The sequence below is a fragment of the Acinetobacter sp. YH12219 genome (assembly GCF_013417875.1).
In the GTDB taxonomy this organism is placed as follows: Bacteria; Pseudomonadota; Gammaproteobacteria; order Pseudomonadales; family Moraxellaceae; genus Acinetobacter; species Acinetobacter amyesii.
Map to the genome: position 1 here is coordinate 57,672 of NZ_VPDC01000002.1, position 57,671 is coordinate 115,342.

Below are 57,671 nucleotides of genomic sequence, written 5' to 3' on the forward strand. Positions count from 1 at the left end.
GACGCCCATAGAAAATAGGCTCATGACCTTTTCTGTTTTGGCAAATTTTTCAAAGAAAATATTTAATTTTTCTAATGAAATACCTGTGCGTTCTGCAACAGCTTCAATAGATGCTTCTGATTCACTTTGTTGCAAAGCCTGAGCTAAACCTTGTGTATGACTCGCTATAAATTTAAGATCGCTATAATTATTTTTAACTAAGTACTGAAGTAAGCCGTTAAACAATGCAACGTCTTGGCCAGGTAAAATTGGCAAGTGCAAATCTGCAGCTTCACATGTACTGGTAAAACGCGGATCTATCACGACAACAAATAAATCACGTTCTTCTTTGGCTTTCATTATGCGCTGATACAGCACTGGATGGCACCAAGCAGTATTAGAACCCACCAAAACAACCATGTCAGTGTGTTCAAAGTCTTCATAGCTTGCTGGTACAAGATCTTCACCAAATGCACGCTTATGTGCCGCCACAGCCGATGACATGCAAAGCCGTGAATTGGTGTCAATATTTGCAGTACCTAAATAGCCTTTGACAAATTTGTTAACGGCATAGTAATCCTCCGTCAGCAGTTGGCCCGACACATAAAAAGCGATGCTTTCACGTCCGTAAAGATCTATACATTGCTGAAATTTTTCGGCAATCAGTGCTGTTGCTGTGTTCCAATCTGTAGCCTGACGAGTATGAAATGGTGATGTTTGACGCCCAAGCATCGGCCGTAATATACGTGTTTCTAATCCAATGGTATCGGCTAAGTTACTGCCTTTAATGCACAGCTTGCCATAGTTTGATGGATGGTTCGCATCGCCAGTTACGCTCACTTTTTGCCCTAAAGCTGTCTGTTCAACTGTTGCGCTCACGCCGCAGCCGACACCGCAATATGGACAAGTGGTTTGAGTTGTTTTAATTTTATTTTCTGTGGAGCTATGCAGTTCCACGATCGGGATGCTATTCACTTCTGCCGGCTCCTTTTTCCAAACTCAATTAATTGAGTGTTACGACCAATTTCAAAAGATGACTAAATTATTTAAATTTAAGTTAAAACTAACTATCGTGTGGTGGCATGGATGCCACCGTTGGGCGGGGTATAGGATGTACCCTTCGCCCAACAAAGGATTTTTGTCACTTTTGATCCTTCAAAAGTGAGGCAACACCTACGCAAATACAAATTTCTTAAAAATGAAATTGCGCGGTCGTGACTATATTCTTTGATTAATAATGAATCACCCTGCTTTCTTTAATGCAAAATCCTTACCAAACAGCAATTTGTTTCGGATGCTTGAAATTGGAGTTTGATCTGAAATCAATTCTGCATACCATGCACCGTCTTCAGTATCGCCAAACAGCACAGCGCCAATCACTCTATCTTTTTGAATAATAATGCGTTTATAAATCTGACGCTTTTCATCATTCAAAATAATATCTTCAAAATCATCCTGCGGTTCAAAGTTGCCAGCTGAAAATACATCACAGCCGCTGACTTTTAACTGCGTCGGAACCGTGGGCGCTTTGAAGGTTAAACTGCCATGTTCGGCCAGATGCGATGCACAAATGAATGCCTGTCCCCAAAGCGGTTCAACTAAACCGAAAGTTTGGCTGCGGTGTTCTATGCATTCACCCACCGCATAAATACTCGGGTCAAAGGTTTGCATGGTGTCATTCACCATCACACCGCGGCCGCAGCGCAGTCCTGCACTTTGTGCCAATGCAATATTTGGGCGAATACCGACTGCAAACACGACAAGATCTGCAGCTAATACCGTGCCATCCTGCAAACGTAATTGTGTCACATGGCCATCTTCACCCATCAACTCTTGGGTATTTGCTGCGGTCATGATTTTTATACCTTTTTGTTCAATCGCATGATTGAGCATTAAGCTGGCTTTTTCATCTAACTGACGGTCCATAATACGATCCATCAAATGCAGTACTGTGACATTCATGCCACGCTGTTTCAGGCCATACGCAGCCTCTAGGCCAAGTAAACCGCCGCCAATCACCACTGCATTTTGCTTAGATTTACAGTAATCCAGCATGCGGTTTACATCATAAATATCACGGAAGCTGAGAACACCTTTTAAGTCAGTTCCCGGTATAGGCGGAATAAATGGCTTAGAACCTGTCGCTAAAATCAGACGGTCATAATCGATGACCAAGCCTTTTTCTGTGTATACCTGCTTGCGCGGACGGTCTATGCGTACCGCCGCATCACCTGCTACAAAACGGATATTTTTGTCTTTATACCAAGCATGTGAATGCAGCATGATATCTTCAATGGTTTTATCACCTGAAAGCACAGGTGAAAGCATAATTCGGTTGTAATTACCCCAAGGTTCTTCACCAATGACCGTAATTTCATAACGCTCTGGCGCCATATCCAGCAGATCTTCTAAGCAACGCATACCTGCTAAGCCATTGCCGACCAAAACAAGTTTCATCAACTCAGACGATGGCGCGTTATTGGTAATATAGGTTTTTTGAGCAGTTGGACTAATCAGCACACGGCCATTTTCAATTTTGCTTGGAAAAACCAAGAGTTTTTGGTCTTTATCTTCTAAGCAGCGTCCAGTAGCAAGGCTGAAATGCTGTTTATAAATGGGTGATGCCACAACACGCTCACCCTGCAAGTCACCAATAATACCGCGGGACATAACATAGGCTTGACTAAACGGATCTTGATTGCTCAGTGCATAAACCCGCTTTTCTTCACCGACACGGAATATCGCAATTTGCTGATTTTCAATCAGTGCGCCCACACCTGTATTTGGCGTAATATCTTCTAATGCACAAACATCAAACCAGTCTAAATCATTCATTTCTTTTAAAATTGTCATATTCTTCATCCTTTTTTAAACTTCTTTTAGTTCACCATCTTTCGTTTCCGCTTTAACGAGAAACCGAATAAGGATGTAAATCAAATAAAAGAAGTTTTAAATTCGTTATTCTCTTAAGCTTCAACCACTGGAATGCGTGACGAATCGCGTTCAGCTTCTGTTTTGGGTCTGATTTGACCGCGAACGGATGCAAACTGAATATGCGGATCATTTTGCTGTTCTGCTTTTGCATTCACGAAAGTCACAAAGCGTTTACGTACTTCAGGATCTTCTACAGCAGTACGCCATTCATCTTGATATGTACCCACAACATGGCTCATACGGCGTTCAAGTTCAGCAGCTACGCCAAGCGAATCATTCACAACGACATCTTTCAGGTAATCTAAACCGCCTTCCATGTTGTCGCGCCATACAGAAGTACGCTGCAAACGGTCTGCTGTTTGAATGTAGAACATAAAGAAACGGTCAATGTATTTGATCAATGTTTGCGTATCTAAGTCTGATGCCAAAAGCTCTGCGTGACGCGGCTTCATACCGCCGTTGCCGCATACATAAAGGTTCCAGCCTTTTTCAGTCGCAATCACGCCAACATCTTTACTTTGCGCTTCAGCACATTCACGGGTACAGCCTGATACTGCCATTTTCAATTTATGCGGTGAACGCAGGCCTTTGTAGCGGTTTTCTAGGAAAATCGCCAAACCCACAGAGTCGTCTACGCCATAGCGGCACCAAGTACTGCCGACACATGATTTCACTGTACGCAATGATTTACCGTATGCATGACCAGACTCAAAACCTGCAGCAATCAATTTTTCCCAAATTTCAGGCAACTGATGCACTTGTGCACCAAACATATCGACACGCTGACCACCTGTCAGTTTGGTATATAGACCATATTCTTTCGCAATTTGACCTACGGCAATTAATCCATCCGGAGTAACTTCACCGCCTGCCATACGTGGCACGACTGAATAAGAGCCGTCTTTTTGTATGTTGCCTAGGTAGTAGTCATTACTGTCTTGCAAGCCTGCATGGCTTGGTTTAAGTACAAAGTCATTCCAGCATGACGCTAGGATATTGGCTGCCGTCGGTTTACAGATGTCACAGCCTAAACCATGGCCATGCTGTTGAATCAGGTCATCAAAGGTTTTGATTTCGTTCACACGTACCAAGTGATAGAGCTCTTGGCGTGAATAAGCAAAGTGTTCACATAAATGGTTATTTACAGTGACACCTTGACGCTGAAGCTCAGATTTGAGGACTTGAGTGACTAATGGTGCACAGCCGCCGCAAGCTGTTGCAGCTTTGGTGCATTTTTTCAATGCGCCTAAAGAAGTCGATCCGTCAGCAATGGCTGAACAAATGTCTGCTTTAGAGACGTTGTTACATGAACAAATCGTTGCGCTGTCTGGCAACAGATCGACACCGCTTCCGCCCGATTTACCTGTAGATTGTGCATAGCCAGGCATGATTAGGCTTTCTGGGCTTTCAGGAACGTCTAAGCCATTCAGCATCATTTGCAGCAGGTCATTGTATTCTTTAGCACAGCCCACCAATACTGCACCAAGTAGCTTGGTTTTATCAGCATTCACGACAATTTTTTTATAGACCTGAGCTGCTTCATCTGCATAGAAATAGCTTAAGGCATTGGGTGTCATTGCATGCGCATCGCCTACAGATGCAACATCAACACCCATCAGTTTCAGCTTGGTGCTCATATCTGCACCAGCGAAAAGCGTGCAGTTTTGTTCCATCACATGCTTTGCTGCAATACGCGCCATGTCATAGCCCGGTGCAACTAAGCCATAAATTTTATTCTGCCAAAGCGCACATTCACCAATGGCATAAATGTCAGGGTTTGAAGTTTGGCAATAGTCATTAATCGCAATACCGCCACGTTCACCAATCGCTAGACCGCTTTGGCGCGCTAATTCATCGCGCGGGCGGATACCTGCAGAGAATAAGATGATATCGGTTTCCAGTTCAGAACCATCACCAAACTTCATCACGTGCTTCGCATTTGCACCATCTTCGATGCAAGATGTCGCTTTTTGCGTATGGACTTTAACACCTAGATTTTCAATTTTAGAGCGTAAAACTTTACCGCCTAGATCATCAATCTGAACTGCCATTAAGCGTGGTGCAAATTCAACAACATGGGTTTCTAAGTTTAAATCACGCAGCGCTTTTGCTGCTTCCAGACCCAATAAACCGCCGCCGATCACCACACCTGTTTTAGCATTCAAGCTTGCGGCACGGATGGCATCCAAGTCTTCAATGGTACGGTACACAAAGCAGTTTTCACGCTCATTGCCTGGAATTGGCGGCACAAATGCATATGAACCTGTTGCGAGCACCAGCTTGTCAAAAGAAAGAATATCACCGTGATTGGTTGTGACCGTTTTATTGCGCTGATCAATTTCAACCGCTTTGGTGCTAAGGCGTAAATCAATACCGTAAGCATCTGCAAAGTCGCTGCGGCATAGGGTTAAATCTTTAGCCGATTTACCGCTGAAATATTCAGTTAAATGCACACGGTCATAGGCTAAACGCGGCTCTTCAGCCAAAATGGTTAATTCAACATCATCACCTGCGTGTTCCAGTACAGATTCGATAAATTTATGGCCTACCATGCCATGTCCAATCATGATGATTTTCATATTCTTTCTCCGCAAGATTTTTTTATTTGCCCCTAAATCGCGATGTTTAGAGGCAACTTTTCAGTATTAGTTTTGAGCTTCAGCTAAATTTCGTTCATTTACAGCTTGTTCAAATAGGCGCTGTTCTTTTTCTTTATGCTCTACAGAGAAGCGGATCATCAGTACACAGCTTGCAGCGATAACCACTAGACCGCCAAGCACCATCAGCGTGGTTTGAATATCCAGCATGCCTTTAAGCAAGAAGCCTGCAGCCACTGCACCGACGTTCCCGCCTGCACCGATAATGCCTGCAACACCGCCTAAAGCATCACGGTCAATGAATGGCACCAGCGCATAGGTAGCACCGCACGCCATATGTGTGAAGAGCGCAAAGACTGTCATTGCAAGGATTGCAAGCACTGCAGTATTCATTTGTGAGAAGACAATCAGGAATAAGCCTTCTAGCAGAATCATGGCAAATAACACTTTGGTACGGCCATCTAAGCCTTTTTTAGTCGCGACTTTGTCCGAAACAATGCCGCCAAGCGCACGAGCAAACAATGCAAGCAAACCAAAGATACCTGCTGCCATACCCGCCTCTTTTAATCCAAAGCTGAAATGGTCGACGTAGTACATTGCTACAATGTTGTGAATAAAGATTTCAATACCGAAACAAGCTGCGTAAGCGCCAAATAGAATCCATACACGGTAATTGCGTGCTGCATGCATTAGAATTGCCAAGCCGCCTTTTTTGTCACTGCCAACACTGATGCCTTGTTCGCGAAGTTCTTTAAAGTTGCCTTGCGGACAGTCTTGTGTGAACTTCCAATACAGCGCGCCTACGATCAACATCATCACACCAGGAACGATTAACGCTATGCGCCAGCCCATCGCTTGCTCTACCCCAAACATAACGAGTGCGCCAAGCAATAAAGGCATGAGGGCTTGAGTTGCACCGCCGCCTGCATTGCCCCAGCCTGCTGTTGCAGCATTGGCTGTACCCACCACATTAGGCGCAAACATAATGCTGGTATGGTATTGAGTGATGACGAAGCTTGCGCCAATCGCGCCGATCAGCAAGCGGAAGAAAAGAAAGGATTCATAGCTGCTCGCAGAAGCGACACCAAAGACTGGAATACTGCCGATGATTAATAAAGCTGTATAGGTTTTACGCGGGCCATATTTATCACATAAAGGACCAACGATCAGACGGACTAAAATCGTGATCGCAACAGCGGCAATATTAATATTGGCAATTTGATCTTTCGTGAGGTGAAATTCGCCAGCAATCACTGGCATCAACGGTGCACAGGCAAACCATGCAAAGAAGCAAACAAAGAATGCGAGCCAACTCATGTGGAAGGCCCGCATTGCTGCTGAAGAAAAATTAAATAGACTTATTTTTGTGGCTTTTTTGGCATTTAAATTTGAAGACATAACCTTCTCCTGACTGAACTGAACGCATGAATTACTCGGTTATGTCGCTAACACATAACAGAGTCGATCAGAACGGACGTCGTTGGCCGTCTAACAAATTTTTAGAGTCTTCTTTGACTCAATAAGTATTAAGCACGATACGTGCCAAGTTTTTATTTCAATCGTAAATTTCATCTCTATATTTAAGCATTGAGCGCCGATCTATCCGAAAATAAGCGAATTAAGGTAAATAGATAGTCAATATGCCTATAGAGATGCGGCTGAATGTTCAAACGTGGTTCAGCCCTGCACAAGATCAGTGCACGGAAATGGTTCAATTTTAAAATGTGTATATAACCAAGCTAAAATTTAGAAGCAGATTTATATTTTGTATTGTCTTAAAATTTGGCATTTAAATTGCTTAGAAAACTCAATACGTATTTGTTTGGCTCTGTCTGAGCGTTTGCATGCCAAAACTAAAAATAGCCCTAATTGATGATGATCAAGAACGCGCTGAATTTATTCAAGCCTCATTAATTCAACATGACTTTGATGTGGTCGCCAGTTTCATGATTGATCATTTAAATATGTCATATCTGCAAAATATTCAGGCAGATGTGATTTTATTGGATATGGATCATCCACATCGCGATGTCATTGAAAGCTGTGTCAGCCAATTTGACTTACCGACTGTTCTGTTCACTAAAAATTCGAGTCTTGAAATCATCCGAAGCGCGATTGATGCGGGTGTCACGGCATATATTGTCGATGGTATTGACCCTGCACGTTTGAATAGCATTTTAGAAATTTCGATTGAACAATATAAAAAGCATAAAAAACTGCTGAATGATTTGGCTGAAACCAAGTGCAAACTGGCCGATCGAAAAGATATTGAAAAAGCCAAAGTGCTTTTAATACAAATGCATGGTTTAACCGAAGATCAAGCATTTAATTTGCTGAGAAAAAATGCCATGAGTCACCGTATGACGATGGGTGAAATGGCGCGCCGACTGCTTGATGCGCAAGCGCTGTTACAGTCTCAATTTAAGGAATAAACCATGCAAAAGCTTGAAAAAACAGATATTCAATTGGGCTATATTCCTTTACTTGACTGTGTTGCTTTGCTCTGGGCAGAACATCAAGGTTATTTTGCTGAACAAGGCTTGAATGTCACACTAACTCAAGAACCGTCTTGGGCAAGTTTACGTGACCGTCTAGCTTTTGGTTTTTTAGATGCAGCACACTGTTTATCGGCCATGCTGCCTGCGTCTGTGACGGGCAAAGACCATCTCGGCATCCCCTTACAAACCTCATTAACGCTCAGTACCAATTGCGCTTATATTAGTCTGAGTCAAAAGCTCTACTATGAATTAAAGATCCATGCATTAGATCTACCAATTAATTCAGCAGAGAAAATCGTATCTGCGATAAAGCAGAATCAAAAGATTCAGTTGGCGCATGTTTTTCAGCATTCGATTCATCATTATATTTTAAGAGAATGGTTGGCACTTGCCGACACAGAACTCGCTCAAACGCAGACCTTTTCAACTCTTCCACCGCCTTATATGGTGGAAGCAATATCAACGCAACGAATTGATGGATTCTGTGTCGGAGAGCCGTGGAATACGCAATCTGAAATACAAGGCTATAGTCGTATCATCGTCAATAGCCAAGATATTATTGAGCCTATACCAGATAAGGTTTTGGCTTTTACTCATGATTGGGCAGAAAAACATCCCAATACCTTAAAGGCGATCCATCTTGCCATCCAAAAAGCACAAAACGATCTACTTCAACAAACACATTTCTCAGAAATATTTTCTTTGTTAAAGCAATATCACATCATCCGTTTTGATTGTTCTGAGCAGATTCACGTCGAGGCTTTTCATCGGATCAAAAGCATCATTCAAAATTTTGGCAAGACCCAAGCGCCACAAACTTCAGACTTTGAATGGATGATTCAAAAAATGCAGCAATACGATCAATTAAATATTGAAGATGAAAAGGTTTTTGAAATAGCACAATCTTGTATTTATCAGGATGCTTTGGGCTAAATTTGTTGATGTTCCATAAGACTCTATCATTGAACAGCGGATCTTATGCAGCATTGATCATGAAACCTTAATTTAGTTATGCATCTGCATCGATAGCGCGTAAGTCGATATTTTCTTCAACGAAGACTTCACGAATGCAATCCAGTATCTTTGGAATGTAATTACTATGATCCATATTGCGTACCGACAAAGAGATTGGACTATAGGCTTCCAAATCTAAGATTGGGATGTACATCAAATTTTTCATGCCAATATCACTGGCACTTTCAGGAATCAAGGAAATGCCCTCTCCCGACGCCACTAAGCCCAAAGCCATATGAATTTCACGCACTTCGGTTAAATGTTTAGGTACAAGTCCTAATTCGGTAAATATCGATTGAATGAGCGTGGAAAAATTCGGTTTCGGTGTCGTTGGATAGGCAAAAATGGGTTCATCTAAAATTTGAGAAAGATAAATGCCTTTGTCTTTAAATTCAGCCAAATGATGATTTTTATGAATAGCTAAACGTAGCGCTTCTTTTCGTAATAAAACACGTTTAATAGACGGATCTGTTAATCGCAGTCGTCCAAAACCAATATCGATTCGACCGGTTTTTAAGGCTTCAATCTGATCACGTGTGCCACATTCTATGAGTTCAACATGAATATCTGGGTTACGTTGTCGAAATAAATAAATAATTTGTGGCAATAATGCGTATAAAAGCGAACTGACATAACCAATACGGACAGTTTTATCGACGGCGTTAATTCGCTGTGCCATGGTTGTGGCCTGGGCGGTATGCGTCAATATCTGCACAGCATGCTCATAAAAGAACATACCAGCTTCTGTGGTTTTCACGGGTCTAGAACCACGCTCAAACAAGGTAATGCCCAGTTCTTCTTCAAGCTTTTGAATTTGGCGGCTCAAAGGCGGCTGAGCAATACATAATTTTTCTGCTGCCTTGGTAATACTTTGCTCTTCAACCACGGTGACAAAGTAACGTAAGTGCCTTAATTCCATTTATATACCTTTTAAGTATCTAAAAATACCAAAATCGCTCTAGTTAAAGATATTACATTAAATTAGGGTATATAAATAGTTGGATAGATAAGAAATACGCAAGATGTATAAGTCGATTGAAACCCTGCTCGTGGAAATCCCAACAATCCGTCCGCACAAGATGGCTGTTGCAACCATGCAAACGCAAACCCTTGTTTTGATTAAAATCACCACCGAAGATGGTTATATCGGTTGGGGGGAAGCGACGACGATTGGCGGTCTAGGCTATGGTGAAGAAAGCCCTGAAAGCATTCGAATCAATATTGAAACTTATTTTAGTCCTTTACTGAAAACCCTCACTGGTTTGAATGTAGCTCAAACCATGCAAGCCATTAAACGTAATATTAACGGCAATCGCTTTGCTAAATGTGCCATTCAAACTGCGCTACTCGATATTTTAGCGCAGCGTTTAAATCAGCCTTTGAGTGAAGTATTGGGCGGTCGCTTACGTGATAGCTTACCTGTTCTTTGGGTACTTGCATCTGGCAATACGGAAAAAGACATTGCCGAAGCACAAAAGATGATTGCGGCAAAACGACACAATATTTTCAAACTTAAAATCGGTTCACGCCCCGTTGAAGCTGATGTTGAGCATGTTTTAGCCATTAAAAAAGCGTTAGGTTCAGACATTTCTATCCGTGTGGATGTTAACCGTGCATGGTCTGAATTAGATGCCATTAAAGGCATTCAATTGTTACAAGATGGTGGTGTTGATCTGATTGAGCAGCCTTGTGCAATCGATAATATTGACGCAATGCGCCGCTTAACTCGTCGTTTTGATATAGCCATTATGGCAGATGAATCACTGATGGGGCCTCAAACGGCATATCAACTTGCTCGGCACAATTCTGCCTCTGTTTTTGCAGTCAAAGTTGCACAGTCTGGCGGTTTAATCGAAGGCTGTGAGGTTTCTAAAATCGCCAAACTTGCGGGTATCGATTTATACGGTGGAACCATGCTTGAAGGTCCTGTAGGCACTATTGCATCGGCACATGCATTTTCTACATTTGACAATTTAGCTTATGGCACTGAGCTTTTTGGTCCATTGCTGTTAACTGAAGAAATTTTAAAAACCCCACTTCAATATCAAGATTTCGAACTCAAGATTCCGACCACAGCAGGTTTAGGGATTGAAATTGATGAAAACAAAATTGATGACTTACGTCGCAAATAACATTTAGCTAGGAGTGAGAAATGCTTTTCCAAGTACGCATGGATGTCAATATTCCATTAGATATGCCAGTCGAAAAAGCCAATGAAATTAAAGCTGTAGAAAAGGCTTATTCACAAGATCTACAACGTCAAGGCAAATGGCGTCATATCTGGCGCATTACTGGTCAATATTCAAATATCAGTATTTTTGATGTTGAAAGCAATGAAGAGCTACACAACATTTTACAAGGATTGCCCCTTTACCCGTATATGAATATTGAAGTCATGGCTTTAAATCGTCATCCCTCTTCTATTCGTAGTGATGACAGCTGATGTGATTGGATTCCAATTGTGTAACACATGATTTGAGTCCATTGATCTGCATTTTTAAGTTAGTAAACATTTGAAATAAAAGATTATCTGCCTTGTATAGCTGAAGTGGTTAGTCAGGTAAATAGTTTTATCGTTCTTGATGAAGGATCGTAGCATGATTGATAAAAGTACCGCTTCCTTAACAGAAGCACTGTCTCAAATTAAGGATGGATCAACCATTATGATCGGCGGCTTCGGTACGGCTGGTCAGCCTGCTGAACTGATTGATGGACTGATAGAACTTGGGATCAAAGACCTAATCATCGTCAATAACAATGCAGGTAATGGTGACTATGGACTGGCTAAATTACTCAAAGCTGGTGCTGTCCGTAAAATGATCTGTTCTTTCCCTCGCCAATCGGACTCTTGGGTGTTCGATGAATTATACCGTGCAGGAAAGATAGAACTTGAGCTTGTACCACAAGGTAACTTGGCTTGCCGTATTCAAGCGGCAGGTATGGGTCTGGGTCCAATTTATACACCAACAGGTTTCGGTACATTGTTGGCAGAAGGCAAACCTACCCTCAATTATGAAGGTAAAGATTTTGTTCTCGAAAATCCAATTAAGGCCGATTTTGCTTTAATCAAAGCACATCAGGGCGACCGCTGGGGGAACTTGGTTTACAACAAATCAGCGCGTAACTTTGGCCCCATTATGGCCATGGCGGCAGATGTGACAATTGCACAAGTTTCTGAAGTTGTTGAACTTGGTGCATTGGACCCAGAGCACATTATTACCCCTGGCATTTTTGTACAACATGTTGTGGCTGTTCAACCTGCACAGCTTGAGCAATCTGCATAAATCACGTGAGGAAAGAACCATGAGCTATACCAAATTAACCCGTGATCAAATTGCAGAACGTGTTGCACAAGATATTCCAGATGGCGCTTATGTCAATTTAGGCATTGGCTTACCCACCAAAATTTCAAATTATTTACCAACGGACAAAGATGTTTTTCTACATTCAGAAAATGGCCTTTTGGCTTTTGGTCCTCCTCCGGCTAAAGGCGAAGAAGACCCTGAATTAATTAATGCAGGAAAAGAGTTTGTCACTATGCAGACGGGTGGCTGCTTTTTTCACCATGGAGACTCTTTTGCCATGATGCGTGGCGGTCATTTAGATATTGCAGTACTAGGCGCTTTTCAGATTGCCCAAAATGGTGACTTAGCAAATTGGCATACTGGCGCGCCTGATGCGATTCCTGCTGTAGGTGGCGCAATGGATTTGGCTGTTGGGGCGAAAAAAGTCTTTATTACTACAGACCATGTGACCAAAAAAGGTGAACCGAAAATTGTCGCTGAATTGTCATACCCTGCGACAGGCCTGCAATGTGTCGATCGTATTTACACAGATCTGTGCGTCATTGATGTGACGGTTGAAGGTTTGAAAGTGATTGAAAAAGTCGAGGGCTTGAGCTTTGACGAATTACAGTCAATGACCGGTGCAAAGCTGATAGATACGACAGCATAAAGCAAAAAGTCCCTCCTTGATTAAAGGAGGGATTTAGGGAGGATTAATTTAAAAAATTAACTTCCTGTAAATCCCTCCCAACCTCCCGTTAAAAGGGAGGAGCTGAGTTTTTTTAGGATTTATAAAATGAAAAATGCCTATATTATTGATGCAATCCGTACCCCTTTCGGTCGCTATGCGGGCGGTTTAGCAGCAGTACGTACCGATGACCTAGGTGCCTTACCTATCAAGGCACTGATGCAGCGAAATCCAAGTATTGCTTGGGAGTCTGTTGATGACGTGATTTACGGCTGTGCGAACCAAGCCGGTGAAGATAACCGTAATGTTGCACGAATGTCGTCGCTACTCGCAGGTGTACCTTTTCAAGTTCCTGCTACAACTGTGAACCGACTTTGTGGTTCATCACTTGATGCAATTGCGATGGCAGCCCGTGCAATTAAAGCAAATGAAGCAGACTTAATTATTGCTGGCGGTGTTGAAAGTATGTCCCGTGCGCCCTTTGTTATGGGTAAATCGGAAAGTGCTTATGGACGCAGCCAAAAGATTGAAGACACCACCATGGGCTGGCGTTTTATCAATCCAATACTCAAACAAATGTATGGCGTGGAAACCATGCCTCAAACCGCTGAAAATGTGGCAGAACAATTCAATATTAACCGTGCTGATCAAGATGCTTTTGCCTTAGAAAGTCAGCGCCGTACAGCCGCTGCACAGGCCAATGGTTTTTTTGAGAAAGAAATCATCCCTGTCGTCATTCCACAGCGTAAAGGCGACCCACTGATAGTCGATACAGATGAGCATCCACGTGCATCGACGACAGCAGAAGGCTTAGCAAAACTCAAACCTGTGGTGAAAGCAGATGGGACGGTAACTGCGGGCAATGCTTCAGGGATCAATGATGGTGCAGCTGCACTACTGATTGCTTCAGATGATGCTGTCAACAAATTTAAGTTAAAGCCACGGGCCAAAATTATTGCGGCAACGGTGGTGGGTGTTGAACCCAAAATCATGGGCTTTGGTCCTGCGCCTGCCATAAAAAAGTTGTTAGCTCAAACAGGTCTAAGCCTTGAACAAATGGATGTAATCGAGCTGAATGAAGCTTTTGCGGCTCAAGCCTTAGCGGTTACCCGTGAATTAGGTTTAGAAGATGGTGCTAAACATGTTAATCCAAACGGTGGCGCTATTGCTTTGGGTCATCCATTAGGTGCATCTGGAGCACGTTTAGTCACGACTGCATTAAATCAGCTTGAGGAAATTTCAGGTCAATATGCCCTCTGTTCGATGTGCATTGGTGTCGGTCAAGGCATCGCTTTGATTATTGAACGTGTTTAATCCTCAATAAAAGTCCACCTTATCAAAGGGGGGATTTAGGGGGATTTATAAAATTAAGGATTCAAAACATGCCTACATTTATATCCAATGATGCAACGATTAATTACGCAACCTTTGGTGACCACACACGACCTGCGATTGTGTTTTCTAATTCTTTAGGCACAAAGTTCAGCATGTGGCAGCCTCAGATAGAGGCACTACAGCAGGATTATTTTGTGATTTGTTATGATACACGTGGTCATGGTGCATCTTCTGCCCCTCAAGGGTCATATAGCCTTGATCAATTGGGTACAGATGTCATCCATTTATTGGATCATTTAAATATTCAACAAGCCACATTTTGTGGAATATCGATGGGTGGTTTAACAGGCCAATGGCTTGCAAAACATCATCCTGAACGCTTTAACCATGTCATTGTATGCAATACCGCTGCAAAAATTGGGCAAGAATCAGCTTGGAATGAACGTGCGCAATTAGTCCGTCAACAAGGTCTGGAACCAATTGCAGAAACGGCAGCATCACGATGGTTTACAGAACCCTTTATCCAAAGTAACACAGCAACTGTACAATCTTTGAGTAACGACCTTGGAGCTGGCAGCCCAGAAGGTTATGCAAGTTGTTGTGAAGCTTTGGCTAAAGCGGATTTGCGCAATGAAATCTCGTCTATTCGCATACCGGTATTGATTATTGCAGGTCAACAAGACCCTGTAACTACAGTTGTAGATGGTCAATTCATGCAAGAACGCATCGCAAATAGCCAATTATTTGAAATTAATGCATCGCATATTTCAAACATTGAACAGCCTGATGCATTTAACCAAGCACTCATCTCTTTTATCAGTGCTTAAATCCTGCATGTTGTTCTTCGATAAAATTTAAAAAACATAAAGCCCAAATTGATTTGGGCTTTATGTTTTATGTGTTGAAAGCTTTAGGTTCTTTGCAACTCATTGACTGCTGCACCGCGTAAACTGAGCCAGTCAGAACGACGTTTAAATAATGCAGGTGCGGCAAAATTAATTTGGTCAATAAATTGTTGTAAGTCTGCATTAAGCAGTTGACCATTTTTGACCAAAACTTTTCCTGCAACCATCGTCATCACGACATCTTGGCCCTGAACCGCATGGACCAAGTTTGTATGTAAATTAAATAAACTGCCTTGGTTTATTAAAGGTGTCATGCGAGGTGTAGCGGTATTTACCACGATTAAATCTGCCTGCTTACCGACTTCGATTGAACCAATTAGCTGTTCAAGTCCTAATGCACGCGCTCCATCTCGTGTCGCCATTTGGCAAACTGACCATGAATCTAAAGCCGCTGCATCTAAATTTGAAAACTTAGCCAATAATGAAGCCGTTTTCATTTCCTCAAATAAATCTAAATTGTTATTTTCCTTTTCACCATCTGTACCTAAACCCACTGCAACGCCTTGTTTGAGCAATTGAGTCACAGGTGCAGCGCCTGAGGCAAGTTTCATATTTGAAATGGGGTTATGTGCGACCCCAACGTGATAATGTTTTAGCAGCTGAATTTCGTCATCATCTAACCATACACAATGTGCCAGCAAGCATTTTGGCACATCGAGCATGCCTAATTTTTCAAGGGTTTGAACAGGCCGCATGCCGTAACGTTTCAGATTTTCCACGACATCAAACTTACTTTCATTACTATGAGTATGAAATCCAGTTTGATAGTCCTGACACATTTTTTGGATACGACCTAAGGCCTGATCTTCTGCATAAAATAAGTGTTCTAGCCCCACCCAGACCTGAATGCGACCTTCTGCTCGCATGTGCCATCGTTGAATCAGCGCTTCATTGCTCTCTAGTGTTTCAAAATAATTATGGTCTGGATGTTCTGCGACATACGGAACCAATACAGCTCGAATCCCTAAGTCTTCGGCTACTTCGGCACTGCCATCCATATAGCGCCACATATCAACAATCGTGGTCGTCCCTGACAGTAGTGCTTCGGCATAGCATAAATAAGAAGCCAATTTTGCATCTTCGGGTAATAACACTCGGTGCATGGGATCAATAAATTGTTGTAACCAGTCCCAAACAGGTAAGCCCTCCGCGGTGCCGCGAAGTAAGCCCGAATGACAATGTGTATTGATTAAACCTGGCATCAACAATCCATCGGGATAATGCTCATGTATCGCATCTGGAAACTGCTTTAAAAGATCTTCTCGCTTCCCAATCGCTTGAATCACTTGGCCGTTGACTAATACTGCCCCATCTTGAATATAGTCTAAGGACGAATTCATGGTTAATACATGGCCTGCACTCAGTAATTTCATTCATTTGCTCCTTTGAACATTGTGTTATCGGCCAAAATTAAGGGCTGAAGGTTTTCCCAAGTGAAGCTGGTAAATTCAGTTTTAGATGTTTTTTATTACGAGAAATAAGCACTAAGACCGCAATCGTTGCCACATATGGAAGTGCAGAAAGCAATTCATTCGGCACATTTAAACCTAATGCTTGAGCATGGAACTGCAGGATCGTCACGCCACCAAATAGATAAGCTCCGAGCATTAAACGGGTAGGTTTCCATGTTGCAAAGACCACCAATGCAATCGCAATCCACCCCCGACCTGCCACCATGTTCTCAATCCACATCGGCGTATAGACTGTTGATAAAAATGCGCCACCTACTCCAGCCATAGCACCACCAAAAAGAACCGCACAGTAGCGAATCGCTAAGACGTTATAGCCCATAGCATGCGCACTTTCTGGTGACTCGCCCACTGCTTTTAGTAGCAGACCAAGGCGAGTTTTTGTGAGTACCCACCAAATAATCACAAAAGCCAACATGGACAAATACACAACATAGTTATGCTGAAATAAAATAGGCCCTAAGACAGGTATTTCACTTAAAAGCGGGATGTCTAAACCCTGTAAGCCGGGCAATGCCATGCTCACGTAGTTTTGTCCTATAAATGCTGAAATTCCGATACCGAAAATTGTGAGTGCTAAACCGCAAGCGGACTGGTTAGTACTTAAAGAGAGGGTAAAAAATGCAAAAATCAGTGCCATCAATGTGCCTGCAAGGCCACCGACCATTAAGGCACTTGCAACACTCGCATCGTACTGTGCAGCGAAGGCAAAGCCAGCAATGGCACCAACCAACATCATGCCTTCTACACCGAGGTTAATGACCCCTGTCCGTTCTGCGACTAATTCACCAAGACCTGCAAAAATGAGTGGCGTTGCTGCGGCGATCGTGCCAGCTAAAATGGCTGTAATTTCAATGCTCATACATTTCTCCTCAATCTAAGCCGTAGTCGCTTGACGATCTGTCAGCGTTTTATTTTTTTTCGGTGCAAAACGATAGCGGTTTTCAATCAAGGCATCTGAAGCTAAAAGGAAAAATAACAATAAGCCTTGGAAGATACCTGTAATCGCAACCGGAAGTTGCAGCTGCATTTGTGCCATTTCCCCACCCAAATAAATCAGTGCCATCAATAAACCTGAAAGAACGATTCCAATTGGGTTTAAACGACCTAAATACGCCACAATAATGGCTGCATAACCATAGCCCGGAGAAATGTTTGGATTTAACTGTCCAATAGGCCCTGCAACTTCACAGATGCCTGCAATCCCCGCCATCAATCCTGATAAACCTAAGCTGAGCCAAATGGCCTTTTTAGATGAAAATCCTGCATATTTCGCGGCCAATGGTGCTTGCCCACTTACTTCAAGTTTGTAAGCAGTTAAACTTTTACGAATAAAAATCCAAAATATCACCACAGCAATGATCGTGATGAAAATAGATGCGTTGACTCGAGTCCCTTCCCAAATTAAGGGCAATGTCGCTGACTCACTAAACATGACCGATTGAGGAAAATTCATGCCATCAGGATCACGCCACGGCCCATTGACCAGATATAAAAGAACAAATAAGGCCACATAATTCATCATGAGCGTCGTCAGGGTTTCTTCAGCATTAAAGTGCGTTTTGAGTAATGCCGGAATGAGTCCCCACAATGCGCCACCAATTGCCCCCATCAGCACCATGAGCGGCAAAATCCACCACCCCATTTGTTCGTGAAATAAAATTGCGATTCCGCCACCAAAAATAGCGCCCATGGTCAGCTGACCTTCGGCCCCGATGTTGAATAATTTGGCACGAAAACCAATGGCTAAACCCAACGCAATTAAAATCAGGGGTGAAGCTTTAATCGCAAGTTCACTTAAACTATAGATCGAGGTTAAAGGCTCGATAAAAAAGATATACAGCGCATTGAGCGGATCAACACCCAAAGCTAAAAACAATAGGCTGCCCACCACCAACATTGCCAAAAGCGCAATAATCGGAGACAGCCATTTCATCATTTGAGAGGGATGCTCTCTAGGTTCTAATAAATGCATGGATTTATCCTTTCATTGCTAGGCATGTGCCTGATTCAGAGATATTTCTGTAGAGTTTGAAGTATTGGAAATACCCGACATCAATAGACCGATTTGCTCGGCATTGGTATCCGTGGTTTTCATCGGTTTTGACAGTTGCCCTGCGGCAAGTACGCAAATTCTGTCGCTAATCTCAAACAGTTCTTCTAATTCTTCAGAGATCACCAATATCGCGACCCCTTGGCGTGATAGATCGATCAGGGTTTGTCGAATAAACATTGCTGCGCCTACATCAACGCCCCATGTTGGTTGCGATACAATCAGCACTTTGGGGTTTTGTAGAATTTCACGTCCGACAATGAATTTCTGTAAATTCCCGCCCGAAAGTGATCGAGCTTCAGCATCAGCACCTGAGGCTTTGACGCCAAACTTTTCAATACACTGCTCTGCAAAGGCGCGCATTTTTGTAAAATTGATTAGCCCCCAATCGCTTAATTCTTTACGAAAAGCGGTTAATAAACCGTTTTGTGACAGCGTCATATTTGGAACAGCACCTCGTCCCAAACGCTCTTCAGGTACAAAGCCCAACCCTTGATCACGGCGCAGTCCTGCACTTTGCAGTGAAATATCGACACCTTGAAAAACAATGCTGCCTTTTACTGAAACTTGCTCACCTGAAAGTAAAGACAGCAGTTCCGCTTGGCCATTGCCCGAAATACCTGCAATTCCTAAAATTTCACCACCATACAAATCCAGTTGGATATGTTTGAGCGACACCCCAAATGGATCTTCAGATTCGTAATTCAAATCATCAACAGAGAAAAGCTGTTGTTTTTGACCAGAAAAATCCACATGTTGGTAAGTTAGCAAATCTCGACCAATCATTAAACGCGCTAAGTCACTGGTTGACTGATCTTTTGGATAGACATGTCCTGTCACCAGACCGTTTCTTAAGATCGTCGCTTCATCACAAAGTTCTTTAATTTCATGTAATTTATGACTGATATATAAAATAGATACGCCCTGAGAAGCCAGTAATTTCAAGGTTTTAAATAATTGCTTGACCGCCTGAGGTGTAAGTACCGATGTCGGCTCATCTAAAATGATTAAGGATGGATTTTGTAATAAACAGCGAATAATTTCGACGCGTTGACGCTCACCCACTGACAAAGAAAAGACTTCACGACGTGGGTCTACACGTAATCCATATTGTTCAGACACGGCAACGATACGTTCATGCAATTGTTTTAAATCTACTTTTTCATCGAGTCCCAACAGAATATTTTCAGCAACGGTTAAGGTTTCAAATAGTGAAAAATGTTGATAAACCATACCAATACCTAGCTTTCTTGCGGCTGATGGGCTATCAATATTGACCTCTTTGCCATTCCAAATGACTTGGCCTTCATCTGCACGTGTTGCCCCATAAATGATCTTCATCAGGGTACTTTTACCCGCACCGTTTTCTCCCAAAATGGCGTGGATGGCACCGGGCTGAACCGTTAAATGAATTTGATGATTGGCTTTGAGTGAGTTATAGCTCTTGCAAATATTAATGAGCTCAAGACGAGGAATGACATTTTTATGCTCAGCTCGATCGAATGGGGTCGCAGGTTCTTGTTGAAATGCATTCATAACTTAAGCTCTCTTCAACGTAAATTTATAGGACCAAAAGTGAGATGCACTTTTGGTCACAGCTTGTATGTTTCAAAATTATTTAGGTAAAACCCCTTCTACGCCTTTCACGTAATAATTCATTTTGTTGAGATCAGCATCAGTCATGTTTTTACCTTGAGCGAGCGCTAAACTGCCATCTTGTTTATATACAGGGCCTGCAAATGGATGTAATTTTCCAGTTTGAATTGCGGTTTGTACGCTTAAGGCTTTTTGCTTAACAGCAGGTGCTAAAAATGGTGCAAAGGCTTCAATTTTGACCGCATCTTGTTTCACGCCATACCAAATTGCACTTGGTTTCCATGTTTTATTTGCGACTTGCTGCATGACTGGGGTATAGATTTTTTCCCAGTGCAACACTGAAGCCGCCAATTGTGCTTTAGGTCCAAACTTGCTCATATCTGAGTCCCAACCAAAGGCATATACGCCTTTTTGTTGTGCTGCTTGCACCACGGCTGGAGAATCCGTGTTTTGCATCAACACATCTGCTTTTTGAGAAATCAGTGCTAAAGCTGCATCACGTTCTTTGCCTGGGTTAAACCATGAATTGACCCAAATCACTTTGGTTTTAATTTTAGGATTGACGCTTTGTGCACCACGTGTGTAAGCATTGATATTACGTATAACTTCTGGAATTGGAAATGAACCAACGACACCTAAGATGTTGCTTTTCGTTTGCTGTCCTGCGACAACACCGAGCATGTATGCACCTTCATAAGTACGTACGTCATAAACCCCAAGATTTTTGCCTTGTTTATAACCTGTCGCATGCATAAAGACGGTATTTGGAAATTGTTTTGCCACTTTTTCCATTTGGTTCATATAACCAAAAGACGTCCCAAAAATAACTTTATTGCCCTGTTGCGCTAAATTTCGGATTACACGTTCGGCATCGGCGGTTTCAGGGACATTTTCAATATGTGTGGTTGTATATTTTCCAGCTAAGGCCTTTTGAGCTTTAATGCGCCCCTGATCATGTGAATAGGTCCATCCATGATCACTAGTTGGGCCAATGTATACAAAGGCTGCTTTATCTGCGGCGTGTAGCTGAGTTATCAAGCCTGCACCACAGAGACCTGCTGCGCTAAATATCAGTGCCATTTTTTTTAAACGGCTTACAAAGCTTTTCTGTTGCATCATTTCGTTCCACCTAAAACATTAAAAACTTGATCTAATTTATAAAAAGCTAAAATTATTCTGCATAAATGCGATTTTCTATTTATAGTTAGCAAATATCGTTCCAATATTTATTTTAAAATAAAAATATATTTTAAATAAAATTGAATAATTAAAATAAAGGTGAATTTATATATATAAATCGAATCCATGAATTTTATTTAAAAGATTATTATTTAATAACAAATCGATTTTATGTTGATCATAAAAAAAGCCCTATCGGGCTGAACGAAGGGCTATAAAAGGAAAACATGAAATTAGAATGAGAGATTAAATGATTTTTTCCAGTACTGATTGTTCTTCTAGACTTAAATCATAAGCTTGCTGATACATTTGTTCCATGTGTTCACCAGCCGTACAGGGTGCATAACGGTAAATTTCACCATCTTTCACCGTTCCTGGTAAGGCATTGATTGGCGTCATGTAATTCGGCCCATAAAAAAATGGAATCGAATAGCGAGACTGACCTTTTGAAAATAAATTTCTAACACGATGTGGATTTGATTTGTACAGGTCATTACTCCAACGTGGGATCAGATCGCCTAAATTGACAATAAACGTATCTTTGATCGGTGGCGCTGCAACCCATGTGCCATCTGGTAAACAAACCTCAAGTCCACCACATTCATCTTGCGCTAAAATCGTGATGGAGCCCCAATCAGTATGTGCTCCAACGCCAAAGCTATATTCATCTGCACCGACAGGATGCGGTGGATAACAGAGCATTTTTAGGGTAATCATGGGGTCGATACAACAGTCATCAAAATAGCCTTCATCTAAAGATAAAGACAGTGCTAAGAGTTGCATAATGCGCTGTGCTAGGCCATTTAGCTGAGCTATATACTCCTGACAAAACTGTTCCATTTCAGGTACTTCAGTACTCGGCCATTGATTAATACCATAGCCCTGATATTTGGCTAAAACATAGGGATGATCTGTAGGGTAATTTTTTGCACAGTAGAAACCCTCCTTAATATCAGGCTTTGCGCTGTAGTCTGACTTTTGCGCTGCAAGCTGTTCGAAGCCCAGATGGCTATCATTCAAACTTTGATCGTATTTAAGTTTTGTTGCCAATGGCAATGCAAAAACTTTAGCTGCCAAATCAAACTGACGTTGAATCAACGCTGATGATATTCCATGATTTTTTACATAGAAAAAACCTGAACTGGTTGCTGCCGCTCTTAACTTTTCTACTACATCTGCGATATTGGCTGAGGAAGGCGTCAATGCCTGCGCTAAATCAATTACGGGAATACTCATAATCACTCGACCTATGTAGAGCAAGTTGCCTCTCTTGCAACTTGCAATATTTTAAAATGTATTGTTTATCAAATTCTTATTTAGGTAGTGACCCATCTACACCTTTGACATAGTAGTTCATTTTAGACAAATCGATATCCGTCAATGTTTTGCCTTTTGCGACCAGTAGACTGCCATCTTGTTTATAAATCGGTCCTGTAAATGGATGTAATGCCCCAGTACGTAATGAATCACGTACTGCAATGGCTTTGGTTTTCATCGCAGCCGTCGTTTCTGGACCAAAGTTTTCAATATTTACAGCACTTTGTTTTACGCCATACTTGATCGCCGAAGGCTTCCATGTATTTGCCGCGACTTGTTTCATCACAGGTTCATAGATTTTTTCCCAATGTAACACTGCTGCTGCAAGATGTGCTTTCGGTCCAAATTTACTCATGTCTGAGTTCCAGCCAAATGCATACACCCCTTTTTGTTGTGCGGCTTGTACTACAGCAGGTGAATCGGTATTTTGCATCAACACATCTGCTTTTTGAGCGATTAATGCCAATGCTGCTTCACGTTCCTTACCGGGGTTAAACCATGTATTGGCCCAAATTACTTTGGTTTTGACTTTCGGATTTACACTCTGCGCACCTAAAGTATAGGCATTGATGTTTCGAACGACTTCAGGAATTGGAAATGACGCGACTACACCAATGGTATTGGTTTTGGTCTTTTGCCCCGCAACCACACCAAGCATATACGCCCCTTCATAAGTTCGAAGTTCGTACACACCTAAATTTTTTCCTTGTTTATAACCCGTTGCGTGCATAAAGACTGTTTTAGGAAATTGTTTCGCAACTTTTTCCATCGAGTTCATATAACCAAATGATGTACCGAAAATGACTTTGTTGCCTTGTTGTGCCAAGTTACGAATAACACGCTCTGCATCGGCAGTTTCAGGTACATTTTCGATATATGTGGTTTTATATTTTCCAGCTAAAGCTTTGTCTGCCTTGATGCGCCCTTGTTCATGTGAATATGACCATCCATGGTCACTGGTTGGACCCAAATATACAAAAGCGGCCTTTTCTGCTGCATAAGATTGCCCCAAACCCAGCATACCAACTGTCGAGAAGACTAAAATCGTTTTGACCAATGCTTTTAATTTAAAACTCATTCTATTTCCCCACAGTGTTTAAAATATATTTGATGTGATACAATTTAAAATAAAGGATATATTTTAAAAATTTATTTTGGATAAAATTAAATCCAACCAAATTTAAAATAATTTTTTGATTATAAATAGCATTATTTTCTAAATTTAATAATCACATATTTATAATACAAAGGTCCTCAACACTTATCGATGTTCGCCATGCAATAAATAAGTTGCTTTAGCTGTTTGGTCTATTGCTAAGTTTTTGAAGATTCTTTCTAAAAATTAGAACAGGAAAAATTATTCTTATATAAATACATGTTTCTTATAATGAATTTATAGATATACAGCCTAAATATTGCTGAAATCAGCTTTAAGTTGCATTTTTTAAAATTTCAGTGGTATGGAAATTGCTCAAAATCCATTGTTTTCTTTGATCAGGATTTTGTTATGACTATAGTATGGATAAAAAATCCGCTTGCGGTATTTACTGCCAATGATCAGGACGCTCGTGGTGGTGTACTGATTTCTCAAGGAAAAATTATTGAGCTGGTTGGGCTAAATGCGCTGCCCCGTCAAGCTTATGACGAAATATTTGATGCAAAAATTTGGTCATGCTCCCAGGCCTGATCAATAGCCATCATCATTTTTACCAAACCCTGACACGTGCGTGGGCACCCGTGGTCAATGCACCATTATTTCCATGGCTAAAAACTTTGTACCCAATTTGGGCAAAATTAAACCCAGAACAATTACACTTAGCAACTCAAGTGGCTTTAGCTGAATTATTACTGTCGGGATGTACCTTCGCTGCGGATCATCATTATTTATTTCCAAATCAACTGAACCGTGCCATCGATGTACAAGTTAATGCAGCACAAGACTTAGGTATACGAGTGATGCTTACTCGTGGTTCGATGAGTTTAGGTGAAGATGCCGGTGGTCTCCCACCACAGCATACCGTTCAGGACATGGATATCATTTTAAAAGACTCTGAACGTTTAGTATCGAAATATCATCAACGGCAGGAAGACGCCATGGTGAATATTGCCCTTGCACCTTGCTCGCCTTTTTCAGTGACGCAAGACATTATGCGTGAAAGTGCCAAACTTGCAGCAGCACTCGATGTGCGTCTACACACGCATTTGGCAGAAACCATAGATGAAGAAAATTTCTGTCTACAGATGTTTGGCATGCGCACCGTTGATTATTTGGAAAGTGTAGGATGGCTGAATGAGCGTACTTGGTTAGCGCATGGCATTCATTTTAATGCAGATGAAATTCGACGTTTAGGACAAGCCAAAGTAGGAATTTGTCATTGCCCACATTCCAATATGCGCCTTGCCTCTGGCATTTGTCCAACACTCGATTTAACCCAAGCAGGAAGCAAAATTGGTTTAGGCGTAGATGGCTCGGCGTCGGGTGATGCGTCTAATTTAATCCTTGAAACACGCCAAGCAATGTATTTACAGCGCCTCAAATATGGTGCAGAAAATATCACACCTGAGCTTGCATTGAGCTGGACAACACATGGCTCTGCACAGCTTTTAGGGCGTGAGCAACACTTAGGTCAAATCGCTGAAAGTTTCCAAGCTGATTTTGCATTTTACCGATTAGATGACATACGTTTTTCAGGCTCGCATGATCCGATCGCGGCTTTGCTACTCTGTGGTGCAGATCGTGCTGAACATGTCATGGTCAAAGGCGATTGGGTCGTCAAAAATCAAAGCTTGGTTAATGTTGATGTCGATGAACTGCAGGCCAAACACCGCGTAGCTGCAAAAGCCTTACTTGCGGCATGATCAAAAAGACCGAAGTATTGGAGTCCTTCGGTCTAAACTTTTAACTCCACTCATTCCACATAGGCGTTTAAGCCCATATATTGAAGAATAGTTTGAAGAATAATCTCAGGGAATTTTAAGCTGCAGGATGACTGAGTCGATCAATCACGCCTTGTGCGGCCAATTCATTTAATTCTTCTTCAGTTCTAAATTTGGACAAAATTTCTGTCGTGTGCTGTCCTAACTGCGGCGGTGCATGACGGTATTCTACAGGCGTATCAGATAATTTCATCGGTGATCCAATCACTTTAAAATCATGATTTAAAGCATGTGGAATATTTACCACCATTTGACGATGTTGAATTTGCGGTTCATTTAATGCGTCTTCTACAGAGTTGATTACACCCACTGGCACTTTTACCGCATGAATCGCATCAACCCAAACTTGAGCATCTTGAGTCAGAAAATAAGCACTCAATAATGGAATTAATTCTTCACGGTGCTTCACTCGATCTTGATTACGTAAATAGTTTGGCTCATCCAACAGCGCTGTATAGCCAATCGCAATACACAAATCTTTAAATTGTTTGTCATTACCACAGGCAATAATAAATTCTTTATCTTTAGCTTTAAAGGTTTGATACGGTACAATATTCGGGTGATTATTTCCCATGCGCTTGGGTGCTTTGCCCGAGGTCAAATAGTTCATACCTTGATTGGCTAGCGCCGCCACCTGTACATCGAGTAATGACATATCAATATATTGACCGCGTCCAGTATGTTGCCGCGCCAACAATGCCGCCTGAATGGCAATGGTTGAGTACAGTCCGGTCTGAATATCGACCACAGCGACCCCCACCTTTTGTGCGCCACCACCGATTACATCATCAGATTCACCAGTAATACTCATCAAACCGGACATACCTTGAATAATAAAGTCATAGCCCGGTTCTTCCGCACGTGGACCATCCTGACCAAAACCTGTAATTGAGCAATATACGATATTGGGATTTAGTGCACTGAGCGATGCATAATCCAAACCATATTTTGCAAGTGAACCTGCTTTGTAGTTTTCAATCACGACATCTGCAGTTTGGGCAATTTCACGGACTAGGGTTTGCCCTTCTTCACTAGCAATATCAATGGCTACAGAATATTTATTGCGGTTCGCACATTGGTAATAGCCTGATTCTTTCGTCGCTTGACCTTGCTGATTTGGCATCCAAGGTGGTCCCCACATACGGGTATCATCCCCGACTTTAGGACGCTCAATTTTGATTACCTCTGCACCTAAATCAGCCAATATTTGACCGCACCAAGGACCTGCCAAAACACGGCTTAAGTCCAATACACGAATTCCTTTTAATGCACCCATAGTTCACTCCAGATGTGCCATAGTATTGAGCTATGGCACAGATCTTTTAATTATTTTACTGTTGCAGTTTTTGCAGACGCTTTTTGCTCTGCATCAGCTACATGTATATCTAAACTGGCCAGTTTTTCTTTTTCCGCATCTGAAGAAAGTGATGCTTGCTGGGGATCATATTGACGTTCACGAATGAACAAGCCCGGAATAACACCTGCAATAAAGTACGCAGTACCCATTACAATAAAGGCCATGGTGAACGATCCGCCAGCGGCAATCATACCAATGGTTGCTGGTGCTATGGCTGCGCCCAAACGTCCCATATTGTAAGCACCGCCAATAGCCGTACCGCGTACATCCGTAGAGAAACTTTCTGCCATATACGTTGCATTTACACCGTATGGAATACCGTATAAGAAACCGAAAGTTACGAGTAAATAGGCGATGTTGGTTGGTGTGTTATAGAAAATGATGATCGGTAAGAATGCTGCCGTAGCTACCGTACCAAACACAAAGGTAATACGACGTCCGAACTTGTCAGCGGCATAGCCTGCTAAAATTTTACCCAGAATCATGGCGGTATATGCGCCTACCATATAGCCTGTCATGGCTTTAAAGTTCATGCTGAGTTCGGTTTCTAGATACGTTGGCATCCAGTTGTTAACACCGTAATAACCGAATTGTAGAAATGCAGCGGTCGACATCCAAAAGAAGAACATTTTGCGATGATTGGTATGTCCAAAAATACGTTTATAAATGCTTTCAGAAGGTGCATTTTGATTGACTGCAGCTTGCTGCTGTACAGGTTCAAGTTTTAATTCACGGCGTTTTAGCTGCTCAATTTTTGCTTCCTGCCAAGATTTTGGTTCAGGAACAAAACGCATAAAGATAAGGGCAAAAGCAGCAGGAATAATCGTGACATAAAATAGCATGCGCCAGCCGTGATCTGGAATAATGGCACCCGCCATCAGCGTTGCAACGATATACCCCACGGTTTGACCCGTTTGCAAAGTCCCAAGTACCGTTGTGCGGTATTTGGTTGGTACATATTCTGCCATGAGCGTATTACACGCCATATAAAGTGAACCCAAACCAAAAGCGCCAATAAAACGTAAAATTAAAAATTGTTCATAGCTTTGGGTAAAGCCTAAAATACAGGTCATGATTGAGAAAAATACTACTGACCAAGCAATAGTTTTCACACGACCAAATTTATCGCACGCCCATCCACCAGAAATACCACCTAGCGCCATCCCTGCTAAAGAAGAGCTACCAAGCATTCCTGCTTGAAATGTACTTAAACCAAACTCAGCCTTTAAACTGGTGAGGCTGAATGACAGCAACATAATGTCTACACCATCAATCACCAATGAAATAAAGGCAAAAATAAAGGCCATTTTCCAAGTGTTGCTGGTAATACGATGCATCGTGCCCACGTTAGAAGGCAATTTGAGCGTTCCTGCTCCGTTTTGCATTTCGTTATTCATTTCCTTGTTCCTCATTTTCCCAAATGAGTCATCGGCATTCCTATGTCTGCACATTTGCCTTTTTTATTCTTTTTATTTCATCACTGCTCAGGCTATTGCACAGAGTTACAAGAGTGTTTCACGATGAATCCTTTATTGATTAAGTTTATTTTTGCATAAAAAGTCTCTAAGGCACTCTATGTAGAGCACCTTATTAATATTGAATTCAATTAGTTACCAAAAGCCGCGATGCCTGTTTGCGCACGACCTAGAATCAGTGCATGTACATCATGTGTGCCTTCATAAGTGTTGACGACTTCGAGGTTGACCAAATGGCGGGCAACACCAAACTCATCAGAAATGCCATTTCCACCCATCATGTCACGCGCTACACGGGCAATATCTAAAGCCTTGCCACAGTTATTACGTTTAATCAGTGATGTGCCTTCTACAGCAGCTAAACCTTCGTCTTTCATACGTCCAAAGCGAAGCGCAACTTGTAGACCCAAGGCAATCTCAGTTTGCATATCCGCCAGTTTCTTTTGAATCAGCTGATTCGCAGCTAAAGGTCGGCCAAACTGTTTACGGTCCATGGTGTATTGATGTGCTGTATGCCAGCAGAACTCAGCAGCACCCATTGCGCCCCAAGCGATACCATAACGTGCACTGTTTAGACAGGTAAATGGACCTTTTAAACCACGTACTTCTGGAAAAGCGTTCTCTTCAGGGACAAAGACATTGTCCATGACAATTTCACCAGTAATCGAGGCGCGTAAGCCAACTTTACCGTGAATCGCTGGTGCTGATAGCCCTTCCCAGCCTTTTTCCAAAATAAAACCACGAATGTCACCCACATTGCCTTCAGCCGAAACCTCTTTCGCCCAAACTACAAAAACATCGGCAATTGGGCTGTTGGTAATCCACATTTTTGCGCCCGTTAGACGGTAACCACCATCCACTTTTTTTGCACGAGTAATCATGCTACCCGGGTCAGAGCCATGATCAGGCTCAGTCAGGCCGAAACAGCCAATGTACTCGCCTGTTGCCAACTTTGGCAGGTATTTCTGTTTTTGCTCTTCAGAGCCAAATTCATTAATTGGCACCATCACCAAAGAACTTTGCACGCTGGCCATAGAGCGGTAGCCAGAATCTACATATTCAATTTCACGTGCAACTAATCCATAGCTAACATAGTTTAGACCTGCGCCGCCGTATTGCTCTGGAATCGTTGGGCCAAGTAAGCCAAGCTCACCCATTTCTCGGAAAATTGATGCATCAGTTTTTTCATGTCGAAATTGTTCGAGTACACGTGGCTGTAAACGCTCTTGGCAGTAAGCATGTGCAGTATCACGGATCATGCGTTCTTCTTCTGTTAATTGCTGTTCCAAAAGAAACGGGTCTTGCCAGTTAAATTGTACTTTTGGTTTTTTTACATTGACCATTTGATTCATAGCATCCTCTGCTTTTTCGGGCTTTCTTTGTTTTATTTGATGCTATGTGTGAAAAGTGATTCATTCAAACGATTAATTTGCATGTAGATATGCGCCTTTCGCATACCTGAGCTTTGTCCACGGCGTGTTAAGCACTTTAGCCACTGATTTGAACGATGGATTGCTTTATTTATAGACTATAGTGGTATATGAAAATCATTCTTATATGCCATTTTGTGATACCTCTCGATAAAAAGGACTTTATCTATGCGGCGCAATATTCCATCATTGCAAAGCTTAATTTGCTTTGAATCTGCTGCAAAACACGCAAGTTATACGCATGCTTCTCAAGAGTTATTTATTACTCAAAGTGCTGTGTCACGCCAAATTCAACAGCTTGAAGAATATTTAGGTGTCATGCTATTTAGCCGAACACGTCACGGTGTAGATCTCACAGAAGCAGGCAAACAATATGCAAAAAGTATTAAACCCTTTTTGCAAGGCATCGAAAAAAGCACCTCTGATATCATGACGCACAAAGGCTTAGGCGGTACTTTAAAGCTGGGCGTTGTGCCAACGTTTGCCACACGTTGGCTGTTGCCAAAATTAAATAAATTAAATGCACAGTATCCTGAAATTACCGTGCATTTGGAAACCAGTACCAAACCTTTTTTGTTTAATGAAAATGTCTTTGACGCAGCTATTTTTGCAGGAACGCAACAGCAAATTGAGCATTGGCCTGGCATTCAAGCGCATTATTTAATGGATGAAGAAGTGGTTCCCGTTTGTTCCCCCAAATTGATTGAAAACAATTTTCCCCATGCGGAAATGACGGATGATCATAGTTTTAATTTAAGTGATGAAGAATTGCTTCGATTACCCTTATTACAGCAAACCACCCGTCCAAGTATTTGGCAAGAATGGTTTCAAGCCCATCAGCTTCAGCATCCCAAACCATTTGATGGTCAGCGACATGAACTATTTTCTATGCTTTCTGTGGCAGCCAGTCATGGCATGGGTATGGCACTGATTCCACAAATGCTGATTGAAGCAGAACTGAGAAAAAAAGAATTGGTGATTGCATCAAATAAAAAATTGCACGGTAGCCGAAAATATTATTTAGTCCACTCGAGCCAAGACAGTTCACCGCAAATACAAAAATTTGTCGATTGGGTGCTACAAGAATTGCACCTGATCAGTTGAAGTAATCGCTATATTTTGAGTACAGTAAATTCGCTGAATTATTCGTTCAATACATGCAACCATACGCAATGGACTCATCAATTAAAATATAAGGTTGAATATCTATGCAAAAAATTGTGGTGTTTTCAGGTGCCGGCATGAGCGCAGAAAGCGGCATCAATACCTTCCGTGACAGTAATGGTCTTTGGGAGCAGCATCGCATTGAAGATGTGGCCACACCTGAAGCTTGGGCACGCGATCCAGCTTTAGTACAGCGTTTTTATAATGAACGCCGTAAACATATTTTAGCCGCAGAGCCCAATGCAGCGCATAGATTGATTGCTGAACTCGATGATTTTTTTGATGTTCAAGTCATTACACAAAATATTGATGATCTACATGAACGTGCAGGTAGTCACAATGTACTACATCTGCATGGCAATATTCGTTACGCAAAAAGCTCTGGCCCTCAGGCGCAATATACGCAGGAATTGTTTCCCATTGAAGGTGCAGATTTAAACTTAGAGACCGATCAATGCCCTGAAGGATATCCTTTACGGCCACATGTGGTCTGGTTTGGCGAAGCAGTTCCTGCCTATGAAGATGCCAGTGTAAGTGCACAAACGGCAGATATTTTTATTGTGATTGGCACAAGTCTGGCAGTCTACCCTGTTGCAGGATTAATTCACGAAATCCCTGCCAACTGCCGTGCATTTTATATCGACCCGAAAGCAGATTATCAGCGTGTACCTGAGCAATATGAACTGATTAAAGCAGGTGCCAGCGAAGGCATGAAAAAGCTATTTGAGCAATTAGTTGCGCCATAAAAGTACATTTTGGCATTGTTCTAGATCCAAAAAATCATTTTGCCTGCTACCTTGGCAGGCTTTTTCAGATATTTAGTCCATTCAACTTTTTCAATTGCAGTTAAATCACGCCATACACGCGCTTGGCATTCAAATTGCTTAACAGTATTACGTTTTATTAAAAAAGTAATATTGGGGCTTGGTCAGTATGGGTTATGTCGCAAGAGAGCTCAGTCCAAAAAGTAAGCTATTGCTTGGCTTAGGATCATTTTTAATTCCTGTGCTCATTTGGTGTGCAGTGAGTTATTTGCCATTTTTATGGCATCCACAGGTGCAAATTACGCAGTCTGGCAGTGTGCCGTATTTTCAGGTGGATAGCCGTGTCGACAAAGCGGTGTTTTATGCCGAAGCACAATCTGCGGTTAATGCAGGTTTAGCACCACCGCAAGGTAAACTGGTCAATCCAATCTATCTACCTGCACCGCATGAGGTAGCAAAAGCACTGGTTACGGCTTTTATTACCCCGCCTACCCAACCTGATGCCCCATGGTTTCATCAAAGCTTATGGCACAGTATTAAAATTGTGTTCAGCGCTTTTTTTATTGCCTCTCTCATCGGTATTCCACTGGGTATTCTTTGCGGTTTTTCTCAAAAAATATCACAACTGACCGAACCGTTTGTTGAGTTTTTCCGTTACTTGCCCGCTCCTGCTTTTGGTGCCTTAGCCGTTGCGATTTTAGGCATTAATGATGCACCTAAAATCGCCATTATCGTGATTGGTACGCTGTTTCAGCAAATTCTGATTATTGCCAATACCACACGGATGGTAGACCGTGGCCTGATCGAAGCAGGTTTTACGCTGGGCACCAATAAAATGAAAAGCTTATTTCATGTGGTGATTCCGGCGGCGCTTCCTGACATTTACCGCGACTTGCGTGTATTGCTCGGCTGGGCTTGGACTTATCTGATCGTATCTGAACTAATCGGCACAACATCTGGGATTACGTGGTTTATAACCCAACAAGCCCGTTACCAAAACTTTGACAATGTCTATGCCGCGATCCTCATCATTGGGGTGATTGGTTTGGTATGCGATGTGGTGCTAATGAAACTTGGTCAAGGTCTATTTAAATGGAAAGCAGGAGCAAAATAATGAACAGCACAGAATTTAATGCCACCACTTATTTCGATGCAATTTATGCGCGCCCTGTCATTTTAGAAGCAAAAAAACTCACACAAAGTTTTAAACACGGCAAGACTGAGCGCACTATTTTAAATCAGTTGGATTTAAAGATTCATAAACGTGAATTTATCTGCGTGATTGGCCCATCGGGTTGCGGTAAATCGACCTTTAGCCGAATTGTGGCTGGACTAGACTCATACAGTAGCGGTGAATTGCTGGTCGATGGTCAAGCCATTGAAGGCCCAAGCCCTGAGCGTGGCATGGTGTTTCAAGGCTACACGCTTTTTCCATGGAAAACCGTTAAAGAAAATGTGATGTTCGGCCCTTTAATGAAAGGTGCCAGCAATGCTTCGGCTGAATCCAGCGCCCGCGAATGGATTGATATTATTGGTCTAGAAAAATACCAAGATCAGTACCCGCATCAGCTTTCTGGTGGGATGAAACAGCGCGTTGCGATTGCCCGCGCATTGGTCAATGAACCCAAAATATTATTGATGGATGAGCCTTTTGGCGCGCTTGACCCGCATACCCGTCAAAAAATGCAAAAACATTTAATGGATCTTTGGCAAAACATTGATATCACCATCATTTTTGTGACACACGATATGGATGAAGCCATTTTATTGGCGGATCGTATTGTAGCGCTCAAAGCCAATCCTGGTGAAATTAAAGAAATTATTGAGGTCGATTTACCCCGTCCTCGTAATCCTGAACTCATGCTAAGTACTGAATTTAAACAACTGCGCGAACGGGTAGATTTCTTGGTGCATGCACAGGAAGACGAGCTCGACCCAGCGATGGAAAACCTACCGAAAATTCCACGTATGACCCAAGTCAGTACACAAAAATAACTGGATTAATCCCTCTTCATCTTTAGGACGGCCTAAATGATGTACTACAGCGTTGGACGGCCAACATTATAGGAATTGAAGATGAATGAATCTTATGTTTTGCCACTTGTTGATATATCGAAAATGCAAAGTACGGTACTGTCAGAACGCTTAGAAGTAGCCTCTGCATTGGATCAAGCCTGTAAAGATGTTGGTTTTCTATATTTAAAGGGTGATCAGTTCAATTTTGATTTTGCGACATCACTGATTCAGGTGGCAAAGCGTTATTTTCAACAAGATACCGCAAGTAAAATGCAACACTATATTGGACTGTCGAAAAATCATAGTGGCTATGTGCCAATTGGTGAAGAACAATTTGCAGGCAACAGCTACGACTTAAAAGAAGCCTATGACGTCAATTATGATTATCACGGCGAAGCGACAGCATTTCCTTTGCTTGGCCCTACGTTATGGCCAGATGATGCCACATTTAAAAGTACGGTCAGTGATTATTACCACCATTTACGCAGTATCAGCGAAGAAATTTTTCAGGCCTTTGCTTTAGCATTGAATGTAGATGAGCATTTTTTTGATTGCAAAATTACCCATCCGACCAGCCAGCTGCGTCTAATCCATTATCCGTATAACCCTGAAGTAAAAGATGCCGAAGGTATTGGCGCGCATACAGATTATGAGTGCTTTACACTGCTCTTACCGACTGCACCAGGTGTGCAGGTACTCAATAAACAAGGTGAATGGATGGATATTCCATTGATTGAAAATACCTTGGTGATGAATATTGGTGACATGATGGAAATTTTGTCGAATGGCAAATATTTGGCCACCAAACACCGTGTTAAAAAAGTCTCTGAAGAACGCTACTCTTTCCCCTTATTCTGCGCCTGCAATTACGACACGATCATTGAGCCAGTACATTCAACTGAAGCGCCTAAATATCAGCCCTTAATTGGTGGTGAACATTTATTTAATCAAACCGCGCAAACCTTTAGTTATCTCAAAAAACGTATCGCTTCAGGAGAACTGAGTCTAAGAAATGCTGTGCCTTTGTCTTCTTTTGGTATGGATGAAAATACAGAAGTACAAGAAGCAAGCGCATGAATCTATTTCAGGCTTTAGCACAGCTTCCAGCCAGCCAAGAGGTTTCAGGTCCTATTCCAGACTATTTGTATGGTGCTTTTCGTCGTAAAAGCATTAGTTTTTCGAATGGATTAACGGATGAAAAAACCATTGTGTATTGGTTTCAGTCACGTAGTTTTACCATCGATCTGCGTTTAAAAAGCCAAGAAAATACGCCAGTGAATGAGCGTCAAGGCTGGATTGGTAACACCCTATGGGATGCTGAACAGCAATTATTGTCTTGGGATGTTAAAGCACACTCAAATTATCAAAATCATGTGCAATGGCCAGAACCTGCCAAGTTGCATGCGATTGGCAACTGTATTTTAGAATTCTCTCCAAGCAATGCCTATGTCGAAGACTGGCGTCAACAAGTGCATGAAGGGCTATTTTTAGGCCTGCACTTGAAGTCAGCTTTAGATGTAGAAAGCCATCAGCCATTGCAGATGGATGGCGGTTTAATTATTTGTGATAAGCATGTGGCCTTCACACTGAGTCGTTTACCTGCAGATCAGCAAACAGTTGCCAGCATCAACATATCATCTGCACCTACTATGTATGAAACGTTGATTGAAAGCTTTGAAGTGTCCATCGCTGTAGATGGTCTGCATAAGTACTATACAACGACCTCATCTCAACAAGATCAATCACTTAATTTTGATGATTTTAAAGTTATTGATGAAACACATTTGATGCAAAACGTCATTATTAATGGTCAAGCAGTACAGCTGATGTACGAGGTGGATATTTATGTTCCACATTATGCATTTCAGCGTCGCACTGATACCACGACAGAAAGTGCAGATTGGTTGCAAAATGAAAAACAGCATCTCTTACATCATGCAGTAGAATGCCTATAGGAAATCAATGTCGTTTATTTATTTGCTTATTGCAATCATTGCCGAAGTGATTGCTACATCCGCCTTAAAAGCCAGTAATGGCTTTACCGAACTAGTACCTATTATTTTTACAGTATTGGGCTATGCCATTGCGCTCTTCTTTTTAGGTTTGACCTTTAAATCGATTCCTATGGGATTGGCATACGCCATGTGGTCGGCTGCAGGCATTGTGCTTATTTCATGCGTGGGCTGGTTTGTGTTTAAACAAAATTTAGACCTACCTGCCATGATTGGTTTGGCCTTTATTTTATTGGGTATTGTGATTATCAATATTTTTTCTAAAAGCACAGAGCTTTGAAATGTCAGTTTTAAAATGAATTTTTTAAATAATATCTCTGAAATTTTAAAGACTTAAATTGCTTTAAATAAAAATGCTCTAGCTTGCTGTTGGACACTAGAGCATACGCTTCGAATGAATTAACTGTGATCTGTCGGCTTCTATAAGATGCCTTTCACTAGAAAAAAACATCCAACAATACATAACAGCACAGCAAAACATTTTTTCAGTACTGCTGGTGAAAGCGCATGCGCAGTTTTCGCGCCATATTTAGCCGTAAAGAAACTCATCACACTAATGCCCAAAAAGGCATAAATATGAATAAAGCCAATGGTATTTGGAATTTCAACTTGCTGTTGCATACCAAAAAACATAAAGCCTAATGCACCAGCAATGGCAATAGGTAAACCGCAAGCGGCAGACGTCCCGACCGCTTTTTGCATCACCACGCCATTTGCCGTTAAATACGGCACTGTAATACTGCCACCACCAATACCGAAGATGGCAGATGCAACGCCAATACCCGAACCCGCCACAATTTGCTTGCCTGTAGATGGCAGTGTTTTGTTGGGATCGACTGGCTTTTTTGCACCCATAAACATGTTATAAGCCACCCAAAGTAAAAACACACCGACAATCATTTGCAGATGCAAACCTGACAGCCAGCCTGCAATGCCCGCGCCTGCAAAACAGCCAATCGCCATTGGCGGAGCTAAATTTTTAAATACAGGCCAAATCACAGCGCCATTTTTATTGTGCGCCATCAAGGAGCTGATCGATGTCACAACAATCGTAGCCAAAGATGTACCAAGCGCCAAATGCATAATCACATCAGGGCTATAGCCCATTTGGCTAAAAACAATATAGAGCAAAGGCACAATGATGGTGCCACCACCGACACCAAACAGCCCTGCAGCAAAACCAGCAAATGCACCAATAATTAAGAAAGTAATGAGTTCCACAATATACCGATTTAAAATGAAGAGAAATCTTGTATAAATCAAATATGTACTATCATTCGGTGAATAATGAATGTTCCCTCTCTTTTTTAAAGGATGAGGAACATGCTCCTCATCACAAAGGGAGAAGCAACTTTTAGTTACTCATTTAAAATCACATTCTGAATGTTTTTTGACTTTGGCAAGAAATCTAATATTGATTAAAAATAAATCACGAAGTGATTAAGCCAACTCCACTTGACCCACAGCATGATAAGCACGGTTGAAATACACCAAGCTTTCCTCCTGCTGACTTTGCTTGATTGCGACCACACGGCACATAAACACGCTGTGCGTACCCACTTCTTGAATCTGTTCAATCTGACAGTCAAAACTGACCAAAGCATCTTTGAGTATTGGTGAACCTGTTTCTAATGTGGTCCAAGAACCCAATTTAAAACGCTCTTCCGAATTGAATTTGCTTGAAGCAAAAGCATTGGAAATTTGCTCATGCTGTGCGCCTAAAACATTAACAGACAGAACTTTATTTTCAAGAAAATGCGCATGAGAACGAGATGATTGATTCATACAAACCAGCAAAGTTGGCGGTGTATCTGTCACACTGCATACTGCTGATGCTGTAAATCCATGCATGCCTGCTTCACCCTCAGTCGTAATCACGTTGACTGCAGTCGTCAATAAAGACATTGCATTTCTAAAATCAGTTGCTTCAATCATCTCTTCAATCTCAATGGTCTATATGGCTTATCTCTTTCTCAGGTTTGGGCAATAGCAAATTTAATTTCCTTATTGCCCTTACATGAAATTGAGTCAGCTCGAATTTATGCGGTCAATTCTTGGCGAATAATGGCAGCGCCTGCGCTTAACGCATTTAGTTTGCCTTGCGCCACTTGGCGAGGTAAAGGCGCCATACCGCAGTTTGTTGAAGGATATAGCTTGTCGGCATCTACAAACTGCAATGCTTTGCGTAATGTATTAGCTACTTCTTCTGCTGTTTCAACCTGATTGGTTGCTACATCAATTGCGCCAACCATCACTTTTTTACCGCGAATCAGTTCGATTAAATCCATCGGTACACGAGAGTTTTGGCATTCAAGCGAGATAATATCGAGCTTAGATTGCTGCAGTTTCGGGAATGATTCTTCGTATTGGCGCCATTCATTACCCAAAGTCTGTTTCCAATCGGTATTGGCTTTGATGCCATAACCATAGCAAATGTGAACAGCAGTTTCACATTTCAAACCTTCAAGCGCACGCTCTAAGGTCGCAATACCCCAGTCATTGACTTCATCAAAAAATACGTTAAACGCAGGCTCATCAAATTGAATGATATCTACGCCTGCCGCTTCAAGCTCTAACGCTTCTTGATTCAGGATTTTAGCAAATTCCCAAGCCAATTTTTCACGGCTTTTGTAGTGACCATCATACAAAGTATCAATCATCGTCATTGGGCCAGGCAGTGCCCATTTGATCGGCTGATTGGTTTGGCTGCGTAGGAATTTTGCATCATCAACAAACACTGCTTTCTTACGCGATACTTCGCCCACCACAGACGGGACACTTGCATCGTAACGATTACGAATACGCATCGTTTCACGCTTTTCGAAATCTACCCCTTCAAGATGTTCAATAAATGTGGTCACAAAATGCTGACGGGTTTGTTCGCCATCGCTGACAATATCAATGCCTGCATGGATTTGTTCATGCAAAGATAATTTCAACGCATCACGTTTTGCATCTAATAATCCTTCACCTTCAAGTTTCCATGCTGACCACAGTTTTTCAGGTTCAGCCAGCCAAGATGGTTTAGGTAAGCTACCAGCAGTTGAAGTTGGGAGTAAAATGGCCATATTCGATCTTCTATCTCTATATTCTAAATTTCGCAAAAACAAAATGTCATCAATTGATTATTAAATTCATATTGAGAGTCCCTTCTCCCTTTGGGATGAGGAGCATGCTCCGCAAGAGGATGAGGGCACTTTTCATATAAATCCTCTCCCTAACCCTCTCCTTAAAAGGAGAGGGAAATTTCTTTATGAAATAAATATTGATCAAAAATTAACTGATGCATGAAACATATTCTTTAAAACAGCTGCTTTAAATCACTCGTGATTTAAAATTAAGCTGCGTCTGCATTTTCAATACTATAATTAGCCGCCCACTCATTCAGAATGTCTTTATATGGCTGGATAAAGTTCTCTTCTGTCCATTTGCCCTGTTTAACTGCCAACTGGCCACGTTCAACACGGTCATACACAATACGGGTTAATGAGTAATCACCGAAGCTTAAGCTTGGTTGATAAACTAAACCTGCTGTCGCATTGGTATTGTAAATTTCAGGACGGTAGATTTTTTGGAAGCTTTCCATGGTGCTGATCGCGCTGATCAGTTCAAAATCTGTATAGTCGCTAAGCAAGTTATTTGCTGAATAGAATGCCAATGGTGCAGTCGCATTTTCAGGTTTGAAGTAACGAACGCTTAAGCCCATTTTTGCAAAATAGTCATCGGTACGTGAATGGTCATCATTGGTGTATTCCACACCTAAGATCGGATGTACATTTGCAGTACGGTAATAAGTTTTTGTCGTTGAAACACTTAAGCAAATCACAGGCTGTTTTTTAAATTCAGCTTTGAATACGTCTGAATTGATCAAGTGTTGATAAAGCTTGCCGTGTAAATCGCCAAAATCTTCAGGTTTTTCATTGAATTTGCAACCGAGTGCAGGCAATACCACACTGAAATCATAGTCACGCACATACGATGAAAAACTGTTGCCGATCATGCCTTCAATGCGTTCATTGGTTTTATGGTCGATGATGGTGCTTTTTAAAGTTTCAATAAACGGGAAAGTTTGACCATTGCCTTCTACATCGAGTTCAGCAGAAATAATGTCAATTTCAAGTGAATAACGATCCGCATTTGGGTTATCACAGCTGGCCAAAGTGTTGAAGCGGTTATTAATCATTGCCAAGGTACGGCGTAAATTTTCTTCACGGTGCTCACCGCGCGCCAAGTTAGCAAAGTTCGTTGTTAGACGTGTATTGTCAGCTGGTTTATAGTTTTCATCAAAGCGGATTCGTTTGATTGAACATGCAAATTTATTACTCATGGAGATTCACGACCCTAAAATTAAAATAATCAAAATTTCTGTATGGAGTAATTTATACGTGAATCTTAAGATGAATAAAAATGATTTAACCTCAACACAAAGTGAGTGAAATTCATGTTTGGTAATTTTATAGGATGAATCTATTTCAATTTAGGTCAATGCGCGCATTTTAAAACTGACTAACCCATAGAATAATCTCAAATTAATATAAGTATAAACAACACTTTATGATTTTATTAAATGCATATTCATATCAGCATTCTGCTGATTTTTTGATGTAAAAATGAAGCTGATTGATAAGAATGTCCACTTTTAGAATGTGGCTATTTATTATTCTAAGTGAATTAAACTCAGCTTAAACTGAGAAAAGATCAAATTATTAACTGGATTTTCATTTCTTATATTTAGGTCCAAGTACCCAAATTTATCATTTAGATACTTGCCCTATATTTGTAAATTGCTATGCCAATACTTTAAAAAATAAAAGATTTATGCACGACAATCCCTGTCATTGCTCCATCACCCACGGATAAAGCAACTGAACCGCCTGAACGTGTGACATCACCGCAAGCATAAATTCCTTTAACATTTGTTTCTTTTGCAGGCGAAGTTTTAATGGCCTCGCCATATTCATTGCAGTCTATCTCTAAACCTAAATGATGAATCCAGTTCGATTGCAGACGAGTAACGGTTGAAACAAATAAACCATTCAATTGAATTCGTTCACCATCTGCCATTACAACGTCACAATGACCTTCAATATGGTCAATTTTACGCGTTTCGATCTGAATTTGACGCTTAGAAAGCTTCGCTAATAACTCATCATCCAATTGATCTACAGCAATTGCATCATTTAAAAATAAAGTAGTATTGCCCCAATCTGGCAACATCAACGCCATGTGTAATGAGTGCATACCCGACACCAACATGCCAATTTCACCTAAGTTCAGTTCATAACCATCACAATATGGGCAGTGATAAATAGATTGCCCCCAACGTTCAGCCAAACCATTCACTTGAGGCAATTCGTCACGTACGCCAGTGGCAATAATTATTTTTTCAGCTTGAATTTGCTGATCACCTGCGATAACTGAATATTTTCCATCAACTGCTTTTACATCTGTAACCGTTTCAGCAAGCCATGAAATCGTGGAATACTTTTCTAATTGTGCTTTAGCTTCTTCTGCAATAGCACTAGGTGATCGGCCATCTTGCGTCAAAAAATTATGTGAATGTTCAGCAAAACGATTACGACGTTGCCCTGCATCAATAATTAAAATACGGCGGCGCGCACGTGCTAAAGGTAAAGCTGCAGAAAGCCCTGCATAACTGCCTCCAATAATCACAACTTCATAATTCATGTTCATAATTCCTAATATGTAACTTTTGAAGTTACCATATCATTTAATCCATGTATAAGAAACTTTTAATGTTACAATCTATCAATTTCTCCGATAATCAATTTCCTCATGCGTAAAGACAGTAAACTTTCACGAATGCTGCATGTCCTGCTACATATGGCGCGTGAAAATAAGCCTTTTACATCCGATCAGATTGCCGAAATGCTAGAAACAAACCCAGTTGTGGTACGTAGAACCATGTCTGGCTTAAAAAAACATGGATTTGTTGATTCTGAGAAAGGCCCTGGTGGCGGCTGGAGTTTGATTAAACCTCTGCATGACATTTCGCTGTATGACATTTACCTTGCTGTCGGTGAACCTTCAATTTTTGCGATAGGCAATGAACATTCAGCACCAGATTGCTTGGTAGAACTGGTGGTCAATCGGGCACTTGATCATGCCTTTTTTGAAGCGCAAGAAGTGCTGATTAAAAACCTGAAAGCAACTCAATTAGACCAATTGGCACATGATTTTCAAATTGAATGGAATCAGCAAATGAACGTGAAATAAAATAAATAGATCTACAAATTTGTTTCAATTTTAAGTCACTGTACTGAATCTGACTCAGCTCAAACTTAGAAAAAATCAGCATATTCGAGCTTTGACATGTCCATGAATCGCTAAAATATAAAGTTTGTATTTATAGCTTATGATTATGTCTAACAAACTTGACCGTCAGAAACTGACGCTCCCAACAGGTCATGACAAGCTTTTATTGCATTCTTGCTGTGCACCCTGTTCTGGCGAAGTCATGGAAACATTAATTGAATCTGGTATTGATTTTTCGATCTTTTTTTACAATCCAAATATTCATCCAGTCAAAGAATATGAAATACGCAAAGAGGAAAATATCCGCTTTGCAGAAAAACACAATATTCCGTTTATCGACTGTGATTACGACACTGACAACTGGTTTGAACGCGCCAAAGGCATGGAAAATGAGCCTGAAAAAGGTATCCGCTGTACCATGTGTTTTGATATGCGCTTTGAACGTACAGCATTATATGCAGCAGAACATGGCTTTAGCCTGATCAGCAGTTCACTGGGAATTTCACGCTGGAAAAACATGCATCAGATTAATGACTGCGGGCATCGTTCGGCTTCACATTATGACGGAATTACCTATTGGGACTATAACTGGCGTAAAAATGGCGGCGCTGTGCGTATGCTGGAAATCAGTAAAAAAGAAGAATTTTATCAACAGGAATACTGCGGCTGTGTCTATTCACTGCGCGATACCAACCGCTGGCGCATGAGTCAAGGCCGTGACCGAATCAAATTAGGTGTGAAGTTTTATTCCAATGCGATGGATGAAGAGGCTTGAGTTCTGCACCTCGTTATTTTTCACTGATATTAATTTGATGTTGTTAAGCCCCGAAGAATTTACACTATTCAGGGCTTTTTTTGAATTACGTTTCAACTTATTTCAGTTCTTCAACCAATGTTGGATAGATTGATCCATCGACATCCATTTCGGTTTTATAAATGCCATTAGCAACATTAAATTTATTTACGTGGTAACTAGAGCCATAAATTGAGTCAAAACCTGTTCCTTTTTTAAAGACTTGTTTATTGGCAGCTAAATCCAGTAAATGTGTCCCTCCAATAAACTGTTCATATTGTGCAGGATCAACGCCAACACGGGTCGACATGATTTTCACTGCATCGGCATGCGTTGCAGGGTCGTTGATGTATTTAACCGTTTTATCCCAAACTTGAATGATTTTTTTCCATTCTTCTTTGTTGGCAGATAAATGCGTCATGTTGACGGTTAATGTGTCGTAAATCAGACCGGGTTTATCTTTCGATGTATAAATGATTTTAGAACCTGCTACCGCTTTCAAAGCTTGATTTGCGACCGGTTGCCACACGGCAATCGCTGCAATATCTGGGCTCGCAAATACTTGTGGTAGCTCATTGGTCATGGTGTTGACCAACTTCACTTCAGAGGCTTGAATTTTTGCATCATCCAACGCTGTAGCCAAAAGCAAATGATCAACCAAGCCTTTTTCTGTCGCTACACTTTTTCCTTTCAAATCGGCAAGGCTATTGATGCCATCTTTCGCGATGATGACATCATTACCCGCAGAATAGTCCGTCGCCATAATCATGACGCCTTTCGTGCCGCCAGAACCCGTGACTAAGTTGTCGCCATTGGTGACTAGAACGGCATCCAACTGATTTGCAGCAAATGCAGATAGTGAAGCTGAATAATCAAACCATTTAAAGTCCACATTGACACCGGCTTCTTTCAACCAGCCTTTTTCAATAGCAACTTGCCATGCGACAAAACCAGGCCAGTCGCTATAGCCAATTGTGATGGCTTTTGTATTGACTGTGCCTTCTGCTTGCGCGTTTGGTTCAGGTGCTTTGGCTGTATTGTCGCAGCCACTCAGTAAGATGGCAGTCACAACGGATGCAGATAAGCAGGCTTTTTTGATCATAGTTCGATTTCCCCGATAGCATTACAGTTAAATTTGGTATTGGTGTTCAAAAACGATGGTGTATTCGGATTGCTGACTGATTGAGCATTACACTTTCCACGATTTGGTCTATGGTTACCTGCATTAGCATGTGGTTTATGTTGGTCTGTCACTTGATCTTTAAACTGACCTTGTGATCGATATAATTGGCCCATTTTAAACTCCTTAATTCTTTGCATTTTGCTGAATTGGCGGCATCACAGCGTCCATCAACTCCAAATGTCCTTTAATCACACCCTTAAGTGCTGAAAAATGCTGACTGATAACTTTGAGCTCTGAACTGACGCCTTGCAGAATCATGACTTCTAAAATTTTGTGGTCGTCTAGTTGAATATGCAGCGAGCTCACCACTTGTTCTAAAAACTGCTGCTGTAAATCTAAAAGCTGAATACGTAGCGCCGTACTACTTGCGTCATAAAGTAAGGTAAACGTGCCGACCATCACTTCATTTCGTTGCTCCTGATCGGCAATCAGATGCTTATTGATCATGTCGACAATGGCCTGAGAACGGCTTTCATAATGCTGATCGACAATTTTTTGATCCAATGCATCGACTGTTTTTTCAGGCACTGTAATACTGATACGCGCCAGCTTTTGTTTAGGCACTGCTGTTCCTTATTTTTTTTGCTGAATATAGAAACCCGCGCGGGCGCTCAGTAGCTCAATAAAAAACTGCTTTAATTGATGCAGAAATGTTGCAGATTGATGGCGGTTCATATGCATCTCCTGTTTGAGTAATACAAAATATTTATTTCGTAATATCGATAGAAATGCAGAAACTGTGCCAAGTGAGGAACATGAAAAATGATCGTTTTTTGGGACTCTTAACTTTCTTTTAGATTTTACTGTTCATGATTTGTGCAATAAATGCACTCATCGAGACCCCTTTGCACTATTGCTGCGATGTATTATTTGATGAAAGACTATTTCTAAAGGTCGTTGTTCTTAAGCAAGAGCATTGACCGACATGCAACAAACTCGAAGTTCAATTTATTTCATCAACATTGAACATCATTTATACTGATTGATCATTCTATTCATCACTCAACGCCTATGAAGTATTTCAGCTGCGCGGTATGTTCTAACCAAATCTTTTTTGCCAATTCACACTGTGTCAATTGTCAGACTGCGCTGGGTTATATTGCCTCTGAAAAGCAAATGGGCTGTTTTGAAAAGCACAGCACTACGCTGTGGCTTGCGTTAAATCCTGAAATAAAGGGAAAACGCTTTAAACCTTGTCATAATTATCAGCATCATCAGGTATGCAACTGGATGGTGCCTGCCGACAGTGAAGAAATTTACTGTGAGTCTTGTCTGCTCACGCACACCATTCCCAACTTAGATAACCCAGACCATATTGTGTACTGGGCACGATTGGAACATGCCAAACGGCGTTTTTTGTATTTAATGCAGCAACTGAATACCATGCCGCGCCCTAAACGCAGTCAAGATGACCGTTTTGGCCTGCGTTTTGACTTTCTAATGCCAACAGAAAATACACCTGTTATGACCGGTCATGCCAATGGCATTATTACCTTAAATGCCAGTGAAGCAGATGTGATTTACCGTGAAACAACGCGTATAAAAATGGGGGAAAACTACCGTACACTTCTTGGTCATTTTAGACATGAAAGCGGTCATTATTATTTTGATTTGATCAAACATTTACACCCAGAGCTGATTGATGAATTTCGGGAACTGTTTGGTGATGAACGACAAGATTATAGTGAAGCTCTGAAACGGCATTATAATGACGGTGCGCCGCAAAATTGGGCGGATTACTATGTCAGTTCCTATGCCAGTACGCACCCTTGGGAAGATTGGGCGGAAACATGGGCGCATTATTTGCATATGATGGACACCCTAGAAACAGCCTACTATGCAGGATTAGTGGTCAAAACCAATAAGTCAAATTTGAATAATTTAGAATTAAAAGAAAACCCGATTGGCGCTCAGGATTTTGACCTACTACTGCAACACTGGATGACCTTGACCTTTAATTTAAATGCGTTGAACCGCAGCATGGGCTTAGATGATGCATATCCATTTACATTGTCGAATCCAGTATTGGATAAATTACGATTCATTCACCACAAACTGCTCAACATGACCTTAAAAAATCAGCAGCACAATTAGATTAAATAAAACAAAGGATATAACTTCGATTTCTATTTCAACGCTATATTTAACTCATACTGACTTATAGGTTGATCAGAAAAAAATTTAAATAGACCTTTATTTTAAATTTTCAATTCCTATGAAACATTTTCATAACCTATCAAATAAACAATAGTCACCAATCAATAAACTCTATAAATACAAATTCTATTAAAATTTAACATTCCATTCATATTTTCTATTAGGTAACCATTGTCACCCTGTATATTAAATAATAAACTAAACAATAATCGTTTTCATTTATGAAATAAAATGTCATCTCACAAAAGCCCTGTTTTTAAATTATCACTCATCAGTTTAGCTATACTTTCCCATCAAAGTTATGCTGAGACATCCCAGCAGCTCCCGACCATAACTATTGCTGTCGATCGTCAGCAAGCAACTGAAAGTTCAGAACAAAGCAAAGCTTATATTATTCAAAACTCTTCAACCGCATCTAAACTGGATATTGCACTGAAAGAAACTCCACAGACTGTCAATGTGGTTACACGCCAGCAACTAGATGATTTTGCACTGAATAACACACGAGACGTACTGCGCAACACTCCTGGTGTAATTGTCGGCAATCAGGAAACCGAACGATCTTCCTATTTAGCACGTGGTTTTGAGATCTCGAATATCATGTTTGATGGTGTGGGCTTCCCGCTCAGCAGCTACAACTACAATAACGATAATCCAGACAGCTTTTTATTTGACAGAGTTGAAGTGGTTAAAGGCTCTGATTCGTTAAACAATGGTATTGGCGATCCGGGTGCCAGCATTAATATGATTCGAAAACGTCCAGCACAGGAACTTCAAGCTTCCGTAAACGCAAGCTATGGTTCTTGGGATACTCAGCGTTATGAAGCGGATGTCTCCTCTCCCCTGAATCAAGATGGCACTGTTCGCGCGCGGGTATTTGGTTTTGAGCAAAAAGGCGGCAGTTATTTAGACCACTATGAATTAGAGAAAAATGGCTTTGGCGCAGTCTTTGCTGCTGATCTTACAGACAGCACAACATTAACTGCCGGATACACCGAAACCAACCATAAACCGAATGGCAATAACTGGGGCTCAAATCCGCTGATCACGACCGAGGGTAAGCAGCTCGATTTTCCACGCAGTTACACTTACAGCCCAGACTGGACCTATTGGAATACCAATGTCAAAAATTACTTCGCCGAAATAGAACAAAAACTGGGCGGAGATTGGAAAGCTAAACTGGTTTATGATGAAAAGCAGACCACTCGCGACTCAAAACTTCTCTATTTATTAGGTAATCCAAGTGCTGATGGCACATCAGGTGTCTATTTATGGCCAGGCATGTACGCAGACGATGACAAAGAACGTCAAGCCAGTCTCAATTTCAGCGGGACCTATCCTTTATGGGGGCAACGCCATGAAGCCTCATTTGGCTATTCATGGGCAGACAACAACATGAATGAAATTGCGCATGGCGGTAGTTATACTAACCCAATAACATCTGACTTAGCCAGTTTGACGCCAGATGAACCTGATTGGGATATGTCTACAATTACGGGTGAAACACATACCAAGCAAAAAAACCGCAGTCTGTATGCCGCAACCCGCCTGCATTTAAATGATGATCTCAAGCTACTTGTAGGTGCTAATTATGTTCAAGCGCAAAGCAAAGGCAGCAGTTATGGCACCGACATGTTTTATGATGAAAGCAAAGTATTGCCATATGCAGGTTTGACCTACAACTTTACGCCTGAATATACAGGCTACATGAGCTATACCTCAATTTTCCGCCCGCAAACAACAAAAGCGCTCGATGGCAGCATCAATAAACCGATTGAAGGTGAAAGCTATGAAATAGGGATTAAGAGTTCATGGCTAGATGATAAGTTAACTGCAACTATGGCCGTTTTCCGTACAGAAGAAAGCAACTACCCGCTTCGCAACTCAGATGGCATCCCGACTTTACGTAAAACTGAGGTCAGTGATCTGCGCTCGCAAGGCTATGAATTTGGCTTGGCTGGGCAACTCACAGATCATTTAAATCTAAGTTTCGGCTATACCCAATTTAGCCTTAAAGATTTAATTAACGGCGGTGATGCTCGCACCTTCAACCCTACACAAGCCATTAATTTATTGACAACTTATCAAGTCCCCCAGCTCCCAAAATTAAAACTCGGTTTCGGATTGCAATGGCAAGACAAGACCTATTTAGATGTTCCTGAAGCCAGCTCTAATGGCACTATTACACAAAAAGCGGGTGTGATTGAGCAGGATGCCTATGCCTTGCTGAATGCCATGGTCAGCTATGAGGTGAATGATCATCTGACTATTCAAGCGAATGGCAACAACCTGACCAATGAAAAATATCTCTATAGTTTTCCTGACCAGCAAGGTTTTTACGGCGCGCCAGCAAATTACAGCGTAGCACTCAGATTTAAATATTAATTCCATACAGGCCTTAAGTATTTGCCTTAAGGCCGTTCACAGATTTTCAATATTGCAGGATGAATCATGAAAAAAATCTTTGCGCTTTGCACTGGTCTCACATTCACACTCTCCGCACAAGCGCATATGCTTTGGCTGGAACGCGATGCAGATGATCAAACCCGCGCCTACTTTGGCGAATACAGCGAACAGGTGAAAGAAACACAAGATACATCTCTCAAATCATTTAATTCAGCCGTGGCAGAGCAAAATAAACAGAAGCTCAAGGCCAAGGTTCAGTCCGATCATCTTGCCTATGCCTCCAAAGGCGCGGCTGATGTAAAACTCAGCAGTGAACTGATGTATGGTGAAGCACTGCTCTCTTACCATGCGAAAGCGGGAAGATCAGATTTAAAAGCAGTTTCTGAACTGGATATTGTTCCTGTTCAAGCCAACAGCAATACATTCGCTGTATTTTATCAAGGCAAACCTGCAGCTGGACTGGAACTGACTGTATTTTCCCCTCAATTTTGGCAAAAGAAATATACTGCCAATTCTCAAGGCCAAATCACCATAGATACGCCTTGGAAAGGCCAATATGTAATTGAAGTCAGCAAAGAGTCTGACAAAGTAGGAAAATTTAATCAGCAAAATTACAGCAAGCAGTATTTGGTCACAACTCTAAGTTTTATTCAGTAAGTTCGGCCAATAATTGCCTGATTGATCCTCTCGTTTAGGCTTGCAGGATCAATCTGTTTTCACATCAAGTAAATTAAAACGACTCAGCATGATCTCTGTTCCCCAGCCACTCATCCTTCTTTACCGGCTATTGCTGACCTTTGGCATAGGCTTCTTGTGCTGCGCATTAGTGGCGCTGAATTTAACCCAATTGTTCAGCACATTTTTACCTAAAGCAGAATCGGTATTTCTTGCAGGTTTTTGCGCATTCATTTTTTATACCTGCTTCGTCATCTGTGCATTTTGTACACCACATATCAAACGCTTTTCTGTTATCAGCATCGCTTTTTTATTCGGGCTATTTTTACTTGACCATTCCATAGGCTAATTCATGCATAAATCTGTACGCCAATCGATGGCATGGCTTCATTCATGGATTGGACTGCTCTTTGGCTGGCTGTTATTTGCGATTTTTTTAACAGGATCCGTCACATATTACCGCCAAGAAATCAGTCTATGGATGCAACCACAATTTGCAAGTATGCAAGTTAATCAGCAAACTGCTGTTGAAACTGCAGTCAGCTATCTGCAAAAAAATGCGCCTGATGCTAAAAGTTGGTACATCAGGGTTGCAAATCAAAGCATGCCCGTGAATAAAATTTACTGGCAAAAGGCAGATGGCGGATATGACAGTAAAACCTTAGATGCAGCCACAGGTAAAGAAATGGCCGCATCTACAACTCAAGGCGGAGATTTCTTTTACAGTTTTCACTTTCAGCTCTACGGTGTGCCCTATTATATTGGCAGGCTGATTACGACCATCGCGGCGTTTATTATGCTGATTACGCTCATTTCAGGAGTGATAACGCATAAAAAAATATTGACCGATTTTTTCACTTTAAGAGCCTTTAAAGGACAACGATCATATTTAGATTTTCATAATGTTTCTGCTGTTGTCGCACTTCCCTTTTTTTTGACTATAACTTTTACTGGTTTAGCCATTTTTTTCTATGTTTTGTTGCCATCTGGTATGAAAAAAATCTATCCAGATAATCCATTTCAATATTTTGAAGAAATTCGTACCACAGTAACTATGCCTCATCAAACTACAATAAATAAAGCAGAGATGAAGTCAATTCATTATTTTTTAAATACAGCACGGCAGCAGTGGGGAAATTCGGCTATTGAAAATATAACTATCCAACAACCCAATACTACCCAATCGCGGCTCACCATTACCGAATTGAAAGATCAATCAATTACTCGAAATCAAGCGCAAATAACCTTTAATGCTGCCAATGGCAAAATGTTGGGCTCAACACGGAATACCAGTGCCATCGCAACACTCAATGCAGGTGTATATGGGCTACATATGGCAAAGTTTGCTCAGCCTGCATTACGTTTGGGCTTTTTCTTTTCTGGCATTTTAGGCTGTGCCATGATTGCTTCAGGCCTTTTGCTGTGGAGTTTAAAACGACAAATGCAAAGGAAAACGGAAAGTTTTCATCTGGGCCACTATGTAGTGAACCGTCTCAATATTGCGGCTATTCTTGGGCTCCCGCTGTCTATGCTGGCCTACTTATATGCAAACCGAGTGATGCAAGGTCATAGCAGTGTCGCAACTTATGAAGTTTACGCATTTTTTGGCATTTGGCTTAGTAGTTTAATTACAAGCTTAGTTATGCCACAACGCATGCTTTGGAAAATGCAGCTTAAAATTTTTATTCTTGGCGCCCTGCTGCTACCGATCATTAATATTTACTATTTAATTTCACATGGCTACATCCATTCATGGGCTCAATATTGGACCTTTTTGAGAGTAGATCTCATGATTTTAATTTTTGGACTGTTGGCCTTATTTTTACATCAAAATATTGTGCCCATTCAACAAAGGGCCGTAGATAAAATTAAACGTAAACAGCAGGCTGTACTGGAGAACATCTAAACATGCATTTGATTTTTGGTTTTATGTTGATTGTCATTGCGCTTTGGTGCTTTTATCAAGTGAGTGCAAAACGTTTAGTACACACCCAAAAAACTCAGCTGGCTTGGATGGCTCGTTCTCCACTATTAACCAAATTAGTAGCAAGCCTATGTTTGCTCATAGCACTGTTTGTATTTGCTCAACCTTATGGCAACAGCATTAGTATTATTGCACTTTGTATTTTTACCGCACCGCTTTTATTTGCATTTATCCTAAAAGTGAATAATTTAAAATCAACAAAATAGCTTAAAGCACTTGTTATAAACAATAATATTTATAACAAGTGCTTAGGTATATAGGTCGTTTACTTTAGACGTCTAATGAATAATAAATTCTGCTAAACAAACTTTTCTACTTTATATCTTTAAGCCACTGGAGCTAAAGTAAACAACACCTGCCCCGTTTTCACTGTTTGCCCTTTTTCAATGGTAATTTCAGAAACCATCATACGTTCAGGCGCAATAATCGGAATTTCAATCTTCATCGCTTCAATCACCACAAGCGTTGCACCTTCTTCCACAATATCACCTGACTTGCATTCAATTTTCCAAATACTTCCCGGCATGTGTGATTCCACCGCACAACCACCTTCAGGAATTTGAACATCACTATCATCTATCACAGCATCTAAGCTTTCAGAAACATACTCTGCAAGCCCAGCTTCATGCCAACGACGACGTTCTTCATCAAAATTGGCTTGTTGGATGGATTTAAATGCTGAGATTGATTCTGCATTTTCAATCAAGAAGTCATTGTATTCTTTTAGGTTCAGTATACCTTCTTCCACACGCAGTTTTAAACGACCTGCTTTAAAGTCCTCACGCATTTGCATGAGTTCAGTTTCAGAGACTTCATAAAACTTGATTTGGTCAAAGAAGCGTAGTAACCACGGCATACCTTGCTCAAAGTCAGGGTTTTTACGGTAACGAGACCACATTTGCGTGGTACGACCCACAAACTGATAACCCCCAGGACCTTCCATACCGTACACGCACATATACGCACCGCCAATACCGACAGCATTTTCAGGCGTCCAAGTACGCGCAGGATTGTATTTAGTCGTCACTAAGCGCTGACGAGGATCAAGTGGTGTTGCCACAGGTGCTCCAAGGTAAACATCACCTAAACCCATGACCAAATAACTTGCGTCATAAACCACATCTTTGACGGCTTGTTTGTCTTTTAAACCATTAATACGACGGATAAACTCAATATTGTCAGGACACCATGGTGCATCTGGACGTACTGTTTGCATATAACGCTCAGTTGCCAGTTGCGTTTGTGAATCTTCCCAAGCCAGTGGTAAATACACAGTCCGTGACGGTACTTGCATTTGGGTCACATCAGGCAGCTCAGCTTCAGCGACTTGCAGTAAACGCAATAAATCCAATTGATCAAGCTTGATCGAATCAAAATGAATTTGCAGTGAACGAATCCCCGGTGTGAGATCAATAATCCCTGTGATATTTTGCTTTTGAACCCATTGCATGAGTGCATGAATACGGAAACGTAAGTTCAGATCTAAAACTAACTCACCATATTCCACCAACATGTAGTTGTTGCCCGCAGGACGATACACCACATCCGGCAAGCCATTCTGACCTTTTAAAGTATCAAGCACCGCGTTTTTTAAGGTGGAAAGTTCAGGATAAAATGACTCATCAAATGCCACAGCCTGCGTATCAGATACTTCTAATTGCGCATGATATTTTTCATTTAAAAGTTTCGCTTGATGATAACTCACAGGTATAAATCTGACTTTGTCTCCTGCTTTCAATTGACCAAGTTTCCAAAGCTCAGAATTAATCACCACGGCAGGACAAACAAAGCCTCCTAAACTTGGACCATCTGGACCCAAGATAATCGGCATATCGCCCGTGAAATCAATCGCACCAATCGCGTAAGCATTGTCATGAATATTTGATGGATGCAAACCGGCTTCACCACCATCCTCACGTGCCCATTCAGGTTTTGGACCAATCAAACGAATACCTGTACGGCTTGAGTTAAAGTGAATCTCAAAAGTATTGGCAAAGAAGGTATCAATGTCTTTTTTAGTAAAGAAGTCTGGTGCACCATGCGGGCCGTACATCACCGCAATTTCCCATTCATGACTAAACGTTGGCACTTGTTCAGGCGCAAGTGCTGTCACTTGTTCAGATGTAAATGCCGTGATTGGCAACATATCTCCAATCAATAAATTACGACCAGCATGACCACCAAACTGACCAAGGGTAAAAGTCGCTTGTGAACCTAAATATTCAGGCACATTCAGACCACCTTTAATCCCGATATAGGTGCGACAACCTGTGGCGATTTTGCCACATTTTAAAATCTGACCTTTGCGCACATTCACGGTTTTCCACATTGGCACAGCCACACCATCAAGGGTTGATGGCATATCACCACCCGCCAATACAATTTGGCTATCACAGTGGAATTTTAAGCTTGGTCCTTGCAAAGTGCATTCAAGCCCTGCTGTGTTATAGGCATTGCCAAGTAACTGGTTTGCGACATTCAGTGATAATGGATCAATCGCCCCTGATGGTGGCACACCGACATCCCAATAGCCCAAACGCCCTGTGACATCTTGCACGGCAGTTTGAATACCTGATTGCAACACTTCAATTTTTTGGGTTTTCCACTCAAATGTATTTAAGAATCGTGTGGTTTGCGTACCGGCTTTAAATACATCGCAGTCGATAATATTTTGTAGATATTCAAGATTAGTTTCGATACCTGCAACTGAGGTTTTAGCCAAAGTATCGGTCATCGCTTGAATCGCAGATTCACGATCATCTGCTGTGACAATGATTTTGGCAATCATCGGGTCATAAAATGACGATACATTTGAACCGGTTTCTACCCACGTTTCATTACGGGCATAGCTATCAAACTCAACATGTGTAAGTAAACCTGCACTGGGCTGGAAATTCTTGATTGGGTCTTCCGCATATAAACGTACTTGAATTGAATGACCTTTCGATTCAAGTTGTGCTGTTGGTGCAATCCAATCCCCACTACCGAGAGTCACCATCCATTCCACAAGGTCTACACCAAACACTTGCTCTGTCACACCATGTTCAACTTGCAGGCGGGTATTCACTTCTAAGAAATAGAATTCCTGTGTGTCGGTATCCATCACAAACTCAACTGTACCTGCCGAACGGTAACTCACCGACTTCATCAATCCAATCGCGACAGATTGAATATAGGCACGTTGCTCATCATTGATATGTGGTGCTGGGGTTTCTTCCACCACTTTTTGGTTACGACGTTGTACCGAACAATCACGCTCGCCAAGTGCCAAGACTAAGCCATTACCATCACCAAAAATCTGAACTTCGATATGACGGGCATTCTGTACGAATTTTTCTAGGTATAAACCTGCGTCTTTAAAGTTGGCTTGGGCAAGATATGACACTGTAGAATAAGCATCTTTCAGCTCTTCTTCATTCCATACCAAACGCATGCCAATACCGCCACCGCCTGCAGTACTTTTCAGCATCACAGGATAACCAATACGATTGGCTTCAAGCAGTGCTTCGGCTTCATCTGCCAAAAGCTGACTGCCCGGAAGGAGAGGTACATTGGCTTGAATCGCAAGTTCGCGCGCGGTATGTTTTAAGCCAAAGGATTTCATTTGTGCCGAATTTGGCCCTAAAAATACTATGCCTTGAGCTTCACAGAGATCACAAAATTCAGCATTTTCAGACAAGAAACCATAGCCTGGATGAATCGCCTCTGCGCCTGTTTGTTTCGCGACTTCTAAAATTTTATCGACATTTAAATAACTTTGGCTGGCAGGACTATCGCCAATAAATACTGCTTCATCGGCTAAGGTCACATGCAAAGAATCACGGTCTGCTTCGGAATACACAGCAACAGATTGAATACCTAATTTCTTGAGTGTACGGATCACACGGCAAGCGATTGCACCACGGTTGGCAATGAGGACTTTATTAAACATGCTATTACTCCTCACCTTCACGGATGATCAATTGAATTTTTGTTGGGTTATAGGCATTACATGGGTTGTTTAGTTGCGGGCAATTGGAAATGAGGACGATTAAATCCATTTCGGCTTTAATCTCGACATATTTGCCTGGTGCAGAAATCCCGTCATCAAATTTCAAATGACCATCCACAGTCACAGGCACATTCATAAAGAAGTTAATATTTGGACCGATATGGCGCACATTTAAGCCATGTTTTTTGGCAATAGGATGTTGCGACAGAGCAATCATGAAATTATTACGGCAACTGTGCATTGGAAATTTGTCATGTGCATAGCGAACAGTGTTGCTTTCACATGAACATGCACCGCCTAAGGTGTCATGACGACCACAGTTATCGTCATGAATGGTGGCAATTTTGTTGCCAAAGTTAGTGTATAACGCTGTGCCTTTTTCTAAATAAATCTGCTGATTAATAGCCAATGTATCCGTAGCGCTATAACGCTCTTCAGGGTTTTGGCTTGAAATAAATAAAGTATCAACAGCTTGATTACCTTCGAGGTCAACGATACGGAAATATTGCCCTTTTTTCACTTCGCACATCCAAGCTTCTCCAGCAGGACATACCTGATCTAATACTGTTTTTTCTAATGTATGAAATACAGACATTTTAATTCTCCCCAAAATTAAAGTGCGCTAAGTGCGTAGTAACGATTGTTGTTTTGGAACGCACGCTGATTTTGCGGGCAAGAATCTCGGCAAACGTCGCTATCGCCTAAAGGTAGTGCTTTAAACAGTGAAAGTTGAATATCTGCAGGTGCATACACTGTGCTGTTATCCAAGCCATGCGGTGCGGCAGATAGAAAGACTAAACAATCCATTTCAAAGCGAAGTTCAATAATTTGATTTGTATTGTTCGATGCAACATAACTTAAGTTGCCATTGTCATCAGGTTGAACTTTAGAGAATAAATTTAAGGTACTGCTCAGGTCGGTTGCAGATAAACCAAATTTGGTCATTTCAAGCAGCAAGATATCCTTACCACTGCGGTACATATCGTTACGGGCATCTTGGAAAGTTTTTGAACCAAATTGTTGTTCGATTTGTTCTGCTGTACTTGGTGCACAAAAAGCATCATTCCAAGCGTGATCATCTTTCACAATAGAAACCATAGCACGACCTAAATCTGATGCCAAAATATGACCCGTACTTAAATATGCCGTATGCTGCCCTTTAAGGCTGTCTGGCATGTTGTAGCGCTCAAGCTTATCTTCACTATTTACACAGTACAGCGCCACATTGGCATTTTGCCCTAGCGATTTAAGCTGTAATACTGCCCCACACTGAATACGCGCTGACCAGTGGTGTCCACCCGGTAAAAGTTCAGTCCATAGTGCTTTATCGTCATGATAATGTGTTGTGCTCATTGCAGCCTCTGCCTAATTCTTAACTGTTTACCTCCCGGGCTTTTATCCCTCCGTGCAGCTTTGCTTTGAATTAAAACGAAGCCGTGAACTCTCGGTCGCGGTCATACATAGAAATGTATCGGAACCCTAGATCACTTTATGATGTATGTAGAAATGCAAAGGCTGTGCCAATTTAGTATTACCAATTTACATAAACGTAATACTGCTATTTATTAGACTTTTTTTATAGTATTGAGCTATAGCATGACCAAATCGGGTGCAGCCCATGCACAAAATTGCTGCAAAAGTTGCAAAAAAAAGCCTAAAATCATTTTTGGGCTTTATGTAATGCATAAAAATTATTTCACCAATATCTCATGGAACATATGACGCAGCCATTGATGGCTGGTTTTATGATGGCAGGACATATGCCAATATTGCTTCACGCCATAGGTTGGAAACGCAATCGGCGCATCAAATATTTTTAAGTTACCGCGTGAAAGCAATACTTCACTCAAGTAGTACGGCACAGTAGCAATCGCATCAGTGTCTTGCACGACTAAGCCTACACCTAAATAACTAGGTAATCGCATTAAAATATCACGTTTTAAATCAAGGTTAAGCAGCTCATTTTCAATATGGTAGTGCCCCATCCCTGCATCAATATCAATATGCGACTCTGACAAATATTGCTCAGTTGTAATAGTGTCACCCGTTAATCGTGGATGATCCTTAGCTGCAATCACCACATAATATTGCTCAAACAATTTTTGCTGATAAAAGCCGCTTTCCAAATGCGGTAAAAACCCCAGTGCTAAATCAATTTCACCATTGGCCATTTGATAACTGGTTTCAGTGGTAATCGGGCGTA

At 41.4% G+C, this 57,671-nt stretch carries 50 protein-coding genes, 1 pseudogene and 1 riboswitch (2 of these 52 cut by a window edge); of the genes and pseudogenes, 23 read left to right on the forward strand and 28 right to left on the reverse strand.

The features are described 5' to 3' along the window. The 4 genes from FTV04_RS01495 to FTV04_RS01510 form a co-directional block, all read right to left on the reverse strand. Positions 1 to 954, reverse strand: the start of a protein-coding gene (locus FTV04_RS01495; protein ID WP_180088305.1) for a nitrate reductase. It extends 1,839 nt beyond the left edge of the window; only the first 954 of its 2,793 coding nucleotides appear in the window; it begins with the start codon at positions 952 to 954; its stop codon lies beyond the left edge, outside the window. Positions 955 to 1,221: 267 nt separating this feature from the next. Beyond that, entirely contained in the window at positions 1,222 to 2,832 is a 1,611-nt protein-coding gene (gene nirD / locus FTV04_RS01500) for a nitrite reductase small subunit NirD (RefSeq protein ID WP_180064071.1), read from the reverse strand. A 113-nt stretch (positions 2,833 to 2,945) separates the two neighbouring features. After that, positions 2,946 to 5,492, reverse strand: coding sequence for a nitrite reductase large subunit NirB (nirB, locus tag FTV04_RS01505; protein WP_218949879.1), 2,547 nt, complete (start codon positions 5,490 to 5,492; stop codon positions 2,946 to 2,948). Between the two features lie 66 nt (positions 5,493 to 5,558). Beyond that, complete coding sequence (locus FTV04_RS01510) at positions 5,559 to 6,908, reverse strand: MFS transporter (RefSeq protein ID WP_180009439.1); 1,350 nt, start codon at positions 6,906 to 6,908, stop codon at positions 5,559 to 5,561. Positions 6,909 to 7,354: 446 nt separating this feature from the next. Here FTV04_RS01510 and FTV04_RS01515 point away from each other — a divergent pair, with 446 nt between their 5' ends. Together FTV04_RS01515 and FTV04_RS01520 are read left to right on the forward strand one after the other, a co-directional pair. Beyond that, on the forward strand, positions 7,355 to 7,942 hold the full coding sequence (locus tag FTV04_RS01515) for an ANTAR domain-containing response regulator (protein WP_078190882.1): 588 nt from the start codon (positions 7,355 to 7,357) through the stop codon (positions 7,940 to 7,942). Positions 7,943 to 7,945: 3 nt separating this feature from the next. Next, positions 7,946 to 8,941: an ABC transporter substrate-binding protein gene (locus FTV04_RS01520; protein WP_180021839.1), complete on the forward strand. Its 996-nt coding sequence runs from the start codon at positions 7,946 to 7,948 to the stop codon at positions 8,939 to 8,941. A gap of 76 nt (positions 8,942 to 9,017) precedes the next feature. Here the strand turns inward: FTV04_RS01520 and catM are convergent, their stop codons facing one another. Continuing rightward, positions 9,018 to 9,941: a cis,cis-muconate-binding transcription regulator CatM gene (gene catM, locus FTV04_RS01525; protein WP_180023667.1), complete on the reverse strand. Its 924-nt coding sequence runs from the start codon at positions 9,939 to 9,941 to the stop codon at positions 9,018 to 9,020. 103 nt (positions 9,942 to 10,044) lie between these two features. On the opposite strand from catM, the gene FTV04_RS01530 reads away from it, so the two are divergent. From FTV04_RS01530 to pcaD, 6 genes are all read left to right on the forward strand, one after another. Continuing rightward, complete coding sequence (locus FTV04_RS01530; protein ID WP_180088307.1) at positions 10,045 to 11,154, forward strand: muconate/chloromuconate family cycloisomerase; 1,110 nt, start codon at positions 10,045 to 10,047, stop codon at positions 11,152 to 11,154. Between the two features lie 20 nt (positions 11,155 to 11,174). Beyond that, positions 11,175 to 11,465 (forward strand): muconolactone Delta-isomerase, encoded by a 291-nt coding sequence (gene catC / locus FTV04_RS01535; protein ID WP_180009435.1) that lies wholly within the window; start codon positions 11,175 to 11,177, stop codon positions 11,463 to 11,465. 154 nt (positions 11,466 to 11,619) lie between these two features. Next, complete coding sequence (locus tag FTV04_RS01540; protein WP_078193765.1) at positions 11,620 to 12,306, forward strand: 3-oxoacid CoA-transferase subunit A; 687 nt, start codon at positions 11,620 to 11,622, stop codon at positions 12,304 to 12,306. Positions 12,307 to 12,325: 19 nt separating this feature from the next. After that, complete coding sequence (locus FTV04_RS01545; protein ID WP_180009434.1) at positions 12,326 to 12,976, forward strand: 3-oxoacid CoA-transferase subunit B; 651 nt, start codon at positions 12,326 to 12,328, stop codon at positions 12,974 to 12,976. Positions 12,977 to 13,102: 126 nt separating this feature from the next. Continuing rightward, the gene (gene pcaF, locus FTV04_RS01550) at positions 13,103 to 14,308 is read left to right on the forward strand and encodes a 3-oxoadipyl-CoA thiolase (RefSeq protein WP_180088309.1); all 1,206 of its coding nucleotides are present in this window, start codon (positions 13,103 to 13,105) and stop codon (positions 14,306 to 14,308) included. Positions 14,309 to 14,376: 68 nt separating this feature from the next. After that, positions 14,377 to 15,156 (forward strand): 3-oxoadipate enol-lactonase, encoded by a 780-nt coding sequence (pcaD, locus tag FTV04_RS01555; RefSeq protein ID WP_180088311.1) that lies wholly within the window; start codon positions 14,377 to 14,379, stop codon positions 15,154 to 15,156. Between the two features lie 83 nt (positions 15,157 to 15,239). Here the strand turns inward: pcaD and FTV04_RS01560 are convergent, their stop codons facing one another. The 7 genes from FTV04_RS01560 to FTV04_RS01590 all read right to left on the reverse strand — a co-directional run bounded on the left by FTV04_RS01560 (position 15,240) and on the right by FTV04_RS01590 (position 23,869). After that, on the reverse strand, positions 15,240 to 16,607 hold the full coding sequence (locus FTV04_RS01560; protein WP_180064065.1) for an amidohydrolase family protein: 1,368 nt from the start codon (positions 16,605 to 16,607) through the stop codon (positions 15,240 to 15,242). 37 nt (positions 16,608 to 16,644) lie between these two features. After that, on the reverse strand, positions 16,645 to 17,565 hold the full coding sequence (locus tag FTV04_RS01565; RefSeq protein WP_180064064.1) for an ABC transporter permease: 921 nt from the start codon (positions 17,563 to 17,565) through the stop codon (positions 16,645 to 16,647). A gap of 15 nt (positions 17,566 to 17,580) precedes the next feature. Next, positions 17,581 to 18,678: an ABC transporter permease gene (locus FTV04_RS01570; protein WP_180088313.1), complete on the reverse strand. Its 1,098-nt coding sequence runs from the start codon at positions 18,676 to 18,678 to the stop codon at positions 17,581 to 17,583. A gap of 18 nt (positions 18,679 to 18,696) precedes the next feature. Further along, positions 18,697 to 20,292, reverse strand: a complete 1,596-nt coding sequence (locus FTV04_RS01575; RefSeq protein WP_180088315.1) for an ABC transporter ATP-binding protein — start codon at positions 20,290 to 20,292, stop codon at positions 18,697 to 18,699. Positions 20,293 to 20,370: 78 nt separating this feature from the next. Continuing rightward, positions 20,371 to 21,432, reverse strand: coding sequence for a BMP family ABC transporter substrate-binding protein (locus FTV04_RS01580; RefSeq protein WP_373684684.1), 1,062 nt, complete (start codon positions 21,430 to 21,432; stop codon positions 20,371 to 20,373). 345 nt (positions 21,433 to 21,777) lie between these two features. Next, complete coding sequence (locus FTV04_RS01585) at positions 21,778 to 22,767, reverse strand: isopenicillin N synthase family oxygenase (protein WP_180088317.1); 990 nt, start codon at positions 22,765 to 22,767, stop codon at positions 21,778 to 21,780. 76 nt (positions 22,768 to 22,843) lie between these two features. Then, positions 22,844 to 23,869: a BMP family ABC transporter substrate-binding protein gene (locus FTV04_RS01590; RefSeq protein ID WP_257220942.1), complete on the reverse strand. Its 1,026-nt coding sequence runs from the start codon at positions 23,867 to 23,869 to the stop codon at positions 22,844 to 22,846. Between the two features lie 486 nt (positions 23,870 to 24,355). Between FTV04_RS01590 and FTV04_RS01595 the strand changes: the two are divergent. Then, positions 24,356 to 25,707: pseudogene (locus tag FTV04_RS01595) on the forward strand (8-oxoguanine deaminase). A 115-nt stretch (positions 25,708 to 25,822) separates the two neighbouring features. On the opposite strand, the gene FTV04_RS01600 reads toward FTV04_RS01595, so the two are convergent. From FTV04_RS01600 to FTV04_RS01610, 3 genes are all read right to left on the reverse strand, one after another. Then, positions 25,823 to 27,061, reverse strand: coding sequence for a CaiB/BaiF CoA-transferase family protein (locus FTV04_RS01600; protein WP_180088321.1), 1,239 nt, complete (start codon positions 27,059 to 27,061; stop codon positions 25,823 to 25,825). A 50-nt stretch (positions 27,062 to 27,111) separates the two neighbouring features. Beyond that, a complete protein-coding gene (locus FTV04_RS01605; protein ID WP_180009430.1) occupies positions 27,112 to 28,539 on the reverse strand; it encodes an MFS transporter in 1,428 nt (475 codons plus the stop codon). Between the two features lie 209 nt (positions 28,540 to 28,748). Continuing rightward, positions 28,749 to 29,969, reverse strand: a complete 1,221-nt coding sequence (locus tag FTV04_RS01610; protein WP_180088323.1) for an acyl-CoA dehydrogenase — start codon at positions 29,967 to 29,969, stop codon at positions 28,749 to 28,751. 246 nt (positions 29,970 to 30,215) lie between these two features. Between FTV04_RS01610 and FTV04_RS01615 the strand changes: the two genes are divergently transcribed. The 7 genes from FTV04_RS01615 (at position 30,216) to FTV04_RS01645 (ending at position 36,283) form a co-directional block, all read left to right on the forward strand. Next, positions 30,216 to 31,151 carry a LysR substrate-binding domain-containing protein gene (locus FTV04_RS01615; protein WP_180088325.1) on the forward strand — a complete coding sequence of 312 codons (936 nt, stop codon included), beginning with the start codon at positions 30,216 to 30,218 and terminating at the stop codon, positions 31,149 to 31,151. Positions 31,152 to 31,255: 104 nt separating this feature from the next. Further along, positions 31,256 to 31,957, forward strand: a complete 702-nt coding sequence (locus FTV04_RS01620) for an NAD-dependent deacylase (protein WP_180088327.1) — start codon at positions 31,256 to 31,258, stop codon at positions 31,955 to 31,957. A gap of 187 nt (positions 31,958 to 32,144) precedes the next feature. Continuing rightward, entirely contained in the window at positions 32,145 to 33,089 is a 945-nt protein-coding gene (locus FTV04_RS01625) for an ABC transporter permease (RefSeq protein WP_180088329.1), read from the forward strand. After that, on the forward strand, positions 33,089 to 33,970 hold the full coding sequence (locus FTV04_RS01630) for an ABC transporter ATP-binding protein (RefSeq protein WP_180088331.1): 882 nt from the start codon (positions 33,089 to 33,091) through the stop codon (positions 33,968 to 33,970). The genes FTV04_RS01625 and FTV04_RS01630 overlap by 1 nt, the downstream gene beginning before the upstream one ends. An 81-nt stretch (positions 33,971 to 34,051) precedes the next feature. Beyond that, on the forward strand, positions 34,052 to 35,068 hold the full coding sequence (locus FTV04_RS01635) for an isopenicillin N synthase family oxygenase (RefSeq protein ID WP_180088333.1): 1,017 nt from the start codon (positions 34,052 to 34,054) through the stop codon (positions 35,066 to 35,068). Next, a complete protein-coding gene (locus FTV04_RS01640) occupies positions 35,065 to 35,946 on the forward strand; it encodes a hypothetical protein (RefSeq protein ID WP_180088335.1) in 882 nt (293 codons plus the stop codon). The genes FTV04_RS01635 and FTV04_RS01640 overlap by 4 nt, the downstream gene beginning before the upstream one ends. Before the next feature lie 7 nt (positions 35,947 to 35,953). Beyond that, the gene (locus tag FTV04_RS01645; RefSeq protein ID WP_180073918.1) at positions 35,954 to 36,283 is read left to right on the forward strand and encodes a multidrug efflux SMR transporter; all 330 of its coding nucleotides are present in this window, start codon (positions 35,954 to 35,956) and stop codon (positions 36,281 to 36,283) included. Positions 36,284 to 36,423: 140 nt separating this feature from the next. Here FTV04_RS01645 and FTV04_RS01650 read toward each other — a convergent pair whose 3' ends face one another. From FTV04_RS01650 to FTV04_RS01670, 5 genes are all read right to left on the reverse strand, one after another. Then, on the reverse strand, positions 36,424 to 37,224 hold the full coding sequence (locus tag FTV04_RS01650) for a sulfite exporter TauE/SafE family protein (RefSeq protein ID WP_078193778.1): 801 nt from the start codon (positions 37,222 to 37,224) through the stop codon (positions 36,424 to 36,426). 219 nt (positions 37,225 to 37,443) lie between these two features. Beyond that, positions 37,444 to 37,938, reverse strand: coding sequence for a flavin reductase (locus FTV04_RS01655; RefSeq protein ID WP_111884696.1), 495 nt, complete (start codon positions 37,936 to 37,938; stop codon positions 37,444 to 37,446). A gap of 104 nt (positions 37,939 to 38,042) precedes the next feature. Further along, positions 38,043 to 39,071 carry a methionine synthase gene (locus FTV04_RS01660; RefSeq protein ID WP_178962268.1) on the reverse strand — a complete coding sequence of 343 codons (1,029 nt, stop codon included), beginning with the start codon at positions 39,069 to 39,071 and terminating at the stop codon, positions 38,043 to 38,045. A 269-nt stretch (positions 39,072 to 39,340) separates the two neighbouring features. Beyond that, positions 39,341 to 40,330 carry a putative oxygenase MesX gene (locus tag FTV04_RS01665; RefSeq protein ID WP_180088337.1) on the reverse strand — a complete coding sequence of 330 codons (990 nt, stop codon included), beginning with the start codon at positions 40,328 to 40,330 and terminating at the stop codon, positions 39,341 to 39,343. 473 nt (positions 40,331 to 40,803) lie between these two features. Then, a complete protein-coding gene (locus tag FTV04_RS01670) occupies positions 40,804 to 41,691 on the reverse strand; it encodes an NAD(P)/FAD-dependent oxidoreductase (protein ID WP_171501783.1) in 888 nt (295 codons plus the stop codon). 108 nt (positions 41,692 to 41,799) lie between these two features. Here FTV04_RS01670 and FTV04_RS01675 point away from each other — a divergent pair, with 108 nt between their 5' ends. Together FTV04_RS01675 and FTV04_RS01680 are read left to right on the forward strand one after the other, a co-directional pair. Beyond that, complete coding sequence (locus FTV04_RS01675; RefSeq protein WP_180041507.1) at positions 41,800 to 42,240, forward strand: Rrf2 family transcriptional regulator; 441 nt, start codon at positions 41,800 to 41,802, stop codon at positions 42,238 to 42,240. A gap of 145 nt (positions 42,241 to 42,385) precedes the next feature. Next, the gene (locus FTV04_RS01680) at positions 42,386 to 43,054 is read left to right on the forward strand and encodes an epoxyqueuosine reductase QueH (RefSeq protein ID WP_180088339.1); all 669 of its coding nucleotides are present in this window, start codon (positions 42,386 to 42,388) and stop codon (positions 43,052 to 43,054) included. Positions 43,055 to 43,151: 97 nt separating this feature from the next. Here FTV04_RS01680 and FTV04_RS01685 read toward each other — a convergent pair whose 3' ends face one another. Genes FTV04_RS01685 through FTV04_RS01695 form a run of 3 tightly spaced genes read right to left on the reverse strand, consistent with a single transcriptional unit; the run spans position 43,152 to position 44,819 of the window. Further along, positions 43,152 to 44,174, reverse strand: a complete 1,023-nt coding sequence (locus FTV04_RS01685; protein WP_180088341.1) for an ABC transporter substrate-binding protein — start codon at positions 44,172 to 44,174, stop codon at positions 43,152 to 43,154. Next, positions 44,171 to 44,368, reverse strand: coding sequence for a hypothetical protein (locus FTV04_RS01690; protein ID WP_180088343.1), 198 nt, complete (start codon positions 44,366 to 44,368; stop codon positions 44,171 to 44,173). Before FTV04_RS01690 ends, FTV04_RS01685 begins: the two co-directional genes overlap by 4 nt. A 10-nt stretch (positions 44,369 to 44,378) precedes the next feature. Next, positions 44,379 to 44,819, reverse strand: a complete 441-nt coding sequence (locus tag FTV04_RS01695) for a ribbon-helix-helix protein, CopG family (RefSeq protein WP_180088345.1) — start codon at positions 44,817 to 44,819, stop codon at positions 44,379 to 44,381. A 447-nt stretch (positions 44,820 to 45,266) separates the two neighbouring features. Here FTV04_RS01695 and FTV04_RS01700 point away from each other — a divergent pair, with 447 nt between their 5' ends. The 3 genes from FTV04_RS01700 to FTV04_RS01710 all read left to right on the forward strand — a co-directional run bounded on the left by FTV04_RS01700 (position 45,267) and on the right by FTV04_RS01710 (position 49,475). Then, positions 45,267 to 46,349 carry a putative zinc-binding metallopeptidase gene (locus FTV04_RS01700; RefSeq protein WP_180088347.1) on the forward strand — a complete coding sequence of 361 codons (1,083 nt, stop codon included), beginning with the start codon at positions 45,267 to 45,269 and terminating at the stop codon, positions 46,347 to 46,349. A 294-nt stretch (positions 46,350 to 46,643) separates the two neighbouring features. Beyond that, a complete protein-coding gene (locus FTV04_RS01705; RefSeq protein ID WP_180088349.1) occupies positions 46,644 to 48,797 on the forward strand; it encodes a TonB-dependent siderophore receptor in 2,154 nt (717 codons plus the stop codon). A 66-nt stretch (positions 48,798 to 48,863) separates the two neighbouring features. Continuing rightward, entirely contained in the window at positions 48,864 to 49,475 is a 612-nt protein-coding gene (locus FTV04_RS01710; protein ID WP_180088351.1) for a DUF4198 domain-containing protein, read from the forward strand. Between the two features lie 120 nt (positions 49,476 to 49,595). Here the strand turns inward: FTV04_RS01710 and FTV04_RS16715 are convergent, their stop codons facing one another. Next, positions 49,596 to 49,727, reverse strand: a complete 132-nt coding sequence (locus FTV04_RS16715) for a hypothetical protein (protein WP_257220934.1) — start codon at positions 49,725 to 49,727, stop codon at positions 49,596 to 49,598. 118 nt (positions 49,728 to 49,845) lie between these two features. Between FTV04_RS16715 and FTV04_RS01715 the strand changes: the two genes are divergently transcribed. Together FTV04_RS01715 and FTV04_RS01720 are read left to right on the forward strand one after the other, a co-directional pair. Next, positions 49,846 to 51,399 carry a PepSY domain-containing protein gene (locus FTV04_RS01715; RefSeq protein WP_180088353.1) on the forward strand — a complete coding sequence of 518 codons (1,554 nt, stop codon included), beginning with the start codon at positions 49,846 to 49,848 and terminating at the stop codon, positions 51,397 to 51,399. 2 nt (positions 51,400 to 51,401) lie between these two features. Beyond that, entirely contained in the window at positions 51,402 to 51,683 is a 282-nt protein-coding gene (locus FTV04_RS01720) for a hypothetical protein (RefSeq protein ID WP_180088355.1), read from the forward strand. 119 nt (positions 51,684 to 51,802) lie between these two features. On the opposite strand, the gene uca is transcribed toward FTV04_RS01720, so the two are convergent. From uca to FTV04_RS01740, 4 genes are all read right to left on the reverse strand, one after another. After that, complete coding sequence (gene uca / locus FTV04_RS01725) at positions 51,803 to 55,408, reverse strand: urea carboxylase (RefSeq protein ID WP_180088357.1); 3,606 nt, start codon at positions 55,406 to 55,408, stop codon at positions 51,803 to 51,805. A gap of 4 nt (positions 55,409 to 55,412) precedes the next feature. Further along, entirely contained in the window at positions 55,413 to 56,063 is a 651-nt protein-coding gene (locus FTV04_RS01730) for an urea amidolyase associated protein UAAP2 (RefSeq protein ID WP_180088359.1), read from the reverse strand. 17 nt (positions 56,064 to 56,080) lie between these two features. Continuing rightward, positions 56,081 to 56,821, reverse strand: coding sequence for an urea amidolyase associated protein UAAP1 (locus FTV04_RS01735; protein ID WP_180088361.1), 741 nt, complete (start codon positions 56,819 to 56,821; stop codon positions 56,081 to 56,083). A 29-nt stretch (positions 56,822 to 56,850) separates the two neighbouring features. Next, a riboswitch (guanidine-I (ykkC/yxkD leader) is annotated at positions 56,851 to 56,962 on the reverse strand. Positions 56,963 to 57,159: 197 nt separating this feature from the next. Next, positions 57,160 to 57,671 carry the 3' portion of a LysR substrate-binding domain-containing protein gene (locus tag FTV04_RS01740; protein ID WP_078190935.1) on the reverse strand. It continues 382 nt past the right edge of the window, so the window shows 512 of its 894 coding nt (coding positions 383–894); the start codon falls outside the window, past its right edge; it ends in the stop codon at positions 57,160 to 57,162.

What these genes read in the sequence shown, in the direction of transcription:
- nirD (WP_180064071.1), bottom strand. Translation starts at nt 2,832, where the DNA reads ATGACAATTTTAAAAGAAATGAATGATTTAGACTGGTTTGATGTTTGT.
- nirB (WP_218949879.1), bottom strand. Translation starts at nt 5,492, where the DNA reads ATGAAAATCATCATGATTGGACATGGCATGGTAGGCCATAAATTTATC.
- FTV04_RS01510 (WP_180009439.1), bottom strand. Translation starts at nt 6,908, where the DNA reads ATGTCTTCAAATTTAAATGCCAAAAAAGCCACAAAAATAAGTCTATTT.
- FTV04_RS01515 (WP_078190882.1), top strand. Translation starts at nt 7,355, where the DNA reads ATGCCAAAACTAAAAATAGCCCTAATTGATGATGATCAAGAACGCGCT.
- FTV04_RS01520 (WP_180021839.1), top strand. Translation starts at nt 7,946, where the DNA reads ATGCAAAAGCTTGAAAAAACAGATATTCAATTGGGCTATATTCCTTTA.
- catM (WP_180023667.1), bottom strand. Translation starts at nt 9,941, where the DNA reads ATGGAATTAAGGCACTTACGTTACTTTGTCACCGTGGTTGAAGAGCAA.
- FTV04_RS01530 (WP_180088307.1), top strand. Translation starts at nt 10,045, where the DNA reads ATGTATAAGTCGATTGAAACCCTGCTCGTGGAAATCCCAACAATCCGT.
- catC (WP_180009435.1), top strand. Translation starts at nt 11,175, where the DNA reads ATGCTTTTCCAAGTACGCATGGATGTCAATATTCCATTAGATATGCCA.
- FTV04_RS01540 (WP_078193765.1), top strand. Translation starts at nt 11,620, where the DNA reads ATGATTGATAAAAGTACCGCTTCCTTAACAGAAGCACTGTCTCAAATT.
- FTV04_RS01545 (WP_180009434.1), top strand. Translation starts at nt 12,326, where the DNA reads ATGAGCTATACCAAATTAACCCGTGATCAAATTGCAGAACGTGTTGCA.
- pcaF (WP_180088309.1), top strand. Translation starts at nt 13,103, where the DNA reads ATGAAAAATGCCTATATTATTGATGCAATCCGTACCCCTTTCGGTCGC.
- pcaD (WP_180088311.1), top strand. Translation starts at nt 14,377, where the DNA reads ATGCCTACATTTATATCCAATGATGCAACGATTAATTACGCAACCTTT.
- FTV04_RS01560 (WP_180064065.1), bottom strand. Translation starts at nt 16,607, where the DNA reads ATGAAATTACTGAGTGCAGGCCATGTATTAACCATGAATTCGTCCTTA.
- FTV04_RS01565 (WP_180064064.1), bottom strand. Translation starts at nt 17,565, where the DNA reads ATGAGCATTGAAATTACAGCCATTTTAGCTGGCACGATCGCCGCAGCA.
- FTV04_RS01570 (WP_180088313.1), bottom strand. Translation starts at nt 18,678, where the DNA reads ATGCATTTATTAGAACCTAGAGAGCATCCCTCTCAAATGATGAAATGG.
- FTV04_RS01575 (WP_180088315.1), bottom strand. Translation starts at nt 20,292, where the DNA reads ATGAATGCATTTCAACAAGAACCTGCGACCCCATTCGATCGAGCTGAG.
- FTV04_RS01580 (WP_373684684.1), bottom strand. Translation starts at nt 21,432, where the DNA reads ATGGCACTGATATTTAGCGCAGCAGGTCTCTGTGGTGCAGGCTTGATA.
- FTV04_RS01585 (WP_180088317.1), bottom strand. Translation starts at nt 22,767, where the DNA reads ATGAGTATTCCCGTAATTGATTTAGCGCAGGCATTGACGCCTTCCTCA.
- FTV04_RS01590 (WP_257220942.1), bottom strand. Translation starts at nt 23,869, where the DNA reads ATGCTGGGTTTGGGGCAATCTTATGCAGCAGAAAAGGCCGCTTTTGTA.
- FTV04_RS01600 (WP_180088321.1), bottom strand. Translation starts at nt 27,061, where the DNA reads ATGGGTGCATTAAAAGGAATTCGTGTATTGGACTTAAGCCGTGTTTTG.
- FTV04_RS01605 (WP_180009430.1), bottom strand. Translation starts at nt 28,539, where the DNA reads ATGAATAACGAAATGCAAAACGGAGCAGGAACGCTCAAATTGCCTTCT.
- FTV04_RS01610 (WP_180088323.1), bottom strand. Translation starts at nt 29,969, where the DNA reads ATGAATCAAATGGTCAATGTAAAAAAACCAAAAGTACAATTTAACTGG.
- FTV04_RS01615 (WP_180088325.1), top strand. Translation starts at nt 30,216, where the DNA reads ATGCGGCGCAATATTCCATCATTGCAAAGCTTAATTTGCTTTGAATCT.
- FTV04_RS01620 (WP_180088327.1), top strand. Translation starts at nt 31,256, where the DNA reads ATGCAAAAAATTGTGGTGTTTTCAGGTGCCGGCATGAGCGCAGAAAGC.
- FTV04_RS01625 (WP_180088329.1), top strand. Translation starts at nt 32,145, where the DNA reads ATGGGTTATGTCGCAAGAGAGCTCAGTCCAAAAAGTAAGCTATTGCTT.
- FTV04_RS01630 (WP_180088331.1), top strand. Translation starts at nt 33,089, where the DNA reads ATGAACAGCACAGAATTTAATGCCACCACTTATTTCGATGCAATTTAT.
- FTV04_RS01635 (WP_180088333.1), top strand. Translation starts at nt 34,052, where the DNA reads ATGAATGAATCTTATGTTTTGCCACTTGTTGATATATCGAAAATGCAA.
- FTV04_RS01640 (WP_180088335.1), top strand. Translation starts at nt 35,065, where the DNA reads ATGAATCTATTTCAGGCTTTAGCACAGCTTCCAGCCAGCCAAGAGGTT.
- FTV04_RS01645 (WP_180073918.1), top strand. Translation starts at nt 35,954, where the DNA reads ATGTCGTTTATTTATTTGCTTATTGCAATCATTGCCGAAGTGATTGCT.
- FTV04_RS01655 (WP_111884696.1), bottom strand. Translation starts at nt 37,938, where the DNA reads ATGATTGAAGCAACTGATTTTAGAAATGCAATGTCTTTATTGACGACT.
- FTV04_RS01660 (WP_178962268.1), bottom strand. Translation starts at nt 39,071, where the DNA reads ATGGCCATTTTACTCCCAACTTCAACTGCTGGTAGCTTACCTAAACCA.
- FTV04_RS01665 (WP_180088337.1), bottom strand. Translation starts at nt 40,330, where the DNA reads ATGAGTAATAAATTTGCATGTTCAATCAAACGAATCCGCTTTGATGAA.
- FTV04_RS01670 (WP_171501783.1), bottom strand. Translation starts at nt 41,691, where the DNA reads ATGAATTATGAAGTTGTGATTATTGGAGGCAGTTATGCAGGGCTTTCT.
- FTV04_RS01675 (WP_180041507.1), top strand. Translation starts at nt 41,800, where the DNA reads ATGCGTAAAGACAGTAAACTTTCACGAATGCTGCATGTCCTGCTACAT.
- FTV04_RS01680 (WP_180088339.1), top strand. Translation starts at nt 42,386, where the DNA reads ATGTCTAACAAACTTGACCGTCAGAAACTGACGCTCCCAACAGGTCAT.
- FTV04_RS01685 (WP_180088341.1), bottom strand. Translation starts at nt 44,174, where the DNA reads ATGATCAAAAAAGCCTGCTTATCTGCATCCGTTGTGACTGCCATCTTA.
- FTV04_RS01690 (WP_180088343.1), bottom strand. Translation starts at nt 44,368, where the DNA reads ATGGGCCAATTATATCGATCACAAGGTCAGTTTAAAGATCAAGTGACA.
- FTV04_RS01700 (WP_180088347.1), top strand. Translation starts at nt 45,267, where the DNA reads ATGAAGTATTTCAGCTGCGCGGTATGTTCTAACCAAATCTTTTTTGCC.
- FTV04_RS01705 (WP_180088349.1), top strand. Translation starts at nt 46,644, where the DNA reads ATGTCATCTCACAAAAGCCCTGTTTTTAAATTATCACTCATCAGTTTA.
- FTV04_RS01710 (WP_180088351.1), top strand. Translation starts at nt 48,864, where the DNA reads ATGAAAAAAATCTTTGCGCTTTGCACTGGTCTCACATTCACACTCTCC.
- FTV04_RS16715 (WP_257220934.1), bottom strand. Translation starts at nt 49,727, where the DNA reads ATGAATGCGCAAAAACCTGCAAGAAATACCGATTCTGCTTTAGGTAAA.
- FTV04_RS01715 (WP_180088353.1), top strand. Translation starts at nt 49,846, where the DNA reads ATGCATAAATCTGTACGCCAATCGATGGCATGGCTTCATTCATGGATT.
- FTV04_RS01720 (WP_180088355.1), top strand. Translation starts at nt 51,402, where the DNA reads ATGCATTTGATTTTTGGTTTTATGTTGATTGTCATTGCGCTTTGGTGC.
- uca (WP_180088357.1), bottom strand. Translation starts at nt 55,408, where the DNA reads ATGTTTAATAAAGTCCTCATTGCCAACCGTGGTGCAATCGCTTGCCGT.
- FTV04_RS01730 (WP_180088359.1), bottom strand. Translation starts at nt 56,063, where the DNA reads ATGTCTGTATTTCATACATTAGAAAAAACAGTATTAGATCAGGTATGT.
- FTV04_RS01735 (WP_180088361.1), bottom strand. Translation starts at nt 56,821, where the DNA reads ATGAGCACAACACATTATCATGACGATAAAGCACTATGGACTGAACTT.